Annotated in this window: 58 protein-coding genes, 2 tRNA genes and 2 rRNA genes (1 of these 62 cut by a window edge); 44 read left to right on the forward strand and 18 right to left on the reverse strand. The window is 65.3% G+C overall.

Annotated elements, in window-relative coordinates; genetic code table 11:
- The 6 genes from BMX17_RS26670 to BMX17_RS12615 form a co-directional block, all read left to right on the forward strand.
- A 23S ribosomal RNA gene (locus BMX17_RS26670) occupies positions 1-699 on the forward strand; the annotation flags it as partial.
- 154 nt (positions 700-853) lie between these two features.
- A 5S ribosomal RNA gene (rrf, locus tag BMX17_RS12595) occupies positions 854-975 on the forward strand.
- A 155-nt stretch (positions 976-1130) separates the two neighbouring features.
- Complete coding sequence (locus BMX17_RS12600) at positions 1131-2333, forward strand: acyl-CoA dehydrogenase family protein (protein ID WP_092660567.1); 1203 nt, start codon at positions 1131-1133, stop codon at positions 2331-2333.
- Between the two features lie 61 nt (positions 2334-2394).
- Positions 2395-2470, forward strand: a tRNA-Cys gene (locus BMX17_RS12605).
- An 88-nt stretch (positions 2471-2558) separates the two neighbouring features.
- On the forward strand, positions 2559-3812 hold the full coding sequence (locus BMX17_RS12610; protein ID WP_092660569.1) for a S8 family serine peptidase: 1254 nt from the start codon (positions 2559-2561) through the stop codon (positions 3810-3812).
- Between the two features lie 63 nt (positions 3813-3875).
- Positions 3876-4487 carry an ArsR/SmtB family transcription factor gene (locus BMX17_RS12615; protein ID WP_092660571.1) on the forward strand — a complete coding sequence of 204 codons (612 nt, stop codon included), beginning with the start codon at positions 3876-3878 and terminating at the stop codon, positions 4485-4487.
- A 14-nt stretch (positions 4488-4501) separates the two neighbouring features.
- On the opposite strand, the gene BMX17_RS12620 is transcribed toward BMX17_RS12615, so the two are convergent.
- The gene (locus BMX17_RS12620) at positions 4502-6421 is read right to left on the reverse strand and encodes a DUF7827 domain-containing protein (protein WP_139203506.1); all 1920 of its coding nucleotides are present in this window, start codon (positions 6419-6421) and stop codon (positions 4502-4504) included.
- A gap of 244 nt (positions 6422-6665) precedes the next feature.
- Between BMX17_RS12620 and BMX17_RS12625 the strand changes: the two genes are divergently transcribed.
- From BMX17_RS12625 to BMX17_RS12655, 7 genes are all read left to right on the forward strand, one after another.
- Positions 6666-7208, forward strand: a complete 543-nt coding sequence (locus BMX17_RS12625; protein WP_092660575.1) for a DUF6789 family protein — start codon at positions 6666-6668, stop codon at positions 7206-7208.
- 50 nt (positions 7209-7258) lie between these two features.
- Complete coding sequence (locus tag BMX17_RS12630) at positions 7259-8326, forward strand: DUF7350 domain-containing protein (RefSeq protein ID WP_092660577.1); 1068 nt, start codon at positions 7259-7261, stop codon at positions 8324-8326.
- Between the two features lies 1 nt (position 8327).
- Positions 8328-9263 (forward strand): DUF7282 domain-containing protein, encoded by a 936-nt coding sequence (locus BMX17_RS12635; RefSeq protein WP_092660579.1) that lies wholly within the window; start codon positions 8328-8330, stop codon positions 9261-9263.
- A gap of 53 nt (positions 9264-9316) precedes the next feature.
- The gene (locus BMX17_RS12640) at positions 9317-10363 is read left to right on the forward strand and encodes a DUF7350 domain-containing protein (protein WP_092660582.1); all 1047 of its coding nucleotides are present in this window, start codon (positions 9317-9319) and stop codon (positions 10361-10363) included.
- Positions 10363-11670 carry a DUF7405 family protein gene (locus BMX17_RS12645; protein WP_092660584.1) on the forward strand — a complete coding sequence of 436 codons (1308 nt, stop codon included), beginning with the start codon at positions 10363-10365 and terminating at the stop codon, positions 11668-11670. Before BMX17_RS12640 ends, BMX17_RS12645 begins: the two co-directional genes overlap by 1 nt.
- A gap of 98 nt (positions 11671-11768) precedes the next feature.
- Positions 11769-12020 carry a UPF0058 family protein gene (locus BMX17_RS12650; RefSeq protein WP_092660586.1) on the forward strand — a complete coding sequence of 84 codons (252 nt, stop codon included), beginning with the start codon at positions 11769-11771 and terminating at the stop codon, positions 12018-12020.
- A 71-nt stretch (positions 12021-12091) separates the two neighbouring features.
- The gene (locus BMX17_RS12655) at positions 12092-12925 is read left to right on the forward strand and encodes a hypothetical protein (protein ID WP_092660588.1); all 834 of its coding nucleotides are present in this window, start codon (positions 12092-12094) and stop codon (positions 12923-12925) included.
- 82 nt (positions 12926-13007) lie between these two features.
- On the opposite strand, the gene BMX17_RS12660 is transcribed toward BMX17_RS12655, so the two are convergent.
- The 4 genes from BMX17_RS12660 to BMX17_RS26130 all read right to left on the reverse strand — a co-directional run bounded on the left by BMX17_RS12660 (position 13008) and on the right by BMX17_RS26130 (position 14695).
- The gene (locus BMX17_RS12660; RefSeq protein WP_092660590.1) at positions 13008-13214 is read right to left on the reverse strand and encodes a DUF8123 family protein; all 207 of its coding nucleotides are present in this window, start codon (positions 13212-13214) and stop codon (positions 13008-13010) included.
- A 448-nt stretch (positions 13215-13662) separates the two neighbouring features.
- A tRNA-Lys gene (locus BMX17_RS12665) sits at positions 13663-13774 on the reverse strand.
- A 55-nt stretch (positions 13775-13829) separates the two neighbouring features.
- Entirely contained in the window at positions 13830-14498 is a 669-nt protein-coding gene (locus BMX17_RS12670) for a DUF7119 family protein (RefSeq protein ID WP_092660592.1), read from the reverse strand.
- Between the two features lie 56 nt (positions 14499-14554).
- The gene (locus BMX17_RS26130) at positions 14555-14695 is read right to left on the reverse strand and encodes a hypothetical protein (RefSeq protein ID WP_170845409.1); all 141 of its coding nucleotides are present in this window, start codon (positions 14693-14695) and stop codon (positions 14555-14557) included.
- Positions 14696-15032: 337 nt separating this feature from the next.
- On the opposite strand from BMX17_RS26130, the gene BMX17_RS12675 reads away from it, so the two are divergent.
- From BMX17_RS12675 to BMX17_RS12705, 7 genes are all read left to right on the forward strand, one after another.
- On the forward strand, positions 15033-15371 hold the full coding sequence (locus BMX17_RS12675) for a DUF8134 family protein (RefSeq protein WP_092660594.1): 339 nt from the start codon (positions 15033-15035) through the stop codon (positions 15369-15371).
- An 87-nt stretch (positions 15372-15458) separates the two neighbouring features.
- On the forward strand, positions 15459-17225 hold the full coding sequence (locus BMX17_RS12680; RefSeq protein WP_092660596.1) for a nitrite/sulfite reductase: 1767 nt from the start codon (positions 15459-15461) through the stop codon (positions 17223-17225).
- Positions 17226-17462: 237 nt separating this feature from the next.
- Positions 17463-18464, forward strand: a complete 1002-nt coding sequence (locus BMX17_RS12685) for a DUF8098 family protein (protein WP_092660597.1) — start codon at positions 17463-17465, stop codon at positions 18462-18464.
- Complete coding sequence (locus BMX17_RS12690; protein ID WP_092660599.1) at positions 18457-18963, forward strand: hypothetical protein; 507 nt, start codon at positions 18457-18459, stop codon at positions 18961-18963. Before BMX17_RS12685 ends, BMX17_RS12690 begins: the two co-directional genes overlap by 8 nt.
- A 178-nt stretch (positions 18964-19141) precedes the next feature.
- Positions 19142-19426 carry a DUF6360 family protein gene (locus BMX17_RS12695; RefSeq protein WP_092660601.1) on the forward strand — a complete coding sequence of 95 codons (285 nt, stop codon included), beginning with the start codon at positions 19142-19144 and terminating at the stop codon, positions 19424-19426.
- A 62-nt stretch (positions 19427-19488) separates the two neighbouring features.
- A complete protein-coding gene (locus BMX17_RS12700; protein WP_092660603.1) occupies positions 19489-19785 on the forward strand; it encodes a CPCC family cysteine-rich protein in 297 nt (98 codons plus the stop codon).
- Positions 19786-19815: 30 nt separating this feature from the next.
- Entirely contained in the window at positions 19816-20772 is a 957-nt protein-coding gene (locus BMX17_RS12705) for an oxidoreductase (protein WP_092660605.1), read from the forward strand.
- Between the two features lie 33 nt (positions 20773-20805).
- Here BMX17_RS12705 and BMX17_RS12710 read toward each other — a convergent pair whose 3' ends face one another.
- The 4 genes from BMX17_RS12710 to BMX17_RS12725 all read right to left on the reverse strand — a co-directional run bounded on the left by BMX17_RS12710 (position 20806) and on the right by BMX17_RS12725 (position 23628).
- Positions 20806-21477 carry a DUF302 domain-containing protein gene (locus tag BMX17_RS12710; RefSeq protein WP_211611333.1) on the reverse strand — a complete coding sequence of 224 codons (672 nt, stop codon included), beginning with the start codon at positions 21475-21477 and terminating at the stop codon, positions 20806-20808.
- A gap of 102 nt (positions 21478-21579) precedes the next feature.
- Entirely contained in the window at positions 21580-21822 is a 243-nt protein-coding gene (locus BMX17_RS12715; RefSeq protein ID WP_092660607.1) for a glutaredoxin family protein, read from the reverse strand.
- 26 nt (positions 21823-21848) lie between these two features.
- Positions 21849-23276: an FAD-dependent oxidoreductase gene (locus tag BMX17_RS12720; protein ID WP_092660610.1), complete on the reverse strand. Its 1428-nt coding sequence runs from the start codon at positions 23274-23276 to the stop codon at positions 21849-21851.
- 40 nt (positions 23277-23316) lie between these two features.
- On the reverse strand, positions 23317-23628 hold the full coding sequence (locus BMX17_RS12725; protein ID WP_092660613.1) for a cupin domain-containing protein: 312 nt from the start codon (positions 23626-23628) through the stop codon (positions 23317-23319).
- A 135-nt stretch (positions 23629-23763) separates the two neighbouring features.
- On the opposite strand from BMX17_RS12725, the gene BMX17_RS12730 reads away from it, so the two are divergent.
- On the forward strand, positions 23764-24006 hold the full coding sequence (locus BMX17_RS12730; RefSeq protein ID WP_092660616.1) for a hypothetical protein: 243 nt from the start codon (positions 23764-23766) through the stop codon (positions 24004-24006).
- A gap of 85 nt (positions 24007-24091) precedes the next feature.
- Positions 24092-25414 (forward strand): methyl-accepting chemotaxis protein, encoded by a 1323-nt coding sequence (locus BMX17_RS12735; RefSeq protein WP_092660618.1) that lies wholly within the window; start codon positions 24092-24094, stop codon positions 25412-25414.
- 81 nt (positions 25415-25495) lie between these two features.
- Here BMX17_RS12735 and BMX17_RS12740 read toward each other — a convergent pair whose 3' ends face one another.
- A complete protein-coding gene (locus BMX17_RS12740; protein WP_092660621.1) occupies positions 25496-27352 on the reverse strand; it encodes an alpha/beta hydrolase family protein in 1857 nt (618 codons plus the stop codon).
- 226 nt (positions 27353-27578) lie between these two features.
- On the opposite strand from BMX17_RS12740, the gene BMX17_RS12745 reads away from it, so the two are divergent.
- Positions 27579-28811, forward strand: a complete 1233-nt coding sequence (locus BMX17_RS12745) for an MBL fold metallo-hydrolase (protein WP_092660623.1) — start codon at positions 27579-27581, stop codon at positions 28809-28811.
- Between the two features lies 1 nt (position 28812).
- On the opposite strand, the gene BMX17_RS12750 is transcribed toward BMX17_RS12745, so the two are convergent.
- The 3 genes from BMX17_RS12750 to BMX17_RS12760 form a co-directional block, all read right to left on the reverse strand.
- Positions 28813-30603 carry an ABC1 kinase family protein gene (locus tag BMX17_RS12750; RefSeq protein WP_092660625.1) on the reverse strand — a complete coding sequence of 597 codons (1791 nt, stop codon included), beginning with the start codon at positions 30601-30603 and terminating at the stop codon, positions 28813-28815.
- Between the two features lie 297 nt (positions 30604-30900).
- Positions 30901-31182, reverse strand: coding sequence for a WNWW family protein (locus BMX17_RS12755; RefSeq protein ID WP_092660627.1), 282 nt, complete (start codon positions 31180-31182; stop codon positions 30901-30903).
- Positions 31183-31231: 49 nt separating this feature from the next.
- The gene (locus BMX17_RS12760) at positions 31232-33025 is read right to left on the reverse strand and encodes an alpha/beta hydrolase family protein (RefSeq protein ID WP_092660630.1); all 1794 of its coding nucleotides are present in this window, start codon (positions 33023-33025) and stop codon (positions 31232-31234) included.
- A 167-nt stretch (positions 33026-33192) separates the two neighbouring features.
- On the opposite strand from BMX17_RS12760, the gene BMX17_RS12765 reads away from it, so the two are divergent.
- The 3 genes from BMX17_RS12765 to BMX17_RS12775 all read left to right on the forward strand — a co-directional run bounded on the left by BMX17_RS12765 (position 33193) and on the right by BMX17_RS12775 (position 35026).
- Positions 33193-33588 (forward strand): 30S ribosomal protein S6e, encoded by a 396-nt coding sequence (locus tag BMX17_RS12765; protein ID WP_092660632.1) that lies wholly within the window; start codon positions 33193-33195, stop codon positions 33586-33588.
- A 1-nt stretch (position 33589) separates the two neighbouring features.
- Positions 33590-34021 carry a DUF7112 family protein gene (locus tag BMX17_RS12770; protein WP_092660634.1) on the forward strand — a complete coding sequence of 144 codons (432 nt, stop codon included), beginning with the start codon at positions 33590-33592 and terminating at the stop codon, positions 34019-34021.
- 135 nt (positions 34022-34156) lie between these two features.
- Positions 34157-35026 (forward strand): CheF family chemotaxis protein, encoded by an 870-nt coding sequence (locus tag BMX17_RS12775; RefSeq protein ID WP_092660636.1) that lies wholly within the window; start codon positions 34157-34159, stop codon positions 35024-35026.
- Between the two features lie 24 nt (positions 35027-35050).
- Here the strand turns inward: BMX17_RS12775 and BMX17_RS12780 are convergent, their stop codons facing one another.
- The 5 genes from BMX17_RS12780 to cheB form a co-directional block, all read right to left on the reverse strand.
- The gene (locus BMX17_RS12780) at positions 35051-35917 is read right to left on the reverse strand and encodes a CheF family chemotaxis protein (RefSeq protein WP_092660638.1); all 867 of its coding nucleotides are present in this window, start codon (positions 35915-35917) and stop codon (positions 35051-35053) included.
- 76 nt (positions 35918-35993) lie between these two features.
- Positions 35994-37241 carry a HEAT repeat domain-containing protein gene (locus tag BMX17_RS12785; RefSeq protein WP_092660640.1) on the reverse strand — a complete coding sequence of 416 codons (1248 nt, stop codon included), beginning with the start codon at positions 37239-37241 and terminating at the stop codon, positions 35994-35996.
- Positions 37241-38059 (reverse strand): CheR family methyltransferase, encoded by an 819-nt coding sequence (locus BMX17_RS12790; protein WP_092660642.1) that lies wholly within the window; start codon positions 38057-38059, stop codon positions 37241-37243. The genes BMX17_RS12785 and BMX17_RS12790 overlap by 1 nt, the downstream gene beginning before the upstream one ends.
- Positions 38060-40078 carry a chemotaxis protein CheA gene (gene cheA / locus BMX17_RS12795; RefSeq protein WP_092660644.1) on the reverse strand — a complete coding sequence of 673 codons (2019 nt, stop codon included), beginning with the start codon at positions 40076-40078 and terminating at the stop codon, positions 38060-38062.
- A gap of 3 nt (positions 40079-40081) precedes the next feature.
- On the reverse strand, positions 40082-41209 hold the full coding sequence (gene cheB, locus BMX17_RS12800; protein ID WP_092660646.1) for a chemotaxis-specific protein-glutamate methyltransferase CheB: 1128 nt from the start codon (positions 41207-41209) through the stop codon (positions 40082-40084).
- A 250-nt stretch (positions 41210-41459) separates the two neighbouring features.
- On the opposite strand from cheB, the gene BMX17_RS12805 reads away from it, so the two are divergent.
- The 18 genes from BMX17_RS12805 to BMX17_RS25175 all read left to right on the forward strand — a co-directional run.
- A complete protein-coding gene (locus tag BMX17_RS12805; protein WP_092660648.1) occupies positions 41460-41918 on the forward strand; it encodes a chemotaxis protein CheW in 459 nt (152 codons plus the stop codon).
- A gap of 136 nt (positions 41919-42054) precedes the next feature.
- Positions 42055-42780 (forward strand): RAD55 family ATPase, encoded by a 726-nt coding sequence (locus BMX17_RS12810; RefSeq protein WP_092660650.1) that lies wholly within the window; start codon positions 42055-42057, stop codon positions 42778-42780.
- Between the two features lie 162 nt (positions 42781-42942).
- On the forward strand, positions 42943-43278 hold the full coding sequence (locus tag BMX17_RS12815; protein ID WP_092660652.1) for an ArsR/SmtB family transcription factor: 336 nt from the start codon (positions 42943-42945) through the stop codon (positions 43276-43278).
- Positions 43279-43426: 148 nt separating this feature from the next.
- Positions 43427-43705 carry a DUF7521 family protein gene (locus BMX17_RS12820; protein ID WP_077206593.1) on the forward strand — a complete coding sequence of 93 codons (279 nt, stop codon included), beginning with the start codon at positions 43427-43429 and terminating at the stop codon, positions 43703-43705.
- 252 nt (positions 43706-43957) lie between these two features.
- Positions 43958-44635 (forward strand): archaellin/type IV pilin N-terminal domain-containing protein, encoded by a 678-nt coding sequence (locus tag BMX17_RS12825; protein WP_092660654.1) that lies wholly within the window; start codon positions 43958-43960, stop codon positions 44633-44635.
- A gap of 91 nt (positions 44636-44726) precedes the next feature.
- Positions 44727-45383, forward strand: coding sequence for a DUF7500 family protein (locus BMX17_RS26135; protein ID WP_092660656.1), 657 nt, complete (start codon positions 44727-44729; stop codon positions 45381-45383).
- A gap of 21 nt (positions 45384-45404) precedes the next feature.
- Positions 45405-45914 carry a hypothetical protein gene (locus BMX17_RS12835; RefSeq protein ID WP_092660658.1) on the forward strand — a complete coding sequence of 170 codons (510 nt, stop codon included), beginning with the start codon at positions 45405-45407 and terminating at the stop codon, positions 45912-45914.
- A gap of 87 nt (positions 45915-46001) precedes the next feature.
- Entirely contained in the window at positions 46002-46361 is a 360-nt protein-coding gene (gene cheY / locus BMX17_RS12840; RefSeq protein ID WP_092660660.1) for a chemotaxis protein CheY, read from the forward strand.
- Between the two features lies 1 nt (position 46362).
- Complete coding sequence (locus tag BMX17_RS12845) at positions 46363-47568, forward strand: chemotaxis protein CheC (RefSeq protein WP_092660662.1); 1206 nt, start codon at positions 46363-46365, stop codon at positions 47566-47568.
- The gene (locus BMX17_RS12850; protein ID WP_092660664.1) at positions 47565-48083 is read left to right on the forward strand and encodes a chemotaxis protein CheD; all 519 of its coding nucleotides are present in this window, start codon (positions 47565-47567) and stop codon (positions 48081-48083) included. Before BMX17_RS12845 ends, BMX17_RS12850 begins: the two co-directional genes overlap by 4 nt.
- A 208-nt stretch (positions 48084-48291) precedes the next feature.
- The gene (locus tag BMX17_RS12855; RefSeq protein ID WP_092660666.1) at positions 48292-50100 is read left to right on the forward strand and encodes a FlaD/FlaE family flagellar protein; all 1809 of its coding nucleotides are present in this window, start codon (positions 48292-48294) and stop codon (positions 50098-50100) included.
- A complete protein-coding gene (locus BMX17_RS12860) occupies positions 50084-50521 on the forward strand; it encodes an archaellum stator protein ArlF (RefSeq protein ID WP_092660668.1) in 438 nt (145 codons plus the stop codon). The genes BMX17_RS12855 and BMX17_RS12860 overlap by 17 nt, the downstream gene beginning before the upstream one ends.
- 1 nt (position 50522) lies before the next feature.
- A complete protein-coding gene (locus BMX17_RS12865) occupies positions 50523-50978 on the forward strand; it encodes an archaellum stator protein ArlF (RefSeq protein ID WP_092660670.1) in 456 nt (151 codons plus the stop codon).
- Positions 50979-50994: 16 nt separating this feature from the next.
- Positions 50995-51456: an archaellum stator protein ArlG gene (locus BMX17_RS12870; RefSeq protein WP_092660672.1), complete on the forward strand. Its 462-nt coding sequence runs from the start codon at positions 50995-50997 to the stop codon at positions 51454-51456.
- Complete coding sequence (locus BMX17_RS12875) at positions 51453-52217, forward strand: archaellum protein ArlH (protein WP_092660674.1); 765 nt, start codon at positions 51453-51455, stop codon at positions 52215-52217. The genes BMX17_RS12870 and BMX17_RS12875 overlap by 4 nt, the downstream gene beginning before the upstream one ends.
- A 2-nt stretch (positions 52218-52219) precedes the next feature.
- Complete coding sequence (locus tag BMX17_RS12880; RefSeq protein WP_092660676.1) at positions 52220-53890, forward strand: type II/IV secretion system ATPase subunit; 1671 nt, start codon at positions 52220-52222, stop codon at positions 53888-53890.
- A 2-nt stretch (positions 53891-53892) separates the two neighbouring features.
- On the forward strand, positions 53893-55647 hold the full coding sequence (gene flaJ, locus BMX17_RS12885) for an archaellar assembly protein FlaJ (RefSeq protein ID WP_092660678.1): 1755 nt from the start codon (positions 53893-53895) through the stop codon (positions 55645-55647).
- 225 nt (positions 55648-55872) lie between these two features.
- On the forward strand, positions 55873-55975 hold the beginning of the coding sequence (locus BMX17_RS25175) for a hypothetical protein (protein WP_139203509.1). Its footprint extends 347 nt past the window's final position; only the first 103 of its 450 coding nucleotides appear in the window; it begins with the start codon at positions 55873-55875; its stop codon lies off the right edge, out of view.

Here is a 55975-nt window from a genome sequence, read left to right on the forward strand (position 1 = left end):
AGTGACTGTGACCCTCACTCCGGGAGGAGGACACCAATAGCCGGGCAGTTTGACTGGGGCGGTACGCGCTTGAAAGAATATCGAGCGCGCCCCAAGGCCATCTCAGCCGTGTCGGAGACGCGGCGAAGAGCGCAAGAGCAAAAGATGGCTTGACAGTGTCCTGCCTAACGAAGGACGCTGACGCGAAAGCGTGGTCTAGCGAACCAATGCGCCCGCCCGATGCGGGCCATAGATGACAGAAAAGCTACCCTAGGGATAACAGAGTCGTCACTCGCAAGAGCACATATCGACCGAGTGGCTTGCTACCTCGATGTCGGTTCCCTCCATCCTGCCCGTGCAGCAGCGGGCAAGGGTGAGGTTGTTCGCCTATTAAAGGAGGTCGTGAGCTGGGTTTAGACCGTCGTGAGACAGGTCGGCTGCTATCTATTGGGGGTGTCATGGTATCTGACGGGAACGTCCGTATAGTACGAGAGGAACTACGGATGGTTGCCACTGGTGTACCGGTTGTTCGAGAGAGCACGTGCCGGGCAGCCACGCAACACGGGGTAAGAGCTGAACGCATCTAAGCTCGAAACCCACCTGGAAAAGAGATACCGCCGAGATCACTCGTAGAAGACGAGATCGATAGACTCGGGGTGTACGCACCGAGGTGACGAGGTGTTTAGCCCGCGAGCACTAACTGATCGAAGCCACCAATCATACCGCACGAAGACTCGATTGCACGAGTCCAGGCGCTATCTGGATCGCACGTATACACAGTCCTAACCGACCGGCATTGGAATCCCAGACAAAGTCTGGGGCACGGAAGACGGCGTCTTCCGGTGTTTCGCGGTTCGATTCCGCGAGTCGGCGTTAAGGCGGCCACAGCGGCGGGGTTACACCCGTACCCATCCCGAACACGGAAGTTAAGCCCGCCTGCGTTCCGGGGCCTACTTGAGTGCGCGAGCCTCTGGGAGACCCGGTTCGCCGCCTCCACTCATACCTTCGACCCGCACCAGCATCGCGCTGGTGCGGGTCTTTCCATTTCGAACGTCGGTAGCCGCTGGAAGATCCCCCGCTTCGAACAGTTGTCAACCATCCTGCTGTTGAAAGTTCATACCTTTATTTGCTGGTAGCCCCTCGTAGAGTGCATGTCATTCACTGACGAAGCAGGGTTCGCGGAGTCGGAGACACACCGGATGATGCGGGAGACGGCGCGTGAGGTGGCGAGTGGCTACGGTGACGACTACTGGCGGGACGTGTCGGCCGGGATGGAACCGACGGAGTTCTGGCAGGACTGTGCCGACGCAGGGTTTCTCGGTGTCACGGTGCCGGAGGAGTACGGCGGTGAGGGGATGGGAATCCGGGAGTTGACGACGATCGTGGAGGAGTTGGTCGCTCACGGCAGCATGGGTGCGGAGATGCTGTTCGTGGTGAACGTGGTCTTCGGGGCGGTGACGCTGACGAACCACGGAACCGAGACACAGAAAGAAGAGTTGCTGGAGCCGCTGGTGGACGGCGACCTGAACTTCTGTATGGCGCTGACGGAACCGAACGCGGGGCACAATGCACCGAACCTGGACACCTTCGCGGAGGAGCAAGACGACGGAACCTTCCTGATCGACGGGAGCAAGCAGTGGATCAGTGGGGTGGACGTGGCGGACGAGATGTTGTTGGTCGCGCGCACGACGCCGAAAGACGAGGTGCCCAAGCGGACCCAGGGAATCACGCTGTTCTTGGCGGATCCACAGGACGAGAACATCGAGCGCAGGGAGCTAGACGTGGGGATTCCGACGCCGGAGAACCAGTACGAACTCTCCTTCGACGGGTACGAAGCGACAGAGGACGATATCATCGGAACGCGGGATATGGGGCTGTACCAGCTCTTTGACACTGTGAATCCCGAGCGGTTGGTTGGGGCGGCAGGGGCGATCGGTGTGGGTCGCAACGCGATCGAGCGCGCGGTCGAGTACGCGAACGATCGTGTGGTGTTCGACGAGCCGATCGGGGCGCACCAGGCGATCCAGCACCCGCTTGCGGACGCGTACTCGAAGGTGCAGGCGGCGAAACTGCTGGTCCAGAGGGCTTCGTGGTTGATGGACGAGACGGAAGGGACCGAGGACATGAAGAAGACGGCGGAGGTCTCGAACATGGCGAAACTGCGGGCGTCGGAGGCGGGTCACGAGGCGACGGACGTGGCGCTCCAGACCCACGGCGGCAACGGGTTCAGCCGTGATTACATGATCGTCGAGATGTGGAAGGGGAGCCGGCTCGGGACGGTTGCGCCGGGGTCGTCACAGATGATGCTGAATCACATCGCCGAGCACACGTTGGGGCTGCCCCGCTCGTACTGAGGGGCGGTCGCTCGTGGCAGACCGCTACGCTTAAACGCGGTTCTCGATTATTATCGACTGTGCCAAGGTGGCAGAGTCTGGTATAACGCGTCCGCCTGCAGAGCGGATCGCCGCCGGTTCAAATCCGGCCCTTGGCTTCCTGCTGCGAACCGCTCGTGAGCGACGGCACTGTCGCGCGACGGAACCCGAAGGATATAGACGACGGCAACCTGACACTCCAGGCGAATGACGGACCGGCGGGTTGTGCTGATCGCTGCGGTCGGCGTCCTCGCTCTCACGGTAGGGATCGGGCTGATCGCTCTGCAGGCGGGCGGAGACGGCGAGCGCCGGGTCCAAGACGAGCGGTTCGCACGGGCACACGCTGCGGGGTACACGGGGGAAGGAATCCGTGTCGGGATCGTGGACGTGACGGGGTTCGACGAGGATTCTCCGGGTGTCGCGGAGCAGGTGGTCGCGGCGCGTGCGTTCGGTGCCGACGCGACGGTCGGCAACGGCGGGTCGGACGGACACGGGACGGCGGCGGCGCGGATCGTCGCACGCGCAGCGCCGGGGGCGAACCTGTCGCTGGCGACGTTCGATTCGCCGTCGGGGTACCGGGCGGCGGTCTCGTGGTTACTCGACCGGGACGTGGACGTGATCGTCGCGCCGGTGGCGTTCTACGGGAAAGCCGGGAACGGGACGGCGGCGGTCGAGCGCCTGGCGACGCGGGCTACCCGGGAAGGAGTGGTGTTCGTCGCGCCGGCGGGGAATCTCGCTCGGAGCCACTGGAGCGGTCGGTACGACGAGGTCAAGAATGGACGACTGGTGTTCGGCGATCGGACGCGGAACTTCCTGCGGCCCGGGGGCCGGCGCGTGAGTCTGTGGCTCTCTTGGAGCGAGACGACGAGCGCGGACTACGACGTGGCGCTTTATCGGCTGGGGGAGGACGGATCGGAACTGGTGGCGCGGTCGCGGCCGTATCGTCGTGACGACGTGCCCAACGAGCGCATCGACGTGACCGTGCCGGAGGGGACGTACTTCGTCACGGTCGAGGGGCCCGCTTCGCCGACGGGGGCGCGGATCGAGCTGGCGTCGCCGACACACGAGTTCCAGCGGGCCCGGGACGGTGGGACTCTCGTCGCGCCGGGGACGGCCGAGGGTGTCCTCACCGTCGGTGCGTTCGACCGCGGGCGGGGGCGGGTGCGTCCGTTCAGTTCGCGCGGGCCGACGGTCGACGGGCGGATCGGACTCGACGTGGTGGCACCGGATACGGGCGTCGCCGACGTGCCGGATGGGTTCGTCGGGTCGTCGGCGGCGGCACCGTACGCGGCGGCGACGGCGGCGCTGGTCCGGCAGGCGAACCCCGATCTGGGACCGGCAGCGGTGGAGTCGGTCGTCGAGCGGACGGCGAGGCCGGTGAACGGGTCGGTGTTCGCGGCTGGAGACGGGCGGGTCGATCCGTGGGCGGCGGTGCGGGCGGCCCGGAACGCGACCGGTTAAACGAGTTTTGTAGCTACGGACAGGGCTATGTAAACGCAGGGACAACTTTCGGTACCGCTGGGTATGTCTGGACTCATCGACCGCATACAGGGACCGACGGCCGACACGGACGAGCGGCTCCGTGTGCTGAACGTCGACGACGCGGCGACCGACGAGGTACTCGACGCGCTCTCTTCGGAGACGGCCCGGGAGCTGTACCGGGCGCTGTTCGAGGAGCCGGCCTCGCCGTCGGAGATCGGCGATCGGATCGACACGTCGGTGCAGAACGTCATCTATCACCTGCGGAACCTCGAAGAGGCGGGGCTCGTCGAGGAAGTGGGGACGCGCTATTCGGAGAAAGGCAACGAGATGTCGGTGTACGGGCCGGCGACGGACCCGCTCGTACTGGTCGGGAATCGCGACCTGCGCTCGGGTATCGAGCGGTCGCTGACCGACGTACTGGCGGGGCTGGGACTGCTGGGGCTGGCGAGTCTGCTGGTACAGTGGGGTGCCGAACGCCTGGCGAGTCCAGAGCGGTCGGGGTCGTCGGCCGTCGGCCCGACCGCACCGACGGCGACGGGCGGCGGACAGGATCCGCTCACCCGACTCGTCTTCCAGATACTCGAACCCGGACTGATCTTCTTCTTCGGGTCGCTGGCGCTGATCGCCGTGCTCGTGCTGGTCGTCCGGCGGTGAAAAGCAGGGGGGCGTTACTGGCGGCGGACACCGAACAGGACGGCCACGCCGACGACGGCCAGGATGCCACCGACGGCGATGGCGGCGAGTGCACCCAGTTCGTCGCCGTCACTGCTGTCGTTGTTGGCGATGCTTGGCCCCGGTGTCGGGGTGTCGGTCGGGGCTGTCGTCGTCCCGTTCGCGGAATCGTTTGTCGGTTCCAGCAACTGGAGTGTGCCGACGCCGATCTCCTCGCCGGAGATCCCGGAACCGTTGTAGACGTCGATATCGAGTATGCCGACCGCGATCGCGTCGGTATCGCCAGCCCCCTCTCGGAGCGTTACCTCGTTGTCGCCTTGTACGGCGACACGGTGGCTACCGGTGTCTACAGCGCCGGTCCTGAACAGCAGGGGAACCCGCCCGCTCCCGTCGGCGTCGTGGACTTCGACGACGTACTTGTCGGGGGTGCCGGGACGCCGTATCTGGAGTGTCACCGTGGTTCCGGGCCTGACCTCCAGTGGGATGTGGGCAGGCTGGCCGCGGTGGGTCGTGACGATCCCGTTCGAGAGGACGTCGTCGCGGTTCCCCCACGTCCACTCCGTACCGGTCTCGGCCGCCTTCTCGGTCGCACTCGTCCCCTCGGGAACGTTATCTCGGGTGTCGTGGATGAGCGTCCCCACGGAGACTTCCTCGCCGTCCGGCGGCCGGCCGAGGCTCAGGTTCATGTCGTACTCCCCCGGCGGGAGGCCGGCTCCGGAGCGGTTGGACTGACGGTGGACGACGACACTGTCGCCGCGGCCGACGCTGAGCGGGTTCGCTCCCGTTCCGGCGACAGCGGTATCGAACTTCACGTGGACTTCGCCGTCCTGGTTGCCGTCTCGAAGCGTCGCGACGAGCAGATACGGGTCGCCGTCGCCGACCGAGATCGTCACTGACCCGTCCGCGTCCGGTTCCAGATCGACTCTGACGAACGCCTCCTCTCGCCAGTCGGCAGTCGGGGTCTTGGTCTCGAACCAGCTGCCATCGTAGGTATCCGGTTGTTCATTGGATGGGGTATTTATCACTCTGAGATAACTGATGTCGACTTCCTCACCGTCGGGGGGAGTCCCGCGCGTGAGGTTCATGTCGTAGCTCCCGGGTTCGAGTCCGCCTTCACCATCGAGACGCGTCTCTCGGACCACGGACACGGTGTCTTCACCGTCGGCGGTGATCGGGGTGCCGTCCGTCCCCGCGGCTCCGACATCGTACTCGACGGCCACCGTCCCGTCGCCGTTCTCGTCGGTAACCGTCGCCACGAGGAGGTAGCCGGGGCCGTCGATGGCGAGCGTGGCCGATTCGCTCGCGTCCGACTGGAACTCGATCTCGAAGCTTGTAGTCCCGTCCACGTCGGCGGTGACCTGCCGGGCCGAGAACCAGTCGTCGCTCAAGTCGATGTGGGTCGCGTCGAAGACGACGCCGAACGCTCCGGTATCGAGCGTCTCGCCGTCCGCCGAGGTCCCGTTCGCGAGGCGGAACTCGTAGGACTTGGCGGTCATCCCCTCCCGCTTCAGCGCGGTCCTGTTCGTGACGCTCACTTCGTCTCCGTCGACCGCGGTGAGCGAGCTGGTCTCGGGGCCGTCGACGCCGGCGCTGTATTCGAGGGCGATGGTCCCGTCGTCGTTCGCGTCCCGGAGCGTCGCGACGAGGCGGTACTCTTGGGACTCACCGCCGATCTCGACGGTCACAGGGCCGTCGGCCGACTCGGGAACGGTCACGTTGAACCGGGTGGAGTTCCCGTGGACGGCATCGACTTTCTCCTCGGGGAGCCACACCTCCTCGGACTGAGCTGTGGCCGTCGGAACTGCCCCGTGGTCGGTCGTCACCGTGTCGGTGGAACCGACTGCTCCGGCGACGCCGACTGCCGCGACGCCCGCGAGCAGGCACACCGACAGGAGGCCAATAGTGATACGTCTCATCCCACCACCTCCCCGGGATCGGTCGATCGTAACGCGATACGTTCGCTGGAGGGCCGTTTCGACCGGCGATTCGTCCGCCGGCCATCGGGTCGTCGCACTCCCATTGCAGGCGTTCGTTCTCACCGGTCCCAAAAAGGTATCACGTAAACTGAAATTCGGCTTTCAGCGCCCGTCGGCAGTGACGTGAACGCACAGACGAACGTGTGCGTATCCCTTTTGTCGCTCGGGCACGTTATCAATCATCATGGCAGACGGTGACACTCAAACGAACACCGAGGAGTTCGAGCCGGCGGTCGAGGGTGAGATCGCGGAGTCGGACTTCGATCACCTCGCGGGCATCGTCACGGACGGGCTGATCGGGGCCGTCGGCGGGTTGGTCGGGACGGCCGCGATGAGCATCGGGCTGTTCGTGGCGTCGTCGCTGGGCGCGTTCGACATGGCCTCGTTCGGCATCCTCGCGGATCTGACCGGGCTGGACGTGCTCTTTCCGGCGAACGCGGTCGCGGTCGGATTCCTGGTCTTTCTCGGCGGTGGGATGCTCACCTGGCCGCTCCTGTTCGCCGCGACGGCGGCCTACCTCCCGGGCGAGCGGTTCGCCACGAAGGGGCTGCCCTACGGGTTCGTCCTCTGGACGGGGTTCGTGCTGGCCTTCTCACAGGGCATCGACGGTGGGATACTCACGCTTGCGCTCTATGCCGTCCTGACGCTGGTGAGTCACTTCGCGTACGGGTTCAGTCTCGGCGCGGTCTTCGACTACCTCTCGGATCGCCCCGACACGCTGGTCTGAGCGAGTGCCAGGGGAACCCCTAACCCGTCGCCGCTTCAACTCGGCACCGAATGCACAGGCGACGCCTGCTCACCCTCCTCGCCGGCGCTGGTACCGTCGGCCTCGCGGGCTGTAACCGACCGCAAACAGCTGGCACGTCGACCGACGATGGCACTGGCTCCCCACCCCCATCGACGCCGACCGGATCGGGTGACGGTGGTGTCTACGTCCAGTCGTTCGTCGAGCGGATGGGGCGGCTGGGGACGGCGACCGCCGGTCCCTATCGCGTGGCGCTGCTGTACACGGTCCCTCACCAGTTCTGGACGGTGACGAACGCCCAGCGGTCGCTCGTACCGAGGGGTGGCGGCGACGGCTACCGCGTCCACCTCATGGCGACCGTCTGGGACCCCGAGACGGGAATCGCGATCCCGGAGACGGGACTCTCGCTCGAACTCGAACGCGACGGGGCCCTGGTCTCGGAGGAAGTCATCTACCCGATGCTCTCACAGCGGATGGGCGTCCACTACGGCGGCAACTTCACGTTCCCGGCCGACGGGGACTACCGCGCCCTGATCGACGTGGGCGCGCTCTCGATTCGCCGGACCGGCGCGTTCCGTGGACGCTTCGGTGACCCGGCGACCGCCGAGATTCCGTTCCGGTTCACTGCCCGAGATCGCGAGCGGATCGGCACGCGCGAATCTCCCGGTGCCGGCGACCCCGGGGCCGTCGCACCCATGGACACCGCGTTCCCGCTGGGTCGGGCACCCGACGTCGAGGCCATGCCGGGCACGCATCTCGGGACCGCGCGGAGCGGCGACGCGGTGTTCGAGGCCGTCCGGCTGACCGATCCGCCCGCCGGCGTCGACGGGCCGGGGCCGTACCTCTCCGTGTCGGCCCGGACACCGTACAACCGGTTCGTTCTCCCGGCGATGTCGCTGTCGGCGTCGGCCGGTTCGTTCGACGGCGACCTCGTCCGGACGCTCGATCCCGACCTGGGGTATCACTACGGCGCGGCGATCCCCGAACTCACCGAGGCCGACCGACTCCGGTTGGCGGTCACGATGCCGCCACAGATCGGCCGTCACGAGGGATACGAACGCGCATTCCTGACCATGCCACCGATGGAGTTGTCGATCTGAGATGCGTGCGAGCATTCTCCTCCTCGGCCTGCTCGCCCTCGCCGTCGCGGGGGCCGGCCTCGCGGTCGCCCACGGGAATCACGCGACCGCGAACCCACAGGTGTCGGGTAACGGGACCGTCGTCGTCGAGGAGGCCTTCCTCTCGACCGACGGGTACCTCGTCTTGCGGGCCGACGACGGCGGCGAGCCCGGCCGGATCGTCGGGGTCCGCTCGCTCGACCCCGGCCGCCACCGCGGTGTCACCGTCCGGGCCGACGACGCGTTCTGGTCGACCGTCCGCGGGAACGTGACGCTGTGGGCGGTGTTGCACGCGGACGCCGAGGCGGGGGACGCGTTCGACCCAGCCGCTGACACCATGCTCGAATGGTTCGGCGGGCCGGCCGGCCAGCGACTCGCGGTCGCGCGGGGTGAGCGGCCAGCGTCGGTCGTCACTCGCGGGGTCGGATCGCTCGAAAACGGGACGCTTCCGGTCCTCGCGGCGAGGCTCCCCGCGGCTGGTTCACTCGTCGTCCACGCGACGGCTGACGGCACGTTCGGGCGGCCACTCGGGTCCCGGACGCTCGCGGCGGGCCGACACACGAACGTGCGCGTGCCCGTGAACACCACCGGACTCGACGACCGGGCGACCCTCGCGGTCGCCGTCCACACCGACGACGGCGACGGCCGGTTCGAGGCGGGGGCCGATCCGGTGGTCCGCGTCGCGGGCGAACCGGTCGTCAGTCGATACGAGCGACTCCCCGACGGGCGCGACTCGATCCGCGTGAACACGCCCACACCGTCCCCCGAGCAGGGTGGTGACGGTGGGACTGCCGACCGGACGCCCACGACCCACTCCCCCGCGGACACGTCGGCCGACGGTGCGGGGCCGGGCGTCTGGGGCGTCACACTCGCGGTTGCCGTGATCGCCGTGTGGCTGGCGCGTCGCCAGGACGCGTGAACCGGTGCCGTGAATCGGAACGGGCTTTTGTGTCCGATGCCTATCGGTCGGCGATGAACAGACGTGCTGTCCTCCGGGCGGGGGCCGGACTGGCTGGCGCGGGGATCGTCGGGGGGTGTCTCCAGACGGAGTCACGATCGGTTCGGTCGCCACCGCTGGTCGAGAACCGCCCCGACGCGGTCTACTACCCGACCCACTCCGAGGGGATGGAGATGGTCGGCTCGACGACCGCCGGCGAGTACAAGGTCGCCGCGATGTACAGCTACCCCCACCGGTTCTGGGAGGTCACGGGCGCGGACACGAACAAGAAGGAACTCGACGGGAGCCATGCGATGCACTTCATGGCCGTCGTCTGGGATCCCGAGACGAAGACCGTCCTGCCCAACGCCAGTCTGACCGCCGAACTCACAAAGGACGGTTCGCTGGCCGACCAGACCAATCTGTACGCGATGCTGTCCCAGCCGATGGGGCTGCACTACGGTAACAACCTCGAGGGCGACGGCGACGGCACCTACACCGCCAGTATCGACATCGGGTCGGTACCGGACGACCGCGTCCGCCGATCCGGTGACTTCCGGGGGCGGTTCACCGACCCGGCGACCGCCGAAATCCAGTTCGAGTACAGCGAGCGCGCCCGCGACGACCTGCCGTATCAGGAGTACGACGACGCGGGCAACCGCGCCGCCCTGGAGCCGATGGACATGATGGCTCCCAGCGCGACCGTCCCGCCCGAGGGCGAGCTGCCGGGTGCGGTCCGCGGCACGGCCACGAGCGGCGACGCCGTGTTCGTGGTCACGGTCCAAGACACGGTGCCCGCGGGCATCGAGGGCGACGGGCAGTATCTGGCGGTGTTCGCGCACACGCCGTACAACCGGATGGTCCTGCCGTCGATGACTCTCTCCGGATCGCTGGCCGACGACTCGTTCGCCCTCGAATCGACGCTCGACCCGGACCTGGGGTATCACTACGGTGCGGCCGTCCCCGAGGTGACCGACGGCGACACGCTCGCGATTACAGTCGACACGCCGCCCCAGCTGGCCCGTCACGAGGGCTACGAGATGGCCTTCCTGACGATGCCGGACGCCGAGGTGCAACTCTGATGGACTTCGACGAGTCACTGCCCCGCAGACAGTTCGTGAAGGCCGCCGTCGCGGCGGGCGGTGCCAGTGCCCTGAGCGCCTGCCTCGGGCGAGCACCGCGAGCCGGCGAGCCCGTCCCGACGGGTGTCTCCGATATCTCGAACCTCCCCCAGCGTCAGCACGCGTGGAACGACCGCGTGCGCGTGGACGCGGACGGGAACGTCCACCTGCCACGTCACCAGACGTTCCTGTATCTGACCGTCGACGCCGACGGTCCGCCCGAGGATGACGCCCGCGGGACCGTCGAGGCGGCGCTCCGGACGCTGGATCGCGCCTACGAGCGGAGCAACGAGGGGCTGGTCTACTCGCTCGCGTACGCCCCGAGCTATTTCGACCGGTTCGAGGCGACCCTGCCCGACAGTGTCGACCTGCCCGAACCCCGGCGGCTCTCGGGGTTCGAGAATCCGACCTTCGACACGCAGGACGCCCTCCTGCATCTGGCAAGCGACCGCGGGGACGTGGTGCTGGAAGCCGAGGAAGCGATGTTCGGCGACCGGAGCGAGGCCAACGGGGTCGCCGTCGAGGCGAAACTCGGCGACGCCCTGACCGTCGACGACCGCCGGACGGGTTTCATCGGCGCGGGGATGCCCGCCGAGCGACAGGCCCAGGCTGGCGAGCCGATCAGCGGCATCCCCGACTCCCTGCCGGTCCCCGAGCAGTCGCCCCTGTTCATGGGGTTCGAGGCCGGCTTTGCTGGCAATCAGGCCACCGAGGACTACGTGACGATCCCGGAGGGTCCCTTCGCCGGCGGGACGACCAAACACGTCGCGAACCTCCGCCAGCGACTGGGCGACTGGTACGACGAACAGAGCTTCGCGGAGCGGGTCATGGAGATGTTCAGCCCCAGCCACGCCGAGCAGGGCCTCGTCGAGGGCGTCGGCGACAACCTCGGAGCCGACAGCGGCATCGACGCCGTTCTCGACCCCGAGACCATCCAACAGTCGATCAGCGACCACGGCCGGGTCGGCCACGCACAGAAGGCCGCACGCGCCAACCGCGACGCCGACGGCAACGTCCGCATCCTCCGGCGACACGTCGAGTCGACCGACGACGACGTGGCCAGCCTCCACTTCCCGTCGCTCCAGCGGCGACTCTCCACTTTCGAGGAAGTACGCGCGGCGATGAACGGCGACGACCTCACGGACAACCCGGCGATCCGACAGCGCGTCAACAACGGCATTCTCGAGTACATCTTCGTCCAGAACCGCGGGAACTTTCTGGTGCCCCCGCGCCGCCACCGCGCGCTTCCGACGCCGCGACCCGCCTGATTCGGTCGTCACGTGATCCGCTTCCCGTGCCGACTCCGTGCGGGGTGGTAACACTGCCGTCGTGCGGTTTAGGGTCGTCCAGCCCCTACTCAATACCGATGCGGAAAGACGAATTCCTCCATCTCCACCAGTTGCTCGCCGTGACACAGCGGACGCTGGCGGCGCGGGGCGTGAGTGACGCGGACACGGACACGGACACGGGGACGGTGTCGCCGGTCGCGGCCCACGCTTCGAAGGCGGACCACGAACGGGCCGTGATGACGCTGGCGGCGACGCTGGCTACGGTGACGGCCGACGAGTCAGATGCGGCAGGGAACGAGCGTGACCGGGCGAGACAGGCGCCGAAGTGACCGGAACCGATCGGTAGCGGTCGCGCTGACGAAAAGTAACGATTAAAGGCCGTCCTCACAAGATTCGAAGTATGCAACGACGAGCCGCGGCGATATACTTCGTTCTCTTCCTCGCCATCGCGGCGGGGTCGTTCGGCTATATCACCGTCGTCGACGCCCAGCGTCCCGAGGTCGACGTGCAGGGGCAGGAACTGACGTCCGACGACACACTCAGAATCGGCGACCGGGTCTACATCGCCTCCGTCTCGGAGGGCAGCGGTGAACTCGCGTGGACCAACCAGTCCGCGCAGGCGTCCGCGTCGCTAGAGCACAACTCCACGGCGACCTACCAGAACCAGTCGTGGACGGTCGTCATCGAGAACCGGACCGACGTCTCGGAGTTCGACCTCCACGAGCAGCTCAACGTCAGCGCCATCCTGGCCAACGACCCCGCAGTGGAAAACGAGACCGCCACGTTCCAGGGTGACGAGTACGTCGTCTACCCGGCCAACGAGACCTCGGACCGCGAACTCGTCCTCCTCGACGAGTACCTCCCTGCGCCCGAGACGCGGACCTTCGCCGTCGGTGACGAGTACGAGTACGTCGCCGAGGAAGACGGACAGGTCAACGCCACCGTCACGAACGTGACCACGTCCGCGGCCGAACTCACCTGGACCTCCCCGCAGGAGAACACGATCTCGCTGTCTGAAGGCGGGAACGTCACCCTCGGCGGAACGCAGTACGTCGCCCACTTCCCGGACAACAGCACCGTGATCCTCTCGGAGAACGTCCAGGGGTACCTCGAAGATACTCGGCGCCAGGACTACTTCACCGAACGCAAGAACGGCCTCTGGGGCGTGTTCATCGTCAGCTTCGGTGCCGCGATCGTCCTGCTCGGCGCGGCGTACCTCCCCGTCAAGGACTAACTGCGACCCGTCGGTTTCGCTTTTCGGAGAACAGTTCGGTTCGACCCACAGGATTCTGACTCCCGTTCTCGTCGTGTCTCGTCTACGCCGGCTCCGCGTCCGTCCGCGAGAGCCAGCCCAATCCGACGCCGACGCCGACCGCCAGCAATCCGGCGATGGCTTTCACTCCGCCGACGGCCCCGCCGAGCGTCGTCCAGGGCATCCCCACGATGGTCCCGATCCCTACGAGGATCAGGAACGCCCCCGTCAGCAGTCCCAGCAGTTCCAGTCTGTCACTGAAGCCTAACATATGCCCCACCTTCTCGGTGACCGCCGTAAAGTCCTCGGTCTCGTTTGACTTCGTTGACGGGTATTCGACTGCCCCGGAATCTCCGCTGAGAAGTACGGGCCGGGAGGGAGTTGAACCACGCGCAGACGTGCTCGCGACGCTGCGCGCGACTGCTCTGCTTCAACTCCTCCTGGCGTATTCGCCGCTCACGAGTTGTTCGCGGCGAAGTACGGGCCGGGAGGGAGTTGAACCACGCCCGAGAACCTGCGCTTCGCGCAGAACCTCGGTCTGATTCAACACCCTCTGGCCGCTTTGCTCGACACACTGTGCCTCGCAAAAGCGGGCCGGGAGGGAGTTGAACCGGAGCCAGAGGTTCCTGCTCGTCGCTTCGCTCCTGTGCGGGCAGCCACTGGCAGGCTTCAACTCCTCCTGGCGTATTCGCCGCTCACGAGTTGTTCGCGGCGAAGTACGGGCCGGGAGGGAGTTGAACCCCCGACCATCTGGTCACTTCCGAACCCGCCCGGATCGAACGCGCGGACTCGTTAAAAGCCAGACGCTCTGCCTAACTGAGCTACCGGCCCTCGAAAGGAGATGGGGCGGTCGGGTGGTAAACAGTTTCGATCCACTGCGGGCGAGTCAGTCGTCGAGGTACGCCGCCAGTGCCTCGCCGACCAGTCGACCGGGATCGACGTCCTCCAGCGCGGCCTGCCGGCGGAGTTCGCAGTAGGCGTCCTGGGACAACTCCATCTCCATCCGCCCCAGCGTGACGCCCTCGGCGGTCAGGGCTTCCCCGACGGTGTGGCCGTCGTTGACGGTACTGGCGACCGAGCGGATCTGGCGCACGGTGAGATCGTGGTCCAGGGCGGCCCACGCGAGCAACAGGCGGGCCTCGCCTGCCACGCGGGCGATGTGTTTGGCGGCGGTAGGTGCGATCTCGCCTTTGGCGACGTGGCGGCGGATCGACCGGGGGAGATCGTGGACCCGCGACCACTTCCGGATGAACGCCACCGTTGCGTCACCGCCGGCGCGCTCGGCCGCGGCCTTGTAGGACCCTTCGCCCCGTACGAGGGCGGCACAGGCGGCCGCACCCCGGAGCATATAGACGTTGTCGGGGTCGCCGGCGGTGTTCTGGGAGAACTGGTGGACGGTCTCTGCGGCCTCCGCGAGGCTGTCGGGGTCGTCCGGGTCGAACGCGACGGCGCGCTCGGCGTGCTCGCCAGTCAGCGTCGGGTCGCCTCTGATGACGGGCCGGCCCACTGGCGACTCCCGATCCGTGGGTGGTCCGTCGGTCGGCCCGTCTGTCATCGGTGCGTGCTAGGGCGACGAATGATAAAAGAGTCCCGTAGATCGCGGGGCATTCGTCAGTCGTCTGCAGCCTCGCGGCGCTCGCTGGTGTGCTCCCAGACTTCGGCACAGCCACAGCCGTCGTCCAGGTCGTCGAGATGGTCTGTTGGCACGTCCTCTTCCTCCTTCGTGTCGGGGTCTGTTGCGTGTTCGGTCATCGATAATCCAGCTCCTGATCTGGTTCGTACAGCTCCGGCGCAACGTCCGCTGGGGCCTGTCGAGGTCCACCGTCAGTCGCACCGTCACTGTCAGTCATCACTCCCCTATAGCTGTCCCGCCATCATAAGGCCTCTCGCAACTGTAATCCTCACCCGTACTCCCGTATACCGGCAAGAGCTGTCCCCTTTCTCTGACTATGGGTTGTGGTATCACGTCAGATTATGGTGCGCCAGGTCGGACCTGCCACACGACCGGTCACTCCCCGTGGTAGGTCGGCCCCGGCGAGTATTGTCCACGCCGGACTACTCAGGTGGCTCGAACGATAACGGCGAGTGAATGACCACCGACGTCCACCAACTCGACGACGGTGCCTGGATCAGCGTCAACGACTCCCGGGAGATCAACGTCTCCGATCTGTGGCTACTGGCCCGCCACGAGTTCTGTGACTGCGAGATGGCTGACTTCCTCGCGGAGGGCGTCGTCGAGGTCGGTGTGGACGCCCCCGACATCGCCGCCCGCTTCGCGGGGCGCTGTATCCAGTGTGGCCGTGAAGGCGTCACCGACTGGCTCACCGTCGGTCGCGTCATCGACCCCGACGACGGACAATTCTACGGCGTCGTCCCCGAGAGCGTCCACGTGCCACGAAAACGCACCCGGCTGGCTCGTCCGGAGTAGGCGGCAACATTCTCCGCTACCGCGAAGAGGTGGGGAGGTTTGTCGGTGAGCGCGAGCGTATATGAGTGGGACTCTAGACCCGTAGGTATGCCGAGCAAGGTCGAGAACTGGAAATCGGAGGTGTACGGATCGGAGATCCGTGAGCACCTCATGGAGTTCGCGGAGGAGGGCTGGGACGCGATTCCCGAAGACGAGCACGACGCCTGGTTCGAGCGGTTCAAGTGGTGGGGGCTGTACCACCAGCGGTCGGGCCAGGAGAGTTACTTCATGATGCGTATCGGGACACCGAACGGCGTGATCGAGCCCGGCCAGCTCGAGGTCATCGGCGAGGTCGCCAAGGAGTACGCGACCGGACCCGTCGACAACCCCGAGTTCGGCGAGGCGTATTGTGACTGGACGACCCGCCAGTCGATTCAGCTCCACTGGATCAAACTGGAGGACGTGCCCGAAATCTTCGAGAAGCTGGAATCTAACGGTCTCTCTACCCAGCAGGCCTGTGGTGACTCCTGGCGGAACATCGTCGGCTGCCCGGTCGCCGGCAAGGACAAACACGAACACATCGACGCCTGGCCCGTCGCGGAGGACCTCCACGAGGAGTTCAAGGGTAACGACGACTACGCCAACCTGCCCCGGAAGTGGAAAGTCTCGGTCACCGGGTGTGACCAGGGCTGTGGCCAGGGCGACATCAACGATCTGGCTTTCGAGCCCGCCGAGAAAGACGGCGAACTCGGCTTCAACGTCCGTGTCGGTGGCGGACTCTCCCGGAAGGAACCGCGCTTCGCTCGCGACATCGACGTGTGGGTGCCCCCGGAGCAGGCAAGCGACGTGGCCGCCGGCATGAGCGCACTCTTCCGCGAGTACGGCGACCGCGAGGACCGCTTCAACGCCCGCATCAAGTTCCTCGTCGACGAGTGGGGGCCCGAGAAGATGCGCCGCGTCCTGCAGGAGGAGTTCGTCGACTTCGAGCTCCCGACGGCGGGCGAGGATATGCGCGACCAGTACACCTACAACGCCGGCCACGACGACGGTCACGGCGACCACGTCGGCGTCCACGAACAGCCCGACGGCAACTACTACGTCGGCCTGGACGTCCTCGTCGGTCGGATGGGTGCCGACGACACCATCGAACTCGCCGAACTCGCCGAGGAGTACGGCTCCGGCGAGGTCCGCCTGACCCAGCGCCAGAACGTCATCGTCACCGACGTGCCCGAGGAGGACCTCGACGCCTTGCTCGACGAACCGCTGCTGGAGGACTACTCACCGGACCCCCACCCGTTCATGCGCGGTTCCATCGCCTGTACGGGCTCGGAGTTCTGTTCGCTGTCGATCACCGAGACCAAGAACCGCCAGGTCCGGTACGCCCGCTGGCTCAAGGACAACGTCGAACTCCCTGACGGCGTCCAGGACTTCCACATCCACCTGTCGGGCTGTACGGCCTCCTGTGCCCAGCCCCAGATCGCCGACGTGTCCCTGCGCGGCATGAAGACGCGCAAGGACGGCGAGCCGGTCGAGGCCTTCGACATCGGCCTCGGTGGCGGACTCGGCGAGGACCCGCATTTTGCCGACTGGGTGGAGATGCGCGTCGCCGCCGACGAGGTGCCCGGCTACATCGAGAACCTGCTCGCGGCCTACGAAGACCAGCGTGAGGACGGCGAGACCTTCCGCGAGTTCATCGCGGCCCGGGAGGAGGACGCCCTGCAGGACCTCGCGACGGCCGAGGAGACCAGCTACGAGGACCCGTATATGCACAACACGAAGATGACGTGGTACCCCTACGCCGAGGACGACGACATGAACGCCTCGCCGGCACCCACGGACGGTTCCGGCCAGCCGCTGGCGACGAGCGACGACTAGCCACCTTTTACTTTGGGGATTCGCTCCGCGACCCCCTCGCAAAAACGTGGGCGAAAAACTACCGACCCCAGATGAAGTGAGGGTCGGTGAACCCTGCGCCTACGGTTTGCGGATTCTATTCACGTTCGACCGTGAGTACGCAAACACTCTTTTTGAGTGAAAGGAGTGCGAGCTTTAATAGACATATTTCTCGTTTCGAAGATTCCATATACCACAAGACAAAATGTAATAAGTACCATGGACGGTCCCTCGTTCCTCGAGGAGCCGCTCTTCGGAACCATCGATACCCAGTTGACCGACGCGGTTGATGAACTTCCAGACATCTCGAAAGATGATCTCGACTCCATCACCCGTCAGAAGCTGCGGCTTGATGTTGTCGAGGGGCTTGGTGCGACGGAGTACGTCACGACACAGTACTACTTGCATGGGAAAGTTGCACCCAAAGGGAAAGAAAATAATCGATCGGGGAATGTAGACCTCCATTTGCCGAGTACTGTCGACTCAGATCTCCCGTCGGACGAGGCTATCTTCACGTACCTCACTGATGAGCGATCCGACTACGTAACCGAGGCAGTGAACACTGACACGTTCGAATGGCTCGAAGGTCACTATGAATCAGCCGACGAGTACCATTTTCGAGATGTCTACCTCGCGGCCTTACCGATCTATCGTGATCTCTACAGACTTCGAGCCGCAACAATCGAGCGGAACCCGAATTTTGTGCCGGCCGATCTGGAACAGACAGTACTCGACCAGAGTCTCGAGCTTAAGCGTGCTCTGAACCGGTATTCGATGTTCCGTGATATCCCCCCCTATGTCACCGAGTTCAAGAACAGTGTGTTGCCAGCGGTTAGGTGGGTAGATTCTGCGGATTTGAATGAGCAAGAAATACTAGAATATTATGACTTCACGGACCGACTGTACAAGCTCTTCTATGATGGGGTCTGGAAGGCTTGTGGACAGCAGATGAGCTATACCACTGTTGAAGGTCCGTCAGCTGAAGACACGATTGACCGCCGGAAACGCGAGATCGACCAACAGAAGACCACGTTTGAGCTCATGTTTGATCGACTAGAGATGGAAACTGACGACTTTGAATTTGATCTCTCTGTAAATACTGATCGTCTACCGGAGCTTGAGCCAATTGATGCCGATCCCGAGCCTGAACTGGCAGAGGAACTCGACACGGTTGCACGGGATGACCCGGCATTTGATGTGCTGGCAAAAAACAATGAGTGAGGTTGACACGCCGCGGCACACTCATTTTCAACCCTACAACGGAAACTATACAACGAGTCTTGTGATTGGTCCGAAATTTTTGGTTTCAGTTTTCCGGACGAACCACTCAAACGATGAGGAATCGCGGAAAGGGCGGTTTGCCGAGAAACTGCTCACGCTTATCCGCGATGAGGAACTCCCGTTCCGGCAGTTGCTTGTGACGCACCACACTCTTGACGAAGCTGCGACACGTCTTAAAAAGAAAGCACAGCCGTCTGATGCGTTCGACTGTGTAACCACCGTTCGCGAATCGAAGGTGTACTGTCTCACAGATCTCGATGTAGACACATTCGACAGCGCCTGTACCGATTTTACGAAATACGGTGATCATGGCGGGGCGATGACTGATTTCATCAACAAGGCATTCGTAGAGGTACAGACTACCGACTATATCGCTACGTGGGATGACCACTACGAAGCATTCGACGAGCTAGAATTGCTCCCCCACTGCGATCATTGACTGCATCTTTGGATAAATGCTAAAAATAGTAGTAAAATCATTTTATGACTTTCCTTCGCTGACGCCGAACGAGCGAGACTGCAGCTGTTTTCATAATGGTAAAATCTGAAATCGTAGCGAAGCCGGGTCCAGGCTGGAAAAAGGTGGGTTGTAAGTTCGGGCCGACCCAACCGCCGGTATGGTAGACCGACTCCTGAAAGTCAACGCCTACACCACGTTCGACCTGCTGGACGGCCGCGTCGAGGGCCACGGCTTCGACGAGGAGGCCCTGGCCGTCCTGAACGTCACCGCGCCGCGCGAGGACCCCGATCACGTGACACTCCAACTGGAGATGGACAACACGCAACTCGATTCGGTGGAACCACACGCCGACCACGTCACGCTCTCGGCGGCCGAAGCCCGGGAACTCGCGGCCGAACTGGAGGAGTACGCCGGGAAGGTCGAGGCCGCACAGTCGGAGTGAGGGAGTTGGGAGTCGGCCGAACCGCACTACTATGTGGGACGGGGCCGAACCCCACACCGTCGATGGATCCCGACGGGAACCCCGCCTCGCGCGAACTCGGTTTCTGCCCCTGCTGTGGCTACCAGTCCCTGCCCGAGGATCAGCCGGGGTCCTACGAGGTCTGTCCCGTCTGTGACTGGATGGACGACCCCGTCCAGTTCCACAACCCCGCCTACGTCGGGGACACCAACCACGTCTCGCTGGCCGAGGCCCGCGAGAACTTCGAGGAGCACGGGGCCTGTACGCCCGGAGCCGCGCCGGACACCCGTGACCCCCGCGAGGACGAGCGTCGGGACCCGAACTGGCCCTACGAGGGGTAGTTTTCTGTCGCTGGCGCTCCAAGGAAGGGTATGTCCGAGTGGACGACGGGACAGATGCCCGACCTGTCGGGTGAGACAGTGATCGTCACCGGCGCGAACAGCGGGCTCGGCTTCGAGGGCACGCGGGCCTTCGCCGACGCGGGCGCGACGGTCGTCATGGCCTGTCGTAGCGTCGAGCGTGGTTCGTCCGCGGCCGAGGAGATCAGCCGCGAGGTGCCCGACGCCGACCTCGACGTGCTGGAACTGGACCTGGCCGACCTCGACAGCGTCGCGGCCTTCGCCGAGGCGTTCGCCGACGAGTACGACGACCTGCGTTGCCTCTGTAACAACGCGGGCGTGATGGCGATCCCGTACAGCGAGACCGAAGACGGCTTCGAGATGCAACTCGGCGTCAACCACCTCGGTCACTTCGCGCTGACCGGGCACCTGCTGGACACCCTGCGCGAGACCGACGGCGAGAGTCGCGTCGTCACCCAGTCCAGCGGACTCCACGAGAACGGCGAGATGCGTTTCGACGACCTCCACGGGGAACGCGACTACGACAAGTGGGGTGCGTACGGCCAGAGCAAGCTGGCCAACCTGCTCTTTGCCTTCGAGTTGGACCGTCGGCTCGACGAGGCCGGTATCGACGGCGTCACGAGTGTGGGCTGTCACCCCGGCTACGCCGACACGAACCTCCAGCGCCGCGGCCCCAAGCAGGCCGGCTCGACGCTCCGGCTGGCGATGATGAAAGTCGCCAACGCCGTCGTCGCACAGGACGCCGCCACCGGCGCGCTCCCGATGCTGTACGCCGCGACCGCGCCGGATGTCCGGGGGGGCGAGTACATCGGTCCGAGCGGATTCATGAATATGCGCGGCCCGCCGGCCGAGGACACACCGTCCCGTGAGGCTCGCGACCCCGAGCGTGCCCGTCGGCTCTGGTCGGTTTCGGAGGAGCTGACGAACGTGACCTACGACCTGCCCGAGGCCACCGCGACGGCCGACTGAGTGGGTTCGGGCCACCCTTTCGCTACCGAACCGTCACTGTTCGGGACTCGGGGTGTCGGTCGGCGTTCCGGTGGGCGTGCCGTCCGGGGTTCCGGTCGACGTACCGCCGTCCGTTCCGGTCGGCGTGTCGCCGAAGTTCCCGGTGCCGGTCGCGAGGTCGTTCAGGACCGATCCGATCCGGTTCAGCCGCTGGGTCTCGCCTTCGATCCCGTGGCGGCGGGCCAGATACTGCGGGTCGTTGTAGGTCACCTTCGTCTGACCGCCGTCGTCCCAGACCAGTAGTTTCTGCGGGAGGTCGATGGCGACCGAGCGGGCGGCCTGCATCAGTGGCGTCCCCACGTCGGGGTTACCGATCAGCAGGAGGCGGGTCGGCGGGAGGTTCCGGTCCACCGAGGCGGCGTTCTCGTCGTGGCCGACGGTGGCCAGCACCGTCAGCGGACTCGACTCCACGTCGTTTTCGATTCGCTGGACCGTCGCGTCGACGCTCCGGTCGACGGTGACGGTCACGAGGCCGGGGTCCATCGTGCCATCGCCGGCCTGTTCGTCGGTGGGCTGGTCCTCGTCGGTCGTGGTGGTGTCTGTCTGGGTCATCGCTGTCGCTGTCGGTGTGCCCGTCGGTGACGGCTGGCTCTCGGGGCCGCCACAGCCGGCGAGGCCGCCGACCGCACCGACGCCGAGGAGACGGAGCAGTGTTCGTCGATCCATCCACCGACCGATACCGGTGCGGTGCAGTTAGTTACGCGACAGCTACTCGGCGGACGAGTCCGGCGAACGGCTGGGCGTCCGCCCCCATCCGGACCCCGCTCGTCACGACTCCAGTTTCCGACGAAGCTCGGCCTCGTCGACCCGGAATTTGAACGTCGGTGTCCCGTCGACGAGGACGTAGGGGACGCGTTCGCCGTACTCTTCGCGGAGGTCGGGGTCGTCGTCCACGTCGATCTCCTCGATCTCGACCTCGGCAGAGACCTCCTCGGCCACCGCCTCGATGGTCGCTTTCGCCTCGTCACAGAGATGGCAGTTCTCCCGGGAGTAGACGGTGACTTCGGGCATACGCGAGTGCTGGGCGGCCGCGGGGATCAATCTTTCAGCTTGCCGTTGAGCACCTTGGCGGCGACGAGGATCGGATCCCAGACCGGGCTGAAGGGCGGGGCGTAGGCCAGATCCGCGCGTTCGAGTTCGCCGACGGTCATGTCCGCTTCCAGCGCGGTGGCGACGGTGTCGATGCGGACGGCCGCGCGGTCGGTGCCGACGATGGTGCCCCCGAGCAGACGCCCGCTCTCCCGGTCAGCGACGAGCGTCACGGTCGTCTCGGCCGCGCCGGGGTAGTAGCCCGACCGCGAGCGGGTGGTGATCGTCTCGCTCACGGGATCGAAGCCGGCCTCGCGGGCCCCGTCTTCGAGCAGGCCCACCCGGCCACACTCCTGCTCGAAGGCCTTGACGACGGCCGTGCCCGCGATGGAGCCGACCGGTGTGGGATCGCCCGCCACGGTCGCACCGACGGCCCGGCCCGCGCGGTTGGCGGTCAGTCCAAGCGGGACCCACGCGGGCTCGCCGGTGACGGTGTGGTCGTCCTCGGCGCAGTCGCCGGCGGCGTAGACACCCTCCACGCTGGTCTCGCCGTACTCGTCGACCGCGACTGCTCCGTCCTCGCCCAGTTCCACGTCCGCCCCCGCCAGCAGGTCCGTGTTCGGCTGAACCCCGACGCCGACGACCGCCAGGTCGATGTCGAGGGCGGTGCCGCCCTCACACTCCAGTCGCTCGACCCGGTCCTCGCCGGCGAGTCGAACGACCGTCTCGTTCAGGTGGAGGGTGACGCCCTGCTCGCGGAGTTCCGCGGCGACCGCCTCGCCGACGGCCTCGCCGAACGGCGAGAGGAGATGGCCCGAGCGCTGGAAGACGTGCACGTCGAGCCCGTGGGCCGACAGGGCCTCGGCCATCTCGACGCCGACGTAGCCCCCGCCGACGATGGCCGCCGTCTCGGGCGGGTCCATCGCCCCGAACCGCCCGACACGCTCGCGGTCGACGAACGCCTCCCCACCCACATCCGCCAGCGCGTCCTCGCTGGGATCGAGCAGGAAGGCCCTGATCGCGGCTGCGTCGTCCAGTCCGTGTAGTGGGAAGCCGCCGTCCAGTTCGCTCCCCTCGATGGGACCGGTCACCGCTCGCGCGCCGGTCGCGACCAGCAGGTCGCCGTAGGCCTGCTCGAACTCGCCGTCGGGGCCCTCGACCGTGACCGTCCCGGCGTCGGGGTCGACGGCGACGACCTCGTGGTGCCGCCGGAGGTCGATGTCGCGTTCCTCGATCTCCTCGGGTGTCAGCGAGAGCAGGTTCTCCAGTTTGTCGACCTCGCCTTTGACGAAGTAGGGCTCACCACAGTGGGCGTAGGACACCCACTGCCCTTTCTCGAAGACGATCACCTCGCGGTCGGGGGACTCGCGTTTGCACTTGCTGGCGGCGCTCAGTCCGGCGGCGTCCCCACCGATCACGACGAATGGCTCGGGCATACTCTCACATTCGACGGCCAGCACATAGGCTTACGGTGAGTTACTCGTAACTCCGGGGCGGGACGTACAGCGACAGGGTTTTTTGGACTCGCTCGCCCGTGTTCTCGATCTCGTGGGTCTCGCCGGCCTCGATACAGACGAGATCGCCGGCTCGGAGTGCAACCGGGTCACCGTCGACGATGGCGCGGCCCTCGCCCTCGATCACGTAGAGCCACTGATCGCTTCGCTCGTGGTGGTTGTCCGGCCCGCCCGTCGACTGCCCCGGCGAGAGCGTCATGACGGCGGCCTGTGCCGTTTCTGTCTCCGCTAACACGTCGAACCAGCGATCCGACTCGACACGCGTCCGCTTCATACACCCCGCTTCGACGGAGAGGTGGTTGGGCCTTGTGGACCCTTTTTCACCCGCTGAAAGAGCCTATATATACCTCTCTTCACACACCGAGAACACGCTTGCGTACTTATGACCGTGTAGGGACGTGATCGATATATGACCGACTCCGAAACCACCCACGAGACCGTGCCGACGATGACGTACCTGCCCGACCACCTGCTGGCCGGCCAGTCGAAGATTCCCACCGTCCGGACCATCGACGACGACCGGACCGACGACGACCGGACCGACGACGAGGAGACCGACGGCGAGGCGAGCGACACCGACAGCGACCCGACCGCGGAGTTTTGCCGGTCCTGGCGGCGTCACCGGTCGCGCTCGCGGTCGTTCCCGTTCTGACCCCGGCCAGCGGCGTTCCGTCGACCTGTATCAGACACTGAGAATCGAATGAGGGTATTTATCCGCAGATCTTCTCAGGCCGTGTATGGCCACCCAGGAACGTGGATCTACGAGCGGCATCGACTTCTCACAGGAGATTCTGGAGGGGAAAGAGCTGGGCGAGGAAGCGCTTCGGGACGTACTCTCGAACAACATCCGACAGATCATGAACTCGACGGGGGCGGCGATGCGGATTCTGGACACGAACTTCAACGTAGTGTTCGAGAACGACCAGATGGTCGAGATGGGGGGTGTCGAAGCCGAATCGAGCGAACTCGTCAACTGTTACGACCAGTTCTGCCACCCGGAGGTCTGCGGGACGGACAACTGCACGCTGAAACAGGTCGTCGACGAGGGCAAAGACGAAATCCGGGTCGAAGTCGAGAAAGAGAGCTACGACGGGCGCGTGATCCCGACCGAGCTCGTCGTCAAGCCGATCCGGGACGAGGACGGCGACGTCGTCGCCATCAGCGAGACCTTCAGGGATATCTCGGACCGGAAAGACGCGACCGAGCGGATCAAACAGGCCGTCGACGAGCTGAAAGCCACCTCACACGACGTGGCGGACAACTCCAAGGATATCAGTACCCGTGCGGCAGACCAGCTCGACGCCATCAGCGAGATCGCGAGCGAAGTGTCGGGGCTCTCGGCGACCGTCGAAGAGGTGGCCGCCACGGCCGACGAGGTCAGTTCCGTCAGCGAGCGTGCCAGGCAGCGAGCCGAGACGGGGCAAGCGGAGGCGACCGACACGATCGAGATCATGGAGCGGGTCGAAGACGAGGCCGACGCCGTCACCCGGGACATCGAGGCGCTCCGCGATAGCATCCGTGAGATCGACGAACTGGTCGACGTGATCAACGACATCGCGGACAAGACGAACCTGCTCGCACTGAACGCCTCCATCGAGGCCGCACGCGCTGGCGAGGCCGGTGAGGGGTTCGCTGTCGTCGCCGACGAAGTCAAATCGCTGGCCGAGGAGTCACAGAACCGGGCGACCGAGATCGAGGCCATCGTACAGGAGATCCGGACGAACACCGAGGAGACGGTGACCAGCCTGGAAGCGACGAACGACGTGATCCAGACCGGGGCCGAAAAGGCACGCAGTTCCGGCGAGACATTCGAGGACATCGTCGCGACCGTCGAGGACGCCTCCGACGGGATGGAGGAAGTCGCCGACGCGACGGACGACCAGGCCGCCAGCACGGAAGAGATCGCGAGCATGGTCGACCAGACCGCAGACGACTTCCAGGCCGTCGCCGACGAGGCCGAAGCGATCGCCAGCGCGAACGAGGAGCAAACCGCGGAAGTCGAACGGATCAGTGAGCAGGTCGACCAGCTGAACGCCCTGGACGTCCAGACGGACCTGTGACACCCTCGGTGCGGTCGTATACGATACCGACCTGTGACTCCGGTTCACCGAGGCGAATCCACTGCGAACCGGATCGCGTGCTCAGTCGTCGGCCTCCGTGGGTTCGGTGTCGCCGAACCGCCGTGAGAGCAGGTAGCCGAGCCCACCTGCGCCGCCGAGGGCGGCCGTAATCCCGAAGCCGGGGCCGCTCTCGCTCGTCGCTGTCCCGTCGTCGGTGGCGGCGGTCGTTCCGTCACCGCCGTCCATTCCACCGCCACTGTCCGTTCCCGCGGTAGTCTCCATTCCACTGTCCGTGCCCTCGGTACTCGCCGTTCCCTCGGTCCCGTCCATCTCGTCGTCCTCACCGGCGCTATCCGTGCCGCCGGCGGTGCTGGCCGCCGGGAGTTCCTGGCTCGCCGGGACCGACAGTTGCACCGCCGTGTCGCCGCTGAGCTCGATCCCGGCGTCGTCGTCGGAGGGCCGGTACAGCGACCCGCCGAAGAGGTCGTTGACCTCCGCCGAGGTGAGCGCGTCCTCGCGGGCGCTCATCGCCACCCGGAGCCGGTCACCGGCTTCCAGGTTCGCGTGGACGCCGAACAGTTCGAGTTCGATCTCGCCGGCCTCGGTGACTGCTAGCGGCGTCACCCGCTGTTTGATCGTCGTGGCCTCGCCGTCACGGACGCGCTGGAGCGCGACGAACAGGTGGCTGCGGCCCTCGCCCGTCGGCGTGACGTCGAGTGTGAGCGTCGGGAGCCCGATGATCTCCGTCGCTTCCTCGATTTCGATGTCGACGCTCGCGACGTTGCCGTCCGCGCCGTCGAGTTCGACCGACTCGGGGATCGTCCGGGTGGTCGACCGTTCGGGATGTGGGGGGAACGCCGCTGCGGCACTGAACTCGTCGGCGGCTTCGTCGTAGTAGTGCAGCGTCGAGACGTCGAGATCGCCGTCCTTGAGATGCGCCTCCTGCCACTGGAGGGCCATCTGGCCGACGAACTGCCGGGAGGTCTCCGACCCCGGCGGATAGCCGTCGGGTTGGCCGAGGATGTGCGTGCCGTCCTGGCCGAGCAACAGCGTCACCTCACTCCCGTCGCTCTGGAGCTTGCGGAAGTTGCGTACCCCCTCGTTGATCGGGAACAGCTGGTCGGTCAACTCGGGGATCACGAGCGCGGGCGTGTCTTCGATCGCGTCGTAGCTGACCGGGGAGCGCTGTCGGTAGTACGCCCGGTCGTCCTCGGTCATCCGTCCGCGGTCGAGGATCCCGCTGGTCGTCTCGGTGTTCTCCGCCGAGAGGTTTCCGGTCTGTGCGCCGAACTCGAGCGCCTCGATCCACCCGCGTTTGATGACGCCGTTGGGCGCGAGCGCCTGGGCGAGGTTGTTCCAGGTCGCCCGCGGGACGATCGCGTCCAGTCGGTCGTCGACCGACGCCGTCCGCATCTGGATCCCCCCACCGTAGGAGGTGCCGTCCATCCCGATCCGTGGGTCGTCCTCGCCGTCGGTCAGCACCGCGTCCTGCTGGGCCAGGTAGTCGATCAACGCGCTCGCGTCCTGCCGTTCGAGTTCGCTCGTCGAGTTGACCTCGCCACCGGAGCCCTGGCCGTCCCCGCCCTGTCCGAACCCGCGGGACGTGTACGCCAACACGACGAACTCGTTGCTCGCGTACACCGACGCCAGCGGCTGGAGGTCCGTCTTGCTCCCACCCCAGCCGTGGGTCATCAGGATTGCTGGATGTGGTCCGTCGGCCGTCGGTTCGTAATACGTCGCGTCCAGTTCGGTCCCGTCGAAGGATGCGATCCGCCGCTCCTCGCTCTGGAAGGCGTCATCGTCGGTCTGTAGCGCCGCGACCGGATGTGCGAACGGATCCATCGCCCGACTCCCGACGACGCCCAACCCGGCGGCCGCACCGAGATACTTCAGTACGTCCCGCCGTGTCTCCGCCGGCAGTTCGCTATCGTCTACCATACCATCACTGTACACTCACAAAACACATTTTAAATTTTGGGACGATTGTAAAGGGATATACTTAAAAGAAGGCTGTGGAGGTAACCACTCGGCGGGAGCGAACGCAACACTGTAATTGCTATTTACCATTCGAGCGAACACTGTACGCTTCTGGAGCGAGTGTTTGGTCGTCGACTTCTCGGCGTGAATCAGTGCAATCAAACCCCGCGGCTGGGTAGGTCCGGCAATGAATGTGCGGTTCCTGGGCGGTGCAGGCGAGGTCGGCCGCAGTGCGATTTTGATCGACGACTCCCTCCTGCTGGATTTCGGGATGAAGACGGCCGACCCACCCCAGTTTCCCGTCGAGACGCCCGACCCCGACGCTGTCGTCGTCTCCCACGGCCACCTCGACCACGTCGGGTCGATCCCGTCCCTCCTCTCGGGTGGCCGCCGTCCACCGATCCACTGGACACCACCGACGCGGGAGTTGACGCTGACGCTGGCACGAGACACGCTCAAGTTACACGGCGGGACCTACGACTGTCCCTTTACTGAAGAGGAAGTCCGCCGGGTCACGCAGGTGTCCGAGACCCACGGCTACCGCGAGCCCTTCGAGGCGGCCGGCTACGAGGTCACGCTCTACGACGCGGGCCACATTCCCGGGAGCGCGCACGTCCTCGTCGACGACGGCGAGACACGGCTGTTCTACACGGGCGATTTCCACGTCGACTCGCAACGGCTCGTCGCCGGCACCACCGCCCGCCCGGACGCGGACGCCGTGCTCTGTGAGAGCACCTACTCCGACGTACAACACGACGCCCGGAGCGCCGTCGAGGAACGGTTCGCCGAGAGCGTCAAGACCACGATCTGGGAGGGCGGTACCGTCGTCGTTCCCGCCTTCGCCATCGGGCGGACCCAGGAGCTGCTCATGATCTGTGAAGCGTACGACATCCCCTGCTACGTCGACGGAATGGGGACCGACGTGACCGAGCTGGTTCGCCGCCACTCCGGGTTCGTCCGCGACCCCGACGCCCTCCAGCGGGCGACCAGCCACGCCCGGTTCGTCACCGGTCGAGACGGCCAGCGAAAGCGCATCGCCGACCAGAATACCGCGATCGTCACGACCAGCGGGATGCTCTCCGGTGGCCCGGCGATGACGTACATCCCCGAGATTCGGGATCGCCCGGTCAACAAGATCGCGATGACGGGGTATCAGGTCGAGGGGACGCCCGGCCGGGAACTGCTGGAGACCGGCAGTGCCGAGATCGACGGCCGCGTCATGCCCGTCGCCGCACAGGTCGAGCAGTACGACTTCTCCGCCCACGCCGACCGCGACGGACTGCTGGCGCTGCTCGATTCCTACCGGGACACACGGGTTCTGGTCGACCACGGCGACCGCTGTGGGGCCTTCGCCGACGAACTGGTCGCCGACGGATTCGACGCGAGTGCGCCCGAGAACGGCGATCAGGTGTCGATCTGAGCTACTCTCGCCCGTCGCCGTCGACGGTCCCGTAGGCGGTTCCGTATCCGTCCTGTTCGCGCTGGCCCTCACGCGCACGGAGGTTCTGTCGGGTGAACTGCGGGTCGGCGCTGATCCCCGACCGACTCCGGAGCGACCGGTAGAGAAGCGCCAGTGCGAGCGGTGCCCCGAGCGCGGCGACGGCGGCGGCCGTCCGGTCGCCGGCGACGAACAGGACGAGCGCGGCGATCACCGAGCCGAGAAACCCCAGGCCGAGGACGGCTTGCTTCGCGAGTCGGTCGAACAGCCCGGTCTCGTCGCCCAGTGCCGTCCGGACGGTGAGGTCGTCCCTGTTCGCGCGGTCGAGCGTACGCTCCAGTTTCGGGCCGGTCACCAGGAGCGCCCCGGCAGTGCCCCCGAGTTCCTCGCCGGCGCGGTCGAGCAGTTCCCGGACACCCTGACTCGCGTACCCCTCCGAGCGGACGTACTCGGTGACGAGCTCGATCAGGTCGAACTCGGGGTCGAGCGTCCGACAGACGCCTTCCAGTACTGTCGTGATCCGGACGATCAGTGCGAGGTCCTGGGGCAGTCGGAGCGGAAACTCGTACAGTTCGGCCTGGAACTCCGCGACGAGTTGCTGGACGCGGTACTGGTCCACGTCCCGGCCCCGGAAGCTCTCGAGGACGATCTCGAACATCTCCCGCAACAGCCGTCGGTCCGCGGTCGGATCGAGCGCGCCCATGGCGACGAACGAATCGATGATCCCGTCCACGTCGTCCCGGGCGATGGCGACGTACATCTCGAAGATCTGTTCTTGCAGGTCCTCGTCGACCGTCCCGGTGATGCCGAAGTCGTAGAAGACGATGGTGCCGTCCGGCTGGACCGCGAGGTTCCCCGGGTGGGGGTCGGCGTGGAACACCCCCTGGTCCAGCACCATCTCGATGTAGGCGTCGAAGAGCCGCTCGACCAGTGCCCCCCGGTCGATCCCCATAGCGTCCAGTCGCTCTACGTCGGTGATCTTCGTCCCGTCGACGTACTCCATCGTCAACACGCGGGCCCCGGAGTGGGAGTCGATGGGTTCGGGCACCCGCACGCGGTCGTCGTCGGCGAAGTTCGTCCGCACGGTTTCCAGCATCCGGGCCTCGTGGACGTAGTCCATCTCCTCGCGGATGGTCGCCGAGAACTCGTCGGCGAGGTTCTCGAGGGTGAACGCCTGTCCCGGCTCGGCCCCACGGATCAACAGGGGCGTCAGCGTCTCGATCACCCGGAGGTCGGCCGCGACGCGCCGGCGGATGTTCGGCCGCAGAACCTTCACGGCGACCCGCTGGCCGTCCAGTCGGGCCGTGTACACCTGCCCGAGGCTCGCGCCGCTGATCGGCTCGGTGTCGAAGGTGTCGAAGGCCGCCTCGACCGGGCCGACTTCGGCCTCGATCGCGGGTTCGATCTCGTCCCACTGGGCCGGCGGGACGCGGTCCTGCAGGCGCTGGAGCACCGCGATGTACGGGCCGGGCAACACGTCGGGCCGGGTCGAGAGGATCTGGCCCACCTTGATGAAGGTCGGCCCGAGCGTCACCAGCGTGTCCAGCAGTTCCTCGGCGCGGTCGACCTGCGTCTCGGCGTCGATCTGTCGTTCGCGCCCGAACAGGAGGAAGCGCCGCCGGTCGCGGGCGTAGGCGACGAGGAGCGGGAGGAACTGGCCGACGACGACGAGGAGTCGCCAGGCGACCCGGAACCGGAGCCAGCTGTCGTCGGGACTCGCGGCTCTTCGGGACCCCGCCCCATCCGGTGTCGCTTCCGCCTCCGATTCGGCCATGTGACCCGTATAGGCGTCCCCCACTCAAGGTCGTGGTGGTCGGCCGCGCGGCTGGGTCGGTGGACTCCCGCCGGTCGCCGTTCACAGTCTGGCGGTTCTCCCTGTCTCGCGGTTTCACCGCTCGACCGTTCGAGGACCCCCGCCGGTCGTCCTCGTGACGGTCGAACCTCCCTGCTCGCGGTTCCTTCGTCACCGCTCGCAAGTTCGGGGATTCTTCGCTTCGCTCGAATCTCCCTGCTCACGGCTCCCGTGGGTCGCCGTTCGCTCGTCCGGCGACGCTTCCGTCGGTCGCGTCGCCTACTCCCCCACGGCGTCGGGACGGACGCGAAATCGATTGTACCCGCCGTGTGAGAGCTCCAGCGAGTCGAGCCACCAGTTCCAGCGCTCGGCCAGATCGTAGTCGTCGGGCGCGTCTTCGAGGTTGTCGATCACTGCGTCGACGGTCAACTCGAATCCCAGTTCGGACTCGATCTTCCCGGCGTCGGCGAGGTCGCGGGCCTGCCGCGCCACGACGCGCCGTGCCTGCTCGGTCCCCCCGAAGACCGCTCCCAGTTCACGTTCCAGCGAATCTCGGTCCACACGTGGAATCCGGACCGGACGTACTTGACGTTCTCGAAGCCGTGCCGGATCAGATGGGTGCCTGGGTCGCCGTACTCGCGACGAGGAACCACGTGATCAACACGGCGTTGACGAACGCGCCCGTCCAGACCCCGCCGGTCCGGTGGTAGAAGTACGTCGAGATCACGGCCGCCGCGGTCAACACCGGCAGGAACGACAGCGAGACGATGGCGTACAGTGCCAGCGGCGGGGTCGCGAGCGCGTGACCCAGCAGGAGCGGCACGTACTGGGCCGCCACGAGCAACACGAACCCGCCGACGACGATGACGGTGTTGGTCGCCATCGCGCGCCGGAGCGACGTGGTCGTCGCCGGCGTCCGGAGCCGACCGTGCAGGAGGACGCCCAGCGCCACGAAGAACGCGCCGAACACGGGCAGGTAGACCAGGAAGGCCCCGACGTGCCACGGCTGGAGCAGTTTCAGCGCGACGAACCAGATCCGGTAGTCGACGTTGAACAGCGTGTCCACGGCGACCAGCGACAGGTACACCGCGCCGACGACCGCGACGGCCACGCCCAGCGCACGGGTGACCGCACCGCCGCTCTCGCCGGCCGCTAGCCCCAACCGGGCCAGCGCGTCGCCGTCGCCGTCCCGGCGAACGTGCCAGATGCCTACGAGGGTAACGGTGAGCAGCGTGTTCACCAGTGCCCAGATCGCCACCCCGTTGGTGATCGTCTGTGGGAAGATGGCGTTGGCCGACAGCACCTGATCGCCCAGGATCATCGCGGGGTAGTAGGTCAGCGCCGGCAGGACCGCGGCGACGGCGGCGTTTGCGTACCACCAGCCGCCCCGTTCGGTGACGGCGTCGGGGACGGTGTCGACTGCCGCCGCGAAGGGGTCACGGTCGAGCAGGAGACTCCCCGCCGGGAACACGAAGAGGACGGCCCCGAACAGGGCGAGCAGGGTCCCGACCTCTTTCCAGTACCACACCTGGTTCGTCGGGGACAGGTCGGTCTCGGTCGGGGCGGTGCGCTGGAGCCACTCGACGGAGTCGGCGACCGCCGCGGTCGAGAGGTGGGTGCCAGGGTGTGTGGTCGCCGGCGTGGTCAGCTTCCGGGCCGACCCGGACTCGACGTTGCCGTAGACCTGCCCTTCCTCGACGGGGCCGTCGGTGCCGAAGACGGCTTTCGTCTTGGTCGCGCTCCGGACCGTCCCGCTGTCGGCCGCGGCCGCACCCCACATCAGCCAGTGGAACTCGTCGTACTCGGCGAAGACGACGCCGACGTTGCGCGGGAACGTCGCGCTCCCGTTGGGCGCGGTCGCGTTCGGGATGGGGAAGCCGGGGATCGGTCCCGGGCCGGACCCCTGGTAGATGGCCGCGTCGTACTTCCGCGGGTGGACGGCCGCCGCGGCGGTAATCGCCCAGCCGCCCATGGAGTGACCGCTGAGGGCGATGGAGTCGTTCGCCACCATCGAGCGCGACTGGAGGTACGCCAGCCCGTCGGGGCCGCCGAAGGCGTTGGCGAACGCCGGCGGCTCGGAGCCGCCGTGGCCCGTCTGGTCCAGCGCCAGTACGACGTACCCGCGTCTGGCGTACTCGGTCGCGAACGGTGACTGGACCTGCTTCGTGTTGACGTAGCCGTGGACGGCCAGCACGCCCGGGGCGGGATTCTCCGCCGAGACCCCGTCGGGGACGTAGAGGTGCCCCGACATCGTCGTGCCGTTCGTCCCCTCGAACTGTACGTCCTGTACCGAGACCGAACCGCCCGCGGTGTGCCCCCAGTAGCCCAGTGCGCCGCCGCCGAACACCAGGACCAGTGACAGCACGAGCAGTCCGACCCGCCTGTCTATCTTTACGTCTACCATGGGTAGTACCGAGAAACAAGTGGGGCATAATTGTTTCCATCGTTCATCAAGGACTGACGATTCACATCGGATGTAATGGAACAGCTTTGACCTGTCGGGTCCGGTCGGGGTGGTCAGGGCAGGTGCGTTCCGACGGGCTTTTTATTCGGCACGGTCTGAATCGACCAATGGCAGATTTCACCGTCGTCGTCGCGGACCCCGAGAGCGGCGACACCTACCAGCTCGATGTGGACGGACAGGACGCGAACCGCTTCGTGGGCCGTGAACTCGGCGAGGAAGTCGACGGTACGGCCGTCGGCCTCGACGGCTACACGCTCGAACTCACGGGCGGCTCGGACAACGCGGGCCGACCGATGCGGTCGGACGTGCGCGGACCGAACCTCACCTCCCTCCTCTCGGACGGCGGGACTGGCTTCGAGCCGACCCGCGGCGGCGAGCGCAAGCGCGTGACCGTCCGCGGTCGCGAGGTGAGCGAGGAGGTCCGCCAGATCAACGCCAAGATCACCGACCGCGGCTCCGAGGACGTGGCCGACCTGCTGGGCGAAGGCGAGAACGACGAATAGCGTGTCCGACCGCCTCCCGAGCGATCACGACGCCGTCGAGACGCACCGGGCCAGTCTCGAACGGGTCGGCCGGACCGACCGCCCGAAAGTCGTCGTCCCGGACGACGCGGCTGTCCCGACCGACGAGGTGGTCCGCGTCGTGATCGACGGCCGGACCTGCCACGCTCGTATCGAGACGAGCCTGCAGGGCGACACCGAGATTACCGGGGCCTACGACACTCCGACGCTCGCGCGAGACCCGGGCGACGGCGAGAACCGCCTCCAGACCTGGGTCTCGGACGCCGACGTGACCGTCGGCGGCTCCGTCCTGCTGGACGTGGTCACCGAGGGATTCAAGTACGGACTGCGCGCTCCCGGTGAACGGACCGTCTACGAGGCGACCGAGCAACCCAGCGACAGTCTCTCCTCGATCGCCGACGAGCTGACCGAGTGACGGGAGCGCCCGACGGCTCCGGATTCGATACGCGCACAAACGTTTTGACTATCTACGCACTGGCAAGTGTACGGGACGCCGTGCGCGAAACCCTCAAGACTCGGTCGCGCGTACCAACTCCAATCGCCCCCTAGTATGTCGGAATCAGTGATCGCGGACTTCGTGGGCAAATTCAACGCCAGCGCCTCCGAGCGTGGCGAGCCGGCGACAGGCCGGGTCCTCCTCAGCCAGAAACGGCTGGTGCTGGCCGCCGACGCCGGCAAGACCACGATTCCGCTGTCGTCGATCTTCGACGTGGCCGTCGGGCACGTCCCACAGGACCTGGGGAAGTTCTTCGACTCGACGGTGACCATCGCGTTCCGGAAGGGCGACCACCGCCACGTCGCGGCCGTCGAGGCTGGTGACGACAAGATCGAGAAGTTCTCGACGGTGCTGTTCAAGGCGCTGCTCAACGGGACGACGATGACGGTCAAACACCCCGCGCGGCTCGGGGGGCGCGTCACCGACGCCGCCTTCCACCCCGCGAAACTCTACCTCAAACCGCGGATGGTCCGGTTCAAGGGCCCCGAGTCGACCTTCACTGTGGACCTCTCGACGGTGACGAGCTTCGAGCGCAGTCAGCGCGAGATCGACGGGAAATCGCGGGAGGTGCTGTCGGTTCGGCACATGCAGGACGCACAGGCGATGACCTCCCTCGCGGCTGTCGACTCCGGGCGGAAGATGTCCATTCTCGGCCGGTACCTCCGGCTGGAGTACAGCGACATCGTGGCCGACCTCAAGGACATCTCCCTGTCCGAAGACGAGACGGAACTGCTGGTCGCGGTGTACTCGACCGGCCCCGGCGTCTCGCTGGCCAAAGTCGTCGACGTCGAACCCAGTCAGGCCGAGATGCTGCTGGGCGACCTCCGTAACAAGGGGTTGATCGCCGACGGACAGGACGAGACGGAACTCACCGCCAAGGGTCGCATCGTCGTCAGCGACAAACTCGAAGACGTCAATCAGTGAAGGCCGCGCCTTCGTGGCGTCGGCCTAGCGCTCGTCCATCACGTCGCTGGCGATGTGCCGGCCGCGGGCTTTCAGCCGCACCTCTTTGCGAACCCTGACTTCCTCCAGGATCTCGAGTTCGATCAGTCGGTCGTACACCTCTTCGACCTTTTCGACGTCCATGCCGACGAAGTTGGGGATCTCGAAGGGCGAAACGCCCGAGTACAGTGCCATCAACACCTCGTGTTCCCGCTCGCTGAGGTCGGCGTTGACCTCCGCGCGCTGTTCGCCCTCACGGAGCAGGCTCCGGAGGAAGACGGTGTGTCGCCGCGTCCCGGAGATGTGGGTCTGGACGCTCGTCCCGTCGTCTTCGGTGTGTTCGACCTCCAGTACGAGACGTTCGTCGTCCATGACTGTCCGATTCCCTTCGTCGACGCCGCCGATGTCGTCGAGGGGAATCTCGACGAACTGGCCGTCGGAGATGGCCAGTTCGACGCGTTCGTCGCCGATCTTGAGCCGCCCTTTCTTCCACTCTGTGTCCTGAACGACGCCGCCTTCGACGGCGGGATGTTTCGCGAGAATGACCTGCTGGTTGAGCAGGGCTCCGTAGAGTTTGTTCTTGAACGCCTCGGTGTCGTTGGGGGCCACCAGCGTCACGTCCTTGCCGACCTGCAGGGAGATGTAGCCCGACACCCGGGCGATGGCCTGGTTCACGTCGATCCGACCCTTGAGGCCGTCGACCTCCGAGAGCGGGATGGTCCGCTTGCCGTCGTTGCTGACGAGGACGATCCGCTTGTTCGAGAGGATGATGCGGCCGCTCTCCCACTCGATGTCGTTGAGCTTTCGCCCGTCCTTGACGACCCGGGCGAATTTCCCTTGGTCGTCGGCGAGCTTCTGTTCACCCTCGCTCATGGACAGTTCTGTCTCTCCGGAACTTCACTCCGTGATCGTATTAACCTTCCTGCCGTACGAACAGCCGATACGCGGGTCACTGGACGCCCCTCCCGCCCAGCTTCGAGATGGCCGAGAAGGCCTTCTTCCTGAGCTGTTCGCTCTCTGTCTGGTCGATGAGGTCGTCGAGGCGCTTGCGCGTGCGCTCGCCGCCGACCTTCCCGAGCGTGAACACCGCCTGTGCGCGGACGTTCTCGTCGTAGCCCGTGTCGTCGACGATCTCGAGCAGGCGGCTCTCGACCTGGGGCCCGCCGATCTCGGCCAGGCTCGTGGACGCGAACTGGGCGGTCATCTGGTCTTCGTCCTCTAAGGTCTCGACCAGTGCCTCGACGATCCGACCGTAGCCACGGCTGTCCTGATCGGCGACCCGGCCGAGGAGCCAGGCGGTGTTGCGCCGCTGGCGGTCCTGGGTACTCTCTTCGAGGATGTCGATCATCGGCACGAGGACGCTCTGGTCGTCGGTCCGGTTGAGCTGTTCGACGACGGTCTCGCGGATCTCGTGGCTCTGGTCGGTCGGCACGTTCGAGAGGAGTTCGATGATCGAGTACACCGCCGTCCGGCGGACCGAGGCGTCGTCGTCGCTCAGGGCCCCGACCAGTCCCTCGACCGGGCGGGAGTTGCCGAAGTTACCCATCGCACCGACGGCGATCCGCCGGATCGGTGCGCGCTCGTCGTCGAACATCTCGAGCAGTGCGGTCAGGGCCTGTCGGTTGCCGATCGTCCCCAGGGCCTCGGCGGCCTCCCGGCGCACCTCGGCTTTCGGGTCAGAGAGGCGCTCGATCAGGGCGTCGGTCGCCCGGGCGTCTTCGAGGCGACCGCAGGCGCGGGCGACCCGGGCACGGACGCGAGGGTCCGAATCGTCGAGCGATTCCAGTAGCTTGGGCAACACGTCGGTCTTCCCGAGTTCGCCCAGCGCGTTGGCGGCGGCCATCCGGAGTTCGGGCACGTCGGCCGTGAGCGCCTGCGCGAAGGCCTTGGCTTTCGCCCAGTCGGCCTGCTGCTCCTCACCGAGGTCGAGCCCGGCCATCTCCGCGATCAACTCCTCCATCGCGTCGGTGCCCAGCTGGTTCAGCGCGTCGATCGCCGCCGCGGTCACGCGGTCGTCGTCGGCCGACTGGGCCAGATCCACGAGCGGCGTCACCACGTCGTGGCCCGCCAGCGTCTCCTCGTCGAAGTCACCGAGGATCCCGGCGGCACGGGCCTTCACTTCCGGGTTGTCGGTGGTCCGGATGACGGACTTCAGTTCCTCGACCTCGCCTTCGCGTTCCAGCTGGTAGAGTGACATTATGCCTTACGGTAGATGCGGTGGCGTTTGTCGAACGGTTCGAAGGTGTCCCGACACTCGTGGGGCAGGGTCTCGGTCATCCCGATGACGAGGTAGCCGTCGCCCCGGAGCGACCCCTCGATAGTCTCGAAGATGGGCACCTTGTATTCGGAGTCGATGTAGATGAGCAGGTTCCGACAGAGCACCAGATCGAAGTCGCGCTTGGGGTCGCCCCGGATGAGGTCGTGGTTCTCGAACTCGACGAGGTCTTTCACCCGGTCTTTCACCTCGAACCGGTCGCCCTCTTGCTCGACGTAGCTCGTCGAGTCCTCCAGGGGGGCCAGTTCCTCGCCGATATCGGTCGTCTGGGACGTCTCGTAGACACCCTGGCGGGCTACGTTCAGGGAGTCGTCACTGATGTCGGTGCCCAGAATCGAGAGGCGGCGCGCGTTGATCTCCGGGTCGTCGAGCGCGAGCATCGCCAGCGAGTACGGTTCGCGGCCGTCGGCACACGGGGCGCTCCAGGCCCGGACCGACCGGCGCTCGTCGGTCAAGCGGCGGAGGACGTCCCGGATGCCACTCCAGGCTTCGGGGTTGCGGAAGAAGCCGGTGACGTTGATCGACAGCGAGTCGAGCAGGCGCTCCTGTTCCCCGTCCGTCGTGGTCAACTGGTCGCGGTACTCACCGTAGCTGTCGGCCCCGGTCCGGCGCATCCGGGCGGTGATCCGCCGATCGAGGTAGGCGTCGTTGTAGAAGCCGGTCTCGAACCCGACCTCGCGCTGGATGTACCCGAGCAGGTCGTCGAACGCCTCGCGGGACTCCTGTCTGCTGTCGGTCATTCAGAGGGTCACCACGTCGAGGATGTGGACGATGTTGCCGTCGCCAAGCACCGCCGTCCCCGAGAGGCCGGGCGTCCCGCTGAGGATCCCCTCCAGGGGTTTGACGACGACTTCCTCCTGCTGGGTGACCGCGTCACACTTCAGCGCGACCTGACGTTCGGATTCGCGAATCCGGACGAGCATCCCGTCACCGTTGGTCTTGGCGTCGGGCACGTCGAACGCATCGGCGATGTCGACGATGGGGTAGATGTCGTCGTTGTGTTCGACGACCTCCTCGCCGTTGACGACCTTGGTCCCGTTCATCTGGCTGATCTCGTCGATGTTCTTGATCGGGACGCCGTACTGCTCGTCGCCGACCTGTACGAACAGGACCTTGACGATGGCCATCGTCACGGGCAGGCGAAGCGAGACAGTGGTCCCCTCGCCGGGCTCGGAGTCGACCGACACGGAGCCGTCCAGTTGCGTGACGGTGTCGTGGACTACGTCCATCCCGACGCCGCGGCCGCTGGTGTCGGTGACCTCCTCCTTCGTCGAGAGGCCGGGGTGGAAGGCCAGGTCGTAGATCTCGCCCTCCTCCATCCGGTCGAGTTCTTCCTCGGTCCGGACCTCGTTCTCGATTGCCTCTCTGCGGATCTCGTTGACGTCGAGTCCGGCACCGTCGTCTTCGACCTCGATGATGACGTGGTCGCGTTCGCGCGTGGCGCGCAACTCGACGGTCCCCTCGCGGGGTTTCCCCTTCCGTTCGCGCTCTTCGGGGGGTTCGATCCCGTGGTCGACCGAGTTCCGGAGGATATGCATCAGCGGATCCGAGATTTCGGTGAGGATCGTCCGGTCGAGTTCGATGTCCTCGCCCTCGATCTGGAAGTTCACCTCCTTGTCGAGTTCCCGCGCCAGGTCCCGGACGAGTCGCGGGAACTTGCCCACGACTTTCTTCAGCGGGATCAGGCGCATATCCATCACCGTGTTCTGGAGGTTGGCGCTGATCTTGTCCAGTTCGTTCAGGTTCTCGCTGGCGGCGTCCATGTCGCCGTCGGCGACGGCCCGGCGGAGCTTGATCCGGCTGGTCACGAGCTGTTCGACCTGCCCGTGGAGTTCGTCGAGCCGGTCCACGTCCACGCGGACGGACTTGATCTCGTCGACCGAGGAGTCCGTCGACGCCGCCGTCTCACCGCTGTCGTCGCCGTCGTCGCCGTCGTCGCCGAACGCCTCGACCCGCTCGACGGCGAAGGCGTCGATCTTGGAGACGCTGTTGAGACTGCCGCGCAACACGTCGGTGTCGGGAGCGTCGACCAGCAGGTCGAACCCGCCCTCGTACTCGCCGTCCTCGATCTCTGCGCGGGCGGGCTCGGCGGCCAGCAACTCGAAGGTGTCCGCGACGGCCTCGACGGCGAGCATCCCGTCGACGCCGAGCATATTGCTGTCGCCGATCTCGACGCGGACGTGATAGGCTTCGTCGGCGTCGACGCTTGCGTCCGCAAACACCGACGTGTCGACCGTCACGTCCGAGCCGCCGCCGTCAGCGTCGCCGTCGGCTGTATCGTCCGCATCGCCGCCCTCGCTCTCGGCGGTGTCGTCGCTGTCCGCCTCGACATCGTCGGACTCGTCGTCGGTCGTGTCACTCCCGCCGCCGGCCGCTTCGGGACCGTCTTCGAGGACGCCCCGGATCTCGGCGACCATCTCGTCGGTGTCGGTCGTGGACTCGCCCTCGGCTTCGATCTCGCCGACGATGACCTCGATCTGGTCGACACCCGCGAAGATCATGTCCATCACTTCGGGGGTGACTTCCATGTTGCCCTCGCGCATCTCGTCCAGCAGATCCTCGATGGCGTGGGCGAGATCACTCGCGTCCTCGAAGCCCATCGCGCCGAAGTTGCCCTTCAGCGTGTGGGCCGTCCGGAAGATCGACTCCATCGCTTGCTCGTCTTCCGGATCGGACTCCAGGGCGAGCAGGGAGTTGTTCAGTTCGGTTATCGCTTCCTCGCTTTCGCGGATGAACGCGTCGAGATACTGGTCGTCTATAGTTTAGGCCTCCGTAAGCGCGTCGAGTACGGCGTCGGTGATCGACTCCAGTGCGAGCTCGTCGTCGACGACGCCAGTCTCGACGGCTCGTTTCGGCATCCCGTATACTGCCGAACTCGCCTCGTTCTGGGCGATCACGTGGCCCCCCGCCCGCGCGACGGCGCGGACACCGTCGGCACCGTCGGTCCCCATCCCGGTCAGGATGACCGCGACCATCGGGTCCGTGATGCAGTCGGCGGCGGTCCGCATCGTCACGTCGACGGCCGGACGAACGCTGTTTTCCGGTGGTGCCTCCGTGAGCGCCACGCGGAGTCGCCCGCGTGCGTAGTTGGTAACTTCCATGTGTTTGCCGCCGGCGGCGACCAGCGCCTCGCCGCTGCCGATGCGTGCGCCGTCGGTCGCCTCGGCCACGTCGTAGTCGCTCCGGCTGTCGAGACGCTCGGCGAACCGACCCGTGAACCCGTCCGGCATATGCTGGACGATCAGCACACGCAGGCCCGCTTCCAGGGGCAGTTCGGCCATGATCCGTTCGACGACCGTCGGGCCACCCGTCGACGATCCGAGCAACAGCGTCGGGTTGTCGACGTACGCCGCCGGTTCCGTGACGCTCCCGGCGTCGGCCCTGTCGGCGTCCGCCGTCGTCCCGGCCGTCGCCGTCTCGGCGGCCTCGACGGCCTCGGTGTAGGCCTCCTGTGGCGTGGTCGCGTCGGTGCCCGGACCGACGCGCACGTCGACTTCGGCCACTGACTGGACCATCTCGACCAGCTGGTCTTCCAGCCGGGACATCTCCATCGAGACCTCTCCGCCGGGCTTGGTGAAGAAATCGACCGCGCCCTTCTCCAGGGCCTCGAAGGTCACATCGTCGTTCTCGTCGGTGTGGGCCGACAGCATGAGAACGGGCGTCGGCGCGGTGGCCATGATCTCCTCCACGGCCTCGATGCCGTTCATCTCGGGCATCTCCACGTCCATCGTCACCACGTCGGGCTCGTGTTCGCGGACGGCACGGACCGCTTCGCGACCGTTGCGTGCCTCCGCGACGACCTCGACGCCGCTCTCCTCGAGCATATCGGAGATGACGCTGCGCATGAAGTGGGAATCGTCGGTGACGACGGCCCGGGTCGCCCGTGCCATTCAGCTCCCTCCGTGGGAACCGGACGGCCGGTCGCGACGGGGGTGCGCGTCGCTGACGGTCGCCGTTGTGTGTGCGAGACGGTCCGTCCGCGTCGGGCGTTTCGGCATCCGTGAGTTCTGTCCCGGAGGTATCCGCGAGCACCCAATAAAGACACCGCCCCCGTAATCAAATGTGATAGCCCAGGGGCCAATCTTAAGTCCGGATCCGCGTTCAGTTGGGAGTAGACCGACGGCGACGGTCGAATCTACTATGTCACAGGCGACACCGACGGACACCGCCGAGGCGACGGGGCAGGTACTGGAGTTCGAACTCGGCCCGGAGACGTACTGCGTCGACATCGACTACGTGACCGAGATCGTCGACGTGGGCGAGTTGACCGGGCTCCCGAACGCACCCGACTACGTGAAAGGTGTGATGGACCTGCGCGGGCGCACGACGGCCATCGTCGACCCGAAGACGATCTTCGACGTCAACGGGGCCGACGCCGACGCCCAGCGCATCATCGTGTTCGACCCCGAGATCATCGCCGACCGGAAGGCTGCCGGGTGGCTCGTCGACGAGGTCCACCAGGTCGTCAAGCTCGACCCCGACACCATCGAGGAAGCGCCCGAGAGCGGTCGCGAGGCGGTTCGGGGCGTCATCAACCACGAGGACGACGACGAGGAGGGGTTCGTCATCTGGGTCGATCCACAGGCCGTCCACAAGTAAGCCGTCCTGTCACTGGACAGATACAGCCCCGAGCCCACGTCTGTCCGCCGTTGACGACCAGTTAGAGAACAAGGTTTTTCTGCCCCGACGGCGGACCCTTTTTTAATTCGCGGCGTGTACGCCTCTCCAAGAGAACATGATCGAGCTAACGAAGACGGGGATCGACGGACTCGACCAGATCCTCAACGGTGGGATCGTCAAGAACTCGACGACGCTGGTCAGCGGGAATCCGGGGGCCGGGAAGTCCATCCTGGGACTGCAGTACATCTACAACGGTGTGGAGATGTTCGACGAGAAGGGGATCTATCTCTCTTTCGAGGAAAACGAGGCGGACATCCGTGAGGCCGCCGAGTCAATCGGCTTCGAGAACTGGGCCGACCACGTCGAGAACGGCGACATCAAGGTGTTCGACAAACAGGTCCTGCTCCGAGAGAACGATTTCACCTCCTCGCTGGACCTGCTGCTCGACGACATCCAGGACGAGGACTACCAGCGGATGGTACTGGACTCGCTGACGATGTTCCAGCTGTTCTTCGAGAACGAACAGGAGAAACGGACCTACCTGCTGAAGTTCACCGACATCCTCCGGCAGAACGAACTGACGACGCTGATGACGAACGAACAGGGCGCGGTGTTCCCCGATACCGACATCGGGCTGGAGAACTACCTCACCGACGGGAACATCTACCTGATCCAGACGCCGACCGAGTCCGGCGTCAACCGCTACGTCTGGGTGGCGAAGATGCGCAAACAGAACATCGAGACCGACATCTTCCCGATGGAGATCGAACACGGCGGGATCACGATCCACCAGAACGCCAGCGCGTTCTCGATGATGAGTGAAGACGAATCCCCGATCTGAACCGCTCTACCTCTCGTTATTTGCTTCGATAACGGCTGTAATCGGCTCCTGTCCGGTTACGAAGATCTGAAATCCGCGGCCACACACCAGATCGCGGCCCGTTTCGAGTGGCTGTTCGACCCGTCAATTTTATACTTGGGTAAATTCATTATCTGATAATCAATGCCACCTGCTGAGGTTCTACGAACGCTTGGAAACAAGTACAGCGCCGAGATTCTGGAGGCGACCGACGAGCCCCAGTCAGCACAGGGATTGAGCGAGGAACTCGACATTCCGATCGCCACCTGTTACCGCCGGATCGACGAGTTGACCGAGCACGACCTGCTCGAACTCCACGACAACATCCTCTCGGACGACCGCCGGCGGATCAAGGTCTACCGGCGCAACGTCGACGAGATTACGGTGGACTTCTCGGGGGAACTGTCCGTAGCCGTCGAGGAGCGGTCGGAAGTCACCAACAAACTCGACGAGGCGTGGCGGACGCTCTCGGAGAGCTAATTTCAGTACTTGATCCGCTGGGGGAAAAGAGGGGCGCTGCCGTCTTGCGATTTTCGCCCGTCTGTAACGAGTAGTTATCAGCAGAGATATTTTCAAGGGTGGATTTAAGGTGTGGGTCGGCCCTCTATTGTCGTAGGGACAGATTGTGATGACAGTAGAAATCCTCTATGCCGCCTCCACCCTGGTCTTCGTCGTGGCTGGGTTGACGATGGTCGGCATGGCCATCCGCGCGTACGTACAAACGTCTCGACAGGCGATGTTGCACCTCTCGTTGGGCTTCTCGCTGGCCGTCGCCGGTGCCGCCGCGACGATGATCAGTGCGTTCATCAACGACTTCTCGGGGACCCGCTGGCTGTTGCTGGTCAACAGCGGGCTGACGACGTTCGGGTACCTGTTCGTGATGTACAGCCTCGTCACCTACGAGTGATCGCAGCTCCCGTCGCCCTCCCTGGCCGAACCACCCGACGGCGCGAGTATTATCATCGATAAAATCGCGATGCGGGTCCGATTATCATCTCCAAACTCTCCAGATTGCCGTTTCAAATCTCTGTAATCGCCAGCTAATCGTCTGTTTTCACACTCGATAATTGGCAGGTCAGGTTTATTACCAAGACATGATTCTGTCAGTGTAGAGTCCGGGTCGGCCGTGACGGTCGCTCGGGCACAGGTAACAAAAACCATGTTCGAGATATTCAAAGAAGACGAAGATCGGGGTCAGGTCGGTATCGGGACCCTCATCGTGTTCATCGCGATGGTGCTGGTCGCGGCGATCGCGGCGGGTGTCCTGATCAACACGGCCGGCTTCCTGCAGAGTCAGTCAGAAGAGACGGGTCAACAATCGAGTCAACAGGTCACCAACCGGCTGGCGGTCCAGCAGTCCAGCGGGCTGGTCGAAGAAATAACTGGTGATAAACTGGTCGTCGGTGGTGTCGAGATGATCGCCACCAAAGCTCCCGGGGCAGAGGACATCGACCTCACCGGCGTGACGATGCAGTGGGTCGACGACTCCGGGACGTACGATCTGGTTCACGAAAACGTGGCCAATAGTGATGATAATAACAACAACCCTGACGGGACCTTTAGTCACGTCGCAATCAAAGACCAGGACAGTTCCCTCTCCGGGGATGCTCCGGTAATCAACAGTCCGGACGACCGGGCGAAGATCATTATCAGTGTCGGAGATATCTACTCAGAAGATCCTGCTTTCCCGACGAACGCAATTCCGATTAATGGAGGAGACGGACTCGAAGAAGGCGATACGGCGACGATCCGTATTACCACCCAGTCCGGGTCCGTCTCGACGGTTCGGCTGACCGTCCCCGAATCGCTGAGTGGCAAGTCCGCCGCCACGCTGTAACCGCGCACACACTTTTCGTTTTCTTCACACCGGCCAGTGACGACTGAATCCACCGACGGAATTATTGCCCTCGGTCACGGCAGACCCTAGCATGACGCCGGGCCCAGACGAGGAGCCGACCGGTGGCGACCCCGAAGAGGGGCCCGTCCTCTCACCCGAGGAGCTCGACATCGCCGAGGACGAACGGGTCAAGGAACTCGACGACGGCCGCTACGTCGTCTCGTCGGGCGACCCTATCGCCGACACCGGGTCCGAGCCGACCGGGCAGATCGAAGGCCAGACGACCGACGACCGCCCCGTCCCGCCAGAACCCGACACCGATCCCGAACCGGCCGGTGCGCCGTCGGCACCGGCACCAGAACCTGAGCCCGAGCCCGAACCGGAACCGGAGCCGGATCTCACGGCACGGACGGTTCACGAGTGGCTCACCGAGGATATGCAGGCGGCCAACTCCCGGTACGGGTTCGACATCACCGCGGCCTTCGACGGCGAGGTGACTCAGCAACGGATGGTCTCGAACGACGTGGTCACCATCTTCGAGAGCCTCGTCATGTGGTACGCCCAGCAGATCGACCGGAACACGCCCGTCGAGGAGGTGCTCGGAATCTTGCTGATGGAAGCGAACGTCCCGATCCGGTACCCGCCCGACGCCATCGTCCGGACGCTCGAATCGACGGACCTCTCGCCCGAGGACTCCATCGCCGACCTGCTCGCGGAGATCCGGGAAGACGAGGGGTTCAAACTGTGACGCCATCGACGCCGGCGACGCATGGCTGACGGCTCGCTCCCGCCGGTCCGGCGGCTCCAGTTGGGCACCGTCGCCGTCGTTCTCGCTGTCCTCGTCCTGTCGGGACCGCTCGTCGGGATCGTCGACCTCACGCCCGAAACCCGCGGTGCGGCCGAGCTCGGCGAAGGTACCGCCAACGCGACCGTCGTCGGCGATCCGACCGTCGACCTGGCGATTACGCCCGGCCGGTTCGGAACCAACGTCTCCTATCTCCGGATTCCCCCTGCGGTCGTCGACGTACGGCGGGTCGAGGACCGGCCGCGGTTGCTCTATTCCGTCTCGGTCCCCCGGCTCGACTTCGAACGGTCCGTGTCGGAACCGCTAAACGAACGCGTCGACGGGCGCATCACGCTCCGGATGGACGACCGCGCGTTCACAAACGCGCGGATCCGAAACGAGAGCTATCGCGCGACCGTCGTCGTCCGGGTCCAGAGCTTCGAGGGGACCCAGACCGTCTACCGGCGAAACGCGACCGTCCCGGTCCGCAAGTAAGCCGAAGATTACCCGCGTAGCTCGTATTCAAACGCGATAATCTGACGAAAGGGTTTATGCCGATATTCGCAGTACGAATCGGTAACAATGTCAGAGGTACTGATCGCGGACGATTCGGAGTTCATGCGGAACCTGCTGCGGGAGATCCTGGAGGAGGACCACCAGATCGTCGGGGAGGTCGAGAACGGCGTCGAGGCGGTCGAGGTGTACAAAGAAGAGCGGCCGGATCTGGTCATGATGGACATCGTGATGCCGATCCGTGACGGGATCGAGGCGACGGACGAGATCAAGAACGGCGATCCGGACGCGACGGTCATCATGTGTACCAGTGTCGGTCAGGAAGAGAAGATGAAGGAGGCGGTCAAGGCCGGTGCGGACGGCTACATCACCAAGCCCTTCCAGAAGCCCAGCGTGATCGAGGCGATCGAGGACGCAGTTGGGGCGTAGGATGGAAGTCGACATCCAGTCGCTCGAGACGTTCAACCAGCTCGCCTACGAGGGATCCCAGCAGGCGACGGCCATGCTGGCCCAGATGACGGGCATCCAGGCCGACGTGGAGGTGACCAAGATCACCCTCATGGACCGGGCCGACATCGGCGAGGAACTCGCCGGACAGTCCTTCGTCGGCATCGGGTTCGATCTCGAAGGTGCGCTGGTCGGCGACACGACGCTGGTCTTCGAGGAAGCCTGTACTGGCCCCATCGTCGAGGCATTGCCGGGCGGTGCGGCCGGCGACGAGATGGTCGAGTCGAGCGTCAAGGAGATCGGCAACATCATGATGAGCGGCTTCATCGACGGGTGGGCCGACTTCCTCGGGACGACCATCGAACACTCGCCACCGCGGTACGTGGAGGCGACCGGCGCGGACGTACTCCCGGTCGGCGACGATCCGAACGAGCAGGTGTTCGTGTTCAAGAGCCACATCGAGTGGCCCGGCGAGGATCTCAGCTTCTATATCTATATGTTGCCGGCCTACGATCAACTCACCGAGTTGATGGCCGACAGCGGGACCGGCGAGGACGCCATCCCGGTCGACAAACTCTCCGTGTTCAACGAGATGACCAAGGAGGGGACCGCGACGGCGGCGGCCAACGTCACGCAGATGACCGGCATCGAGACCGACGCGGAGGTGACCCAGATCAGTTTCGCACCCGTCGAGGACGTGCCCAAACAGGTCGACAACAAGGCCTACGTGGGGACCGCCGTCGAGTTCTCGGGGACCCCGAGCGGGTACCTGATGATCCTGTTCGACGAGGAGTCGGCGATGAACGTCGCGGAGGCGCTGATGCCGATGGAACCCGACGGCGAGGGCTTCACCGATATGCACGAGAGTGCCATCGAGGAGATGGGCAACATCATGACCAGCGGGTTCATCGACGGCTGGGCGAACGTCCTCGAGACCTCCGTCGATCACACGCCGCCCCGCGTCGTCCACGATATGGGGCGGGCGATCATCGACCCGCTGGCGGCCCAGGTCGGCCAGCACCAGGAACACGCGTTCATCATCGAGTCCCGGATGCAGACGGCCGACCTCGAGTTCGGCTGTGAGATTCACGCGCTCCCCGACGACGCCGAGCTCCGGCAGGCCCTCGACGACCTCGATGTCGCACGGAAAGACGAGACTGACCCCGACGTGGAACGGATCTTCGAATGAAAGTATACGACAGTAGTTCGGAGACGGCAAGCAGTCCCGAACAGGAACGGGTCAAGGTCGGCATCGCGGAGTACGAGGTGACGACCAGCGACGCGACGCTGACGACCAGCGGCCTCGGCTCCTGTCTCGGCGTCGCACTGTACGACGACGCGGCCGGCGTCGCTGGCCTCGTCCACGTGATGCTCCCGTCGGCCGACGGCGTCGAGGACCCAAACGCCGCCAAGTACGCCGACACCGGCATCGAGACGCTCCTGCTGGAGATGGAACGTGCCGGTGCGAGCCGTGCCAGCATCCGCGCGAAAGTGGCCGGCGGCAGCGATATGCTCGACTTCTCGGAGAACGGGTCAGGCATCGGCGTCCGGAACATGGAGCAGGTCGAGGCGACCCTCGACGACCTCGGCGTCCCCCTCGTCAGCGAGGACGTCGGCGGCGATCACGGCCGATCGCTCCGCCTCGACGGAGCGTCCGGTGAACTCACGGTCAAAAGTGCCAACAAGGGAAGCAAAACGATCTGATTCGCTCGCGGGTATTTAAACGACGAGTGTTTCTATCGGTGATAACAGAACCTGCGATAGCGGGAACGACGGCCTATCGGCCGTGGGTGTGTCTGAAACCCGATTTCGGCTAATTCGCCCGAAATCTCCAGTTGAAGCGTCTGACGAGTATCACTCATGATACTATAAGCGACAGGTTGAAGGCCGTAAGGGGCGAATACTGACAGTGATGAGTAGTCTCGCCGCGGGCCCGGTCGCGTTCGTGTTCGCCGCCGGTGCCGAAGGGTTGGTCCCGGAGGGGCTGGCCCCGCTGGTGGCGCTCGTGGCCAGCGGCGTCGTCGGGATGAGTATCAAGAACGTCTTCGACTCGATACTCTCCGACGAGGAGGAAGAGGGCGATCTCGGCGGCGATATGGGCGGCGATATGGGCGACGACATGGGCGATGACGGCGGCCTGATGGCCGACGAGGGCGGTGACGACCTCGACGACCTGGGCGGGCTCGGCGGCGACGACGACCTCGGCGGCTTCGACGACGACGGCGACGGGTTCGGCGACATGGACGGCGGCGGTGGCGGTCCGGCCACAGACGAACTGGAGAACCGGCTGGACGAACTCGAAAACGAGGTCGGCAGTCTCCAGTCGACCGTCAACACCGTCCGCAACGAGAACGAGCAGATCGGCGAGCAGGTGCAGGACCTGGACGAGAACATCCGGAAGCTGCTCGACATCTACGAGATGGTCACTCGTGGCGTCAATCCCTTCGCCGACGACATTCAGGCCGGCGCGGGCGGCGGTCTGGAAGACGGGAGTTTCGGCCTGTTCAGCGACGACGACGACGGCGACGACGAAGAGGAGATCGACGACGAGATCGCCAACGCCGACGCCGAGGGCTTTTTCGACGAAGACCTCGTGGAGGACGAGGATGACGACAGCGTGGAGGACGTCGGTGACGACCTCGGCGGCGTCAGCGACGTCGTCGACGGCGGTGACGACGGTGCTGACGGAGGTGACGACATGGACGAGTTCGGAGACATCGACGACTTCGACGACGGTGGCGACGACATGGACGAGTTCGGAGACATGGACGACTTCGACGACGGCGGCGACGATTTCGATGATTTCGACGACGGTGGCGACGACGATGGCGGCGGTGACGGTGACGGCGGGAAGTCATTTCAGGAACTCAAACAGGAGTACGAATCCGGTGACGCCGACTGGGCCGAAGGCGAAGAGCCCGACGACGCCGCGGACGACGGTGACGACGAGGACGAGCCCGTGGTCGAGCCCGCCGACGACCTGGAGGACGGCGACGACTTCGACGACGGATTCGGCGACCTGGACGACGACCTCGGCGACGCCGAAGAGAGCATGGACGGTGACGTCGTAGAGTCCACGGACGTCGACGACGTCCTCCCGTCGGCCGGTGACGACGGCAACGACGACGGAGCCGACGAGACGGCCGACGGGGCCGGTGCGATGGCCGCCGAGACCGAGCCCGACCCGGAGGTGGATTCGGAACCGGAGCCCGAGCTGGACGCCGAACCGGAGCCAGAACCCGAACCGGAGCCAGAACCCGAACCGGAGCCAGAACCCGAACCCGAACCAGAGCCTGAACCGGAGCCCGCGGCCGCGACCACCGACGCCCCCGTGACGGACCAGCAGAGCGCGCCCGAAACGGACGGAACCGCGACGGACGACGGGCCGGGGAAGCCGTACCTCCGGGCGCTCCCGGACGGGTACGCGGCCGATCTGATCGTCATGGAGTGGCTGGAGTACCTCGTCGCGGAGTCGGACGTGCGCGAGACGGCGGAAGCCATCCAGTACTACGAGCGGATCGACTGGCTCAGTGAGTCGGTGGCGACGGAGCTACGGTCGTTCCTGTCGGGATTCGACGGCGGCGGGTCGGGTGGATCGCTGACGATCGATCACCACACCCAGAGTCTCCGCTACATTAGCCAACTGGGCGAGGACGCCGCCGACGGGGCGGCCATGCGACTGTTGGCCCGTGGAGGTGGTGGTGATGGGCTTCAGCATTAGCGGCTCGGCGGCGATCATCTTCGTCGGGATGTTCATCGGTTTTGGCATCCTCTACGGGGCCGTCTCCGACGGGTACGAGCGCGTTTCGGACGCACAGGAGGCCCGGACCGACGACGCCCTCGAGACCGAAAACACTGCGATCAACGTCACGTCGGCCGAGTACGTCGGGACCACCGACCGGCTCACGGTGCTGGTCGAGAACACCGGCGCGACTGCGGTCGGGCTCAACGCGACCGACTTCCTGATCGAGAACGAGTACGTGACCGACTGGCGCGCCGCGGCGACCGTCGCCGGACAGGACGACACGCGGCTCTGGCTGCCGGGCGAACAGCTCAACATCACGGTCCGGACCGGCGAGGTGCCGGCCAGGGTGACCGTCGTCACGGGCAACGGCGTCGCCCGGACGGAGGAGGTGAACTGAGATGGGTGTCAGCGTGACTTCGTCGTTCGCCGTGATCGTGGTCGGTGCGCTCCTGGCCTTCGGCGTGTTCTACAGCGCCTCGGCCAACTCCTTCGAGCGCGTTCGGGCGGCCAGCGACGGCCAGAACGAGCGCTTCGACCGCCTTCAGGAGACTTCGATCACCGTCACGGCGGCCGACGTGATCGACACGACGCCCTGTACCGTCCGGGTCAACGTCACCAACGAGGGCCAGACTACGCTGACCATCGACGACACGGACGTGCTGGTCGACGGCGTCTACCGGACGGGCTGGCAGTCCGAGACCACCGTCGAGGGCGACGAAAACACCAGCGACTGGTTCCCGGCCGAGCGCCTGTCGCTCAACGTCACTGCCGACGGGACGCCCCAGCGCGTCAAGGTCGTCAGCGGTCCGGGCGTCGCGGCGACGAAACCGGTCACGGGGGGGTCAGTATGCTGACGGAGGTGCGTAACTGATGGCGAGCGTCTCCGTCTCGCATATGATCCTGTTCATCGCCTCCATCGTGATCGCCGCGAGCGTCGCTGGCGTGTTCACCGACAGCATCAGTCAGGTGAGTCAGGCCATCGACGATCGCGGATTATCGGTCAGTGAGAACGTCCGGACGGACATCGAAGTGATCAGCGACAGCGGGTCGGCCGCCGTCTACGACGAGACGACGGAGAACATCACCATCTACGTCAAAAACACGGGATCCAGGGAGTTACGAGACGAATCTGAAGCCATCGACGTGCTGGTCGACGGCCGGTACGAGACCGACGTGACGGTGACGTTGCTCGACGGGGCCGACGGCTGGGGGCCCGGCGACGTGGTTCGGCTGGAGATCAGTCCGAACGACGGCGGCGGGCTCTCGTCCGGTGACCACCGCGTGAAGGTCATCATCAACGAAGACGAGGAGGTGTTTAGGTTCCGCATATGAGTATCGCAACACAAGATCTCTACTCGCTCGGCCTGACGGATCACGACCGGCTCAACAAGGAACTCGGCGGCGGCATCCCGCCCGGGAGTATCGTCCTCGTCGAGGGCGACTACGGGGCCGGGAAGAGCGCCATGAGCCAGCGGTTCACCTACGGTCTCTGTGAGGAGGGCCACTCGGTGACGATGCTGTCGACGGAACTCACCGTGGGCAGTTTCCTCGACCAGATGCACTCGCTGTCCTACGACATGGTCGATCACCTCCTGCAGGAGAACTGTCTGTTCCTCCACGCCGACATCGGCGACACGAACACGCTGACCGGCGGCGACGAGGAGGAGGGCGACCGCAAGGAACTGCTCAAGCGTCTCATGGAGGCCGAAGTGATGTGGGGCACCGACGTGATCATCATCGACACGTTCGACTCCATCCTGCGCAACGACCCGAAATTCGAGGCGCTAGTTCGACAGAACGAGGAGCGCCAGGCCGCTCTGGAGATTATCGGCTTCTTCCGGGACGTGATCTCCCGGGGGAAAGTGATCGTCCTTACCGTCGATCCCTCGACGCTAGACGAGGAGGCCATCGGTCCGTTCCGATCCATCGCGGACGTGTTCCTCGAACTCGAGATGGTCGAGGTCGGCAACGACGTGCGCCGGCAGATCTCGGTGAAGCGGTTCGCCGGGATGGGTGAACAGGTCGGTGACTCCATCGGGTACTCGGTCCGCTCGGGGACCGGCATCGTGATCGAGAGCCGTAGCGTCGCATAACCATGACTGAACACGGAACCGCCCAACCCTCGGACGAACTCAGGCAGTACGCCGCCAGGCGGCGGCACCTGCAGGACCACCTGAAGAAGTTCAAACAGATCACGGGCGAGTTCCCGATGTTCATCGACGAGGCCAGCGACGAGTACGAGACCGACCGGCCGAACGTCCTCTACCCGGTCGGTGGCCCCATCTTCGTCCACATCTACGGCGACGTTGGGCAAGACACCAAGTACTACGCCATCGAACCGGAACTGGACGAGACCGAATCGGTCGTCTACCAGAACGTCCGTGACAAACTCCTCCAGAAGTCCGTCACCAAGCCGGCCCCGACCGACGAGGCCGAGTACGACGACCGGATCGAGGAACTGCTCCAGGAAACGACCCGGATCAAAGACGAGGAAGACGGCGGCGTGATGAGCAAACTCTCCTCGGTCGTCGACATGGGGAAAGTCGAGGTGTCCCGGGAGACCTACGAGGACATCCGCTACATCCTCAACCGCGACATCGTCGGCCTGGGTCCGCTGGAACCGATCATGCGCGACCCGGCCAACGAGGACATTCACGTCATCGGCCCCCACGAGACCTACGTCGACCACGCGGTCTACAGTATGCTCGAAACCACGGTCGACTTCGGCGAACCCGAGGAGTTCGACCAGTGGCTCCGGAACATGGGCGAACGGATCGGCGACCCCGTCTCCGACAGCGACCCTATCGTCGACTCCACGCTCCCGGACGGGTCGCGTCTGAACCTCATCTACTCCGACGACGTGAGCCTCAAGGGCCCCAGCCTCACCATCCGCCAGGGCGACGAGACGCCCCTGTCGATGTTCCAGATCACCAAGTGGGGCACTCTGAGCCCGCGACTGGCCGCGTACCTCTGGCTCTGTCTGGAGAACGAACAGACGGTGTTCGTCGTCGGGGAGACGGCCTCGGGGAAGACGACGACGCTGAACGCGGCCTTCGCCTTCATCCCCCGGGACGCGAAGATCTACACCGCGGAGGACACCGCCGAGGTCATCCCGCCCCACGACACCTGGCAGCAGCTGCTCACCAGGGAGGGCGAGGAGGAAGGTACCGGAGTCGATATGTTCGATCTGGTGGCGGCCGCACTGCGTTCCCGTCCCGACTACATCATCCTCGGCGAGGTTCGTGGGGCGGAGGGTCGGATGGCGTTCCAGGCGGCCCAGACCGGCCACCCCGTCATGCTGACCTTCCACGCGAGCGACATCGTCTCGATGATCCAGCGGTTCACCAGCGACCCGATCAACGTCCCGGAGACGTTCATGGACGTGGCCGACGTGGCGCTGTTCCAGAACCGCGTCAAGCAGGGCGACGACGTGCTCCGTCGGGTGACCTCCGTCCAGGAGATCGAGGGCTACTCCAAGGAGATGGACGGGGTCGTCACCCGGCAGGCGTTCTACTGGGACCCCGTCGAGGACGAGATCGTCTTCCAGGGGATGAACAACTCCTACGTCCTCGAAGAGCAGATCGCGACCCTGCTGGGGTACGAGGACACCCGGAAGATCTACGACGACCTGGACTTCCGGGCGAAGATCATCGAGCGCGCCATCCAGGAGGGCGTGCTGGGGTACCACGAGGTCAACGAACTGATCGCCGACTTCCAGCGTGACGGGATCGAGGGTCTCCCCTTCGACATCCATCGCGAGACCTGACCATGGCCTCGAAGGAATCGACCAGCACCGTCGAAGAACTCAGACTCTCGCTCGCCAGTGTCGTCGACGACCTGCTGGAATCGTACCAGCAGATGCACGTCCCGATGCGGCGGTATATGCTGGTCATCCTGCTGCCGGCGACCGGCTTCATGCTCCTGAGCGCCATCGGCGCACTCTTGATCGACGCGCCGATGTTCGTCCGGGTGCCGGTCCCCCTGCTGGGACTGTTGCTGTTCGGTGCCGCCCTCTTTTACCCGAAGATCCTCCTCTCACAGGAGAAGAAGGCGCTGAACAACCGGCTCCACCTGGTGATCACGCACATGACCGTGCTGTCGACCACCCGGATCGACCGCATGGAAGTGTTCCGGGCGCTGGCCGAGGAAGAGGAGTACGGGGCGCTGGCCCAGGAGATGCGCCGGGTCGTCCAGCTGGTCGACACCTGGAACCAGAGCCTCGACGACGCGCTCCGCCGCCGCGCCCGACAGGTCCCCAGCGACGCGCTCGCGGACTTTTTCGACCGGCTCGCCTACACGCTGGGTGCCGGGCAGCCCCTCGAAGACTTCCTCCTCTCGGAGCAAGAGCAGGTGATGCAGAACTACGAGACCGTCTACACCGGCTCCCTGGAGAACCTGGAGGTCATGAAGGACCTGTATATGTCGATGATCCTCTCGATGACGTTCGCGCTGGTCTTCTCGGTCGTCCTCCCCATCCTGACCGGGACGAACCCGACGATGACCGTCAGCGCCGTCATTCTGCTATTCGTCTTCGTCCAGACCGGGTTTTACCTCGTGATTCGCACGATGGCTCCCCACGACCCGCTGTGGTACCAGCCCGAGGAGATCACGACCGACCTCGACACGAAACTGATCGCCGTCTTCGCCACCGGCGTCTCGTTGACGTTCGTGCTGGCCATCGTCTCGCTGGGTGGGATGTTCGGTATCAGTCCGATCACCCTCGAAATGCTCCTCCCGCTGTCGTCCGTCCCGCTACCACTCTACGTGGCCGTCCCGATCACGCCGCTTTTGATCCCCGGCCTCTACGTCCGCCGCGTCGAGAAACAGATCGCCGCGCGTGACGACGAGTTCCCCTCGTTCATCCGCGCGCTCGGTGCCGCCGAAGGGGCCAAGCAGTCGACCACCTCGATGGTCCTCTCGACGCTCCGGAAGAAGGACTTCGGAGCGATCACCGACAACATCGACGACCTCTACAAGCGGCTGAATATGCGGATCGAACCCACCTCGGCCTGGCGCTATTTCACCGCCGACTGTCGCTCCTACCTGATCCAGAAGTTCTCCGAGATGTATCTGATCGGCCGGGAGATGGGTGGCTCACCCAAACAGCTCGGTGAGCTGATCTCCGAGAACATGAACGTCGTCCTCCAGTTGCGCCAGCGCCGCTCCCAGGCCGCGACGACCCTGATCGGCCTGCTGTACGGGATCTCGGCGGCCGCGACCTTCGCCTTCTTCATCGGCCTGCAGGTCGTCAACATCCTCGCGGGTATGAGCCTGGACCTGACGACCTCCGCGGAGTTCAACGTCAACTCCCTGATCAACACCAGCGTCTACAACATCCCGCTGATCGAGTTCCTGCTCATCGTCGTCATCGTGTTCAACGCCCTGCTGTCCTCCCTGATGATCCGCGAGACCGACGGCGGCCACAAACTCAACGCCTATATGCACTTCGTGATCCTCACCTGGCTCGGCGCTGTCATCGCCATCTTCACGAAGTCGATGGTGAGTTCGTTCCTGACCATCTAAATTTTTACTTCGTCGGGTCGCCGGAGGCGACCGCTCCTGCGCAAAAACGTGGGGAAAAAGGCGCGAGTAGCGCGGAACGAAGTTCCGCGGACCATTCGAGCGGGCGAAGCCCGCGAGAAGACGCGGCGTCGCCGCGCTCGCGATGAACCGCGCGCCGAAGGCGCACGGATGCTGGCACGTTCAGTACAGAGAAAGCACTTATCTATGTACTATAATGACAACGGTATGGAACGACGCACACTCCTTTCGACGCTCGGAGCCGGTGTGGTTGCGGTTTCGGGCTGTCTCGGTGAGCAGTCTTCAGGGGCCGGTACGCCGCTTCCAGCGG

This window comes from Halorientalis persicus (assembly GCF_900110215.1).
Lineage (GTDB): Archaea > Halobacteriota > Halobacteria > Halobacteriales > Haloarculaceae > Halorientalis > Halorientalis persica.

Bases quoted from the DNA above. Each gene is read 5' to 3' on its own strand.
- BMX17_RS12600 (WP_092660567.1), top strand. From the start codon at position 1,131: ATGTCATTCACTGACGAAGCAGGGTTCGCGGAGTCGGAGACACACCGG.
- BMX17_RS12700 (WP_092660603.1), top strand. From the start codon at position 19,489: ATGGATCCCGACGGGAACCCCGCCTCGCGCGAACTCGGTTTCTGCCCC.
- BMX17_RS12810 (WP_092660650.1), top strand. From the start codon at position 42,055: ATGATCGAGCTAACGAAGACGGGGATCGACGGACTCGACCAGATCCTC.
- BMX17_RS12835 (WP_092660658.1), top strand. From the start codon at position 45,405: ATGGCTGACGGCTCGCTCCCGCCGGTCCGGCGGCTCCAGTTGGGCACC.
- BMX17_RS12685 (WP_092660597.1), top strand. From the start codon at position 17,463: ATGGACGGTCCCTCGTTCCTCGAGGAGCCGCTCTTCGGAACCATCGAT.
- BMX17_RS12660 (WP_092660590.1), bottom strand. From the start codon at position 13,214: ATGTTAGGCTTCAGTGACAGACTGGAACTGCTGGGACTGCTGACGGGG.
- BMX17_RS12655 (WP_092660588.1), top strand. From the start codon at position 12,092: ATGCAACGACGAGCCGCGGCGATATACTTCGTTCTCTTCCTCGCCATC.
- BMX17_RS12785 (WP_092660640.1), bottom strand. From the start codon at position 37,241: ATGTCACTCTACCAGCTGGAACGCGAAGGCGAGGTCGAGGAACTGAAG.
- BMX17_RS12790 (WP_092660642.1), bottom strand. From the start codon at position 38,059: ATGACCGACAGCAGACAGGAGTCCCGCGAGGCGTTCGACGACCTGCTC.
- BMX17_RS12815 (WP_092660652.1), top strand. From the start codon at position 42,943: ATGCCACCTGCTGAGGTTCTACGAACGCTTGGAAACAAGTACAGCGCC.
- BMX17_RS12625 (WP_092660575.1), top strand. From the start codon at position 6,666: ATGGCAGACGGTGACACTCAAACGAACACCGAGGAGTTCGAGCCGGCG.
- BMX17_RS12775 (WP_092660636.1), top strand. From the start codon at position 34,157: ATGTCGGAATCAGTGATCGCGGACTTCGTGGGCAAATTCAACGCCAGC.
- BMX17_RS12695 (WP_092660601.1), top strand. From the start codon at position 19,142: ATGGTAGACCGACTCCTGAAAGTCAACGCCTACACCACGTTCGACCTG.
- BMX17_RS12735 (WP_092660618.1), top strand. From the start codon at position 24,092: ATGGCCACCCAGGAACGTGGATCTACGAGCGGCATCGACTTCTCACAG.
- BMX17_RS12740 (WP_092660621.1), bottom strand. From the start codon at position 27,352: ATGGTAGACGATAGCGAACTGCCGGCGGAGACACGGCGGGACGTACTG.
- BMX17_RS12865 (WP_092660670.1), top strand. From the start codon at position 50,523: ATGGGTGTCAGCGTGACTTCGTCGTTCGCCGTGATCGTGGTCGGTGCG.
- BMX17_RS12650 (WP_092660586.1), top strand. From the start codon at position 11,769: ATGCGGAAAGACGAATTCCTCCATCTCCACCAGTTGCTCGCCGTGACA.
- BMX17_RS12645 (WP_092660584.1), top strand. From the start codon at position 10,363: ATGGACTTCGACGAGTCACTGCCCCGCAGACAGTTCGTGAAGGCCGCC.
- cheB (WP_092660646.1), bottom strand. From the start codon at position 41,209: ATGGCACGGGCGACCCGGGCCGTCGTCACCGACGATTCCCACTTCATG.
- BMX17_RS12675 (WP_092660594.1), top strand. From the start codon at position 15,033: ATGACCACCGACGTCCACCAACTCGACGACGGTGCCTGGATCAGCGTC.
- BMX17_RS12805 (WP_092660648.1), top strand. From the start codon at position 41,460: ATGTCACAGGCGACACCGACGGACACCGCCGAGGCGACGGGGCAGGTA.
- BMX17_RS12610 (WP_092660569.1), top strand. From the start codon at position 2,559: ATGACGGACCGGCGGGTTGTGCTGATCGCTGCGGTCGGCGTCCTCGCT.
- BMX17_RS12705 (WP_092660605.1), top strand. From the start codon at position 19,816: ATGTCCGAGTGGACGACGGGACAGATGCCCGACCTGTCGGGTGAGACA.
- cheY (WP_092660660.1), top strand. From the start codon at position 46,002: ATGTCAGAGGTACTGATCGCGGACGATTCGGAGTTCATGCGGAACCTG.
- BMX17_RS12855 (WP_092660666.1), top strand. From the start codon at position 48,292: ATGAGTAGTCTCGCCGCGGGCCCGGTCGCGTTCGTGTTCGCCGCCGGT.
- BMX17_RS12860 (WP_092660668.1), top strand. From the start codon at position 50,084: ATGGGCTTCAGCATTAGCGGCTCGGCGGCGATCATCTTCGTCGGGATG.
- BMX17_RS12670 (WP_092660592.1), bottom strand. From the start codon at position 14,498: ATGACAGACGGGCCGACCGACGGACCACCCACGGATCGGGAGTCGCCA.
- BMX17_RS12820 (WP_077206593.1), top strand. From the start codon at position 43,427: ATGACAGTAGAAATCCTCTATGCCGCCTCCACCCTGGTCTTCGTCGTG.
- BMX17_RS12710 (WP_211611333.1), bottom strand. From the start codon at position 21,477: ATGGATCGACGAACACTGCTCCGTCTCCTCGGCGTCGGTGCGGTCGGC.
- BMX17_RS12745 (WP_092660623.1), top strand. From the start codon at position 27,579: ATGAATGTGCGGTTCCTGGGCGGTGCAGGCGAGGTCGGCCGCAGTGCG.
- BMX17_RS12720 (WP_092660610.1), bottom strand. From the start codon at position 23,276: ATGCCCGAGCCATTCGTCGTGATCGGTGGGGACGCCGCCGGACTGAGC.
- BMX17_RS12715 (WP_092660607.1), bottom strand. From the start codon at position 21,822: ATGCCCGAAGTCACCGTCTACTCCCGGGAGAACTGCCATCTCTGTGAC.
- BMX17_RS12765 (WP_092660632.1), top strand. From the start codon at position 33,193: ATGGCAGATTTCACCGTCGTCGTCGCGGACCCCGAGAGCGGCGACACC.
- BMX17_RS12880 (WP_092660676.1), top strand. From the start codon at position 52,220: ATGACTGAACACGGAACCGCCCAACCCTCGGACGAACTCAGGCAGTAC.
- BMX17_RS12780 (WP_092660638.1), bottom strand. From the start codon at position 35,917: ATGAGCGAGGGTGAACAGAAGCTCGCCGACGACCAAGGGAAATTCGCC.
- BMX17_RS12725 (WP_092660613.1), bottom strand. From the start codon at position 23,628: ATGAAGCGGACGCGTGTCGAGTCGGATCGCTGGTTCGACGTGTTAGCG.
- BMX17_RS12750 (WP_092660625.1), bottom strand. From the start codon at position 30,603: ATGGCCGAATCGGAGGCGGAAGCGACACCGGATGGGGCGGGGTCCCGA.
- flaJ (WP_092660678.1), top strand. From the start codon at position 53,893: ATGGCCTCGAAGGAATCGACCAGCACCGTCGAAGAACTCAGACTCTCG.
- BMX17_RS26135 (WP_092660656.1), top strand. From the start codon at position 44,727: ATGACGCCGGGCCCAGACGAGGAGCCGACCGGTGGCGACCCCGAAGAG.
- BMX17_RS26130 (WP_170845409.1), bottom strand. From the start codon at position 14,695: ATGACCGAACACGCAACAGACCCCGACACGAAGGAGGAAGAGGACGTG.
- BMX17_RS12845 (WP_092660662.1), top strand. From the start codon at position 46,363: ATGGAAGTCGACATCCAGTCGCTCGAGACGTTCAACCAGCTCGCCTAC.
- BMX17_RS12615 (WP_092660571.1), top strand. From the start codon at position 3,876: ATGTCTGGACTCATCGACCGCATACAGGGACCGACGGCCGACACGGAC.
- BMX17_RS12640 (WP_092660582.1), top strand. From the start codon at position 9,317: ATGAACAGACGTGCTGTCCTCCGGGCGGGGGCCGGACTGGCTGGCGCG.
- BMX17_RS12875 (WP_092660674.1), top strand. From the start codon at position 51,453: ATGAGTATCGCAACACAAGATCTCTACTCGCTCGGCCTGACGGATCAC.
- BMX17_RS12825 (WP_092660654.1), top strand. From the start codon at position 43,958: ATGTTCGAGATATTCAAAGAAGACGAAGATCGGGGTCAGGTCGGTATC.
- BMX17_RS12680 (WP_092660596.1), top strand. From the start codon at position 15,459: ATGCCGAGCAAGGTCGAGAACTGGAAATCGGAGGTGTACGGATCGGAG.
- BMX17_RS12870 (WP_092660672.1), top strand. From the start codon at position 50,995: ATGGCGAGCGTCTCCGTCTCGCATATGATCCTGTTCATCGCCTCCATC.
- BMX17_RS12635 (WP_092660579.1), top strand. From the start codon at position 8,328: ATGCGTGCGAGCATTCTCCTCCTCGGCCTGCTCGCCCTCGCCGTCGCG.
- BMX17_RS12730 (WP_092660616.1), top strand. From the start codon at position 23,764: ATGACCGACTCCGAAACCACCCACGAGACCGTGCCGACGATGACGTAC.
- BMX17_RS12690 (WP_092660599.1), top strand. From the start codon at position 18,457: ATGAGTGAGGTTGACACGCCGCGGCACACTCATTTTCAACCCTACAAC.
- BMX17_RS12760 (WP_092660630.1), bottom strand. From the start codon at position 33,025: ATGGTAGACGTAAAGATAGACAGGCGGGTCGGACTGCTCGTGCTGTCA.
- BMX17_RS12620 (WP_139203506.1), bottom strand. From the start codon at position 6,421: ATGAGACGTATCACTATTGGCCTCCTGTCGGTGTGCCTGCTCGCGGGC.
- BMX17_RS12850 (WP_092660664.1), top strand. From the start codon at position 47,565: ATGAAAGTATACGACAGTAGTTCGGAGACGGCAAGCAGTCCCGAACAG.
- BMX17_RS12630 (WP_092660577.1), top strand. From the start codon at position 7,259: ATGCACAGGCGACGCCTGCTCACCCTCCTCGCCGGCGCTGGTACCGTC.